Origin of the sequence: Pseudoalteromonas sp. P1-30 (assembly GCF_001400005.1) — a bacterium.
Taxonomy (GTDB): domain Bacteria; phylum Pseudomonadota; class Gammaproteobacteria; order Enterobacterales; family Alteromonadaceae; genus Pseudoalteromonas; species Pseudoalteromonas atlantica.
Genome location: NZ_LKBC01000001.1, coordinates 180688 through 238358 on the forward strand (window position 1 = coordinate 180688; position 57671 = coordinate 238358).

The following is a 57671-nucleotide window of genomic DNA, read 5'->3' on the forward strand; positions in this document are numbered from 1 at the left end:
GCTTGAAATGGCAGCTTATTTACGTTTAAACGGCATAATTAGCAAGCCCCACAGCGAGGCGTTTTGCTGCGGGTTAGGGTATTCTTTTAAGCCTATATCTATGTCGTTATCGGCTTTTTGCGCTTCATTTTTGTAACTACCAAACAGTTTATCCCACCAAATAACGCTAAATCCATAGTTTGAATTGGTTTCGCTCACGCGCTGGCTATGATGAATACGGTGCAGTATTTGGGTCATTAATATGAGTCGAAGTGGTTTTTCTATTGCATTGGGTAAACGTATATTGGCGTGGTTAAACAGCGCTAATCCATTAAGTGCTATTTCAAATATTAATACTGCAATAGCAGGTACGCCCAAAGCGGTAACGGCAATCAATTTTATAAGTATGCTGAGTACAATTTCGATAGGGTGAAAACGCAAACCTGTGCTGGTATCTACATGGGTATCGGCGTGGTGCACACGGTGCAAACGCCACAAAATAGGCACTTGATGAAAAAGCCGGTGCTGCCAATAAATAACTATATCAAGCAGTAATATGCTTAAAATAATAGCAACACTACTTGGTGTGGCTATTTGATTAAATAAACCGATACCGTGCTCTTGTGTATAAAGCGCTACGGCGGTTAAGCCTATTGGCACACTTAAGCGAGCAATTACAGAGGCAGCAAACACCAGTCCAAAATTGGCCAACCACCGGGTGGTACTTTTTATCGGCGATTTACGGGCAGGCATACGCGACTCTAGCAGCATCATAATAACCAAAATGCTAAAAAAGAACCCTAATCGCCACCAAATTTCATTACTCATTGGTTTGTTTAACCTCATCAGCTTCTTGGCGTTTAAGCGTGTTATAACCACCATGTATACGTGTAAAAATAGTAATAGCGCACGCAGTGGCAAAAATACTCGCCATTAGGGCAAAGTGCTGCGGCCAAATACAAAAGGCAATAAACAGCGCGATGGTTTCTGTGCCTTCGGTTAAACCATTTAAATAGTAAAAGCTTTTGTATTTAAACTGGGGTTTTTCGAGCTTAAATTTTTCGGCGGCTATGGCAAAGGCTAAAAAGCTTGAGCCAGTGCCTATAAAGGTGGCCAGTAATATGCTACCTGCAATGGCGTTTTGCTCGGGGTTTGCCAAAATAAAGCCAAGCGGAATTGCCGCATAAAATAAAAAGTCGAGAGTAATATCTAAAAAGCCGCCAGCGCTTGAACTTAAATTTGCATGACGTGCCAATGCGCCATCTAGCCCATCTAAAATACGATTTAAAGCAATAGCCGTTAACGCTGCGTACCACATTTCATACGCAATTAATGGCACAGCTAATAGGCCTATTAAAAAGCCTGCCACAGTAAGTTGGTCGGGCGTTATACCGCGCTTGTGCATTAACGCTACAACGGGGGTTAACAGTGGCTTTATTACTGGGGTGATGTATTTGTCTAACATGCTTGGTGCCTTGTACTTTTTGTGCGTTTATTTGGCTAAATTTAAGGTGATCAGCTTACCATTTGCGGCCTCTGCATCGCTATGATCGTGGGTTACCATAATAGCGGGCAATTTATGCTCGCGTATTTGGCTAAATACTAGCTCGCGCGTATCTACTCTTAATTGGGTATCGAGCTTGCTAAAGGGCTCATCAAGTAAAATGGCTTTTGGCTCGCTCAATAGCATACGCAATAAAGCAACGCGGGCTTGTTGCCCACCAGAGAGGTTGTCGGGGTGGCGATTAGCCATGCCTTTTAATCCAATTTGTTCAAGGGCGTGCTCTATTTTTTCAAGGCGCTGTTTTTTATTGCCTTTAGGCATAGCAAAGGCAATGTTACCGCTTACCGATAAATGCGAAAATAATAACGCATCTTGATAAAGCACGCCTATGTGGCGTAAATGTGCGGGCAAGTTATTAATATTTTCGCCGTTAAGCCACACTTCGCCGTTTGCGCTAAAACCACCGGGTAATGTGCCGGTAAGCCAATTTAATAAACTTGATTTACCACTGCCTGATGGCCCCATAACAGTGAGTATTTCGCCGCCTTTTACCTGCTCGTTTAAGCTAAGTAATTGCTGGTTTTGACGATAAAGCTCACAATTTTTAATCTCTAAAGATGACTGCATTAAAAACCTTTTAATTTATGGGTTAGCGATGGGCGCTTTTAAAAAAGTACTTAGGTAACACCCACGCTAGTATAAAGCCAATGAGTGGCAATGCCATTTGCATAATGGCATACACCGCACTGGTCCGCCTACTTGCGCCATTAGCAAGGGTAACCGCTTCGGTTGTTATGGTTGCTATGCGCCCGCCACCGGCTAAAAGCGTGGGGAGGTATTGGCCAAAGCTAATGGCTAAACCAAGTGCCGCCGCAATTAAAATAGGAGCAAATAACTGGGGTAGTTTTACTTGTAAAAACACTTTGCAGGGCGTTGCGCCAAGGCTTGCTGCTACATGAGCAAAGCGAGGGTCTAAGCGCCTGTAACTGCTCGAAAGTGATAAAAACACATACGGTAGTACAAACAATAAATGGGTAAATGCCACATTAAAAAACGCGGCCTGGTTATTTACTAGTTGTTGCAGCCACACTAGGCCAAATAAAAACGCAATACTTGGTACAAGCAGCGGTAAATAAATAATTAAGCTGGTAAAGCGCGACATGGGTTTGGCACTTAATTGCTCTGACTCTAAGCACAAAAGGGTAATAATAATGGCAAATAACGTTGTTACTAACCCTATCGCAAGGGTATTAAAAAGCGGGCTTTGCATTTGCATTAGCACACTTTTAAAGTGAAGTAGCGTGAGCTGCTCGGGCAGTGCCGCCGGAAAACGCCAAAACCCCGCAACCGACCACATAATTAAGCCAATTAACGAGAGCAAAATAAAGCCAATCACAAATACTGTTAATACGGTTGTTATTTTTTGCCAATACACACCGCCATATTCTCGCTCACCATTGGTGAGTAAATCACTAAATAATGCTTTTATCGCTTTTTCGCCGCCAAGCCAAAGAGCTAGTAAACCGCCAGTAAGGACAAGCTGTAATAGTGCCCCTGCAGAGGCTTTAATACGCAGGTTTAAATCTACATCGTTAAACCAGTGCATGATAGCTACAGCCAATGTGGGAGGTGTATTTGGCCCAAGAATAAGTGGCATTTCTACACTTGCACTGGCATAAGCCAATACGGCTAAAATGGGTAGGCGCAGCAATGGGTAAAGGCTTGGTAATACTACTTTAAAAAAAGCCGTCATAGGGCAGTAGCCTAAATTAAGCGCTACTTTATGTTGTTGGCGCAGTTTTTTGCCAAGCTCAGGTTGGGCAAGCACACCTAGCGCCATTAACAGTAAAAAAGGCAGCTCTTTAAGGGTTAAGCCTAAAATTATACTAATTCCAAACGCGTCATGCGGAAACATGCCGTTAGGCGCAAGTTCCCACCCACTAAACCAAGGCGATACTAAGCGCGAGATCATTCCCGAAGGCGCAATTAAAAAACCAACAGCTATAGCCGCTGCCGCGTGGGGAATTACCAGTATGGGACTCAATAAACGCTGAATACGGTTAAGCCACGGGCTATTAAAAAATGCCGCTAAAATCATTAATGTAATGGTAAAGGCTAGTAAGGTACTTATTAATCCGCTGCCAACACTAAGCATAACCATGTGTGTTAGGCCGGGTGTTTGCATGAGCATAGTAAAGCCATGTAGGCCAAGTGTTGTATGCTCAAGTACCGGCGCATAGCCAAAAGCGGGCAATAGCACGCTAATTAGGCCGCCTATTACAGGTAAAATAAGCAATGCCAGTAAAAATCGTGGGCTTAATGTAACTAATTTACTAAACATATCGGCGCTTTTATGTGGTTTAAGCGTTGGGCTTGCTGCTAACTTATTTGAAACAACACTCATTGGCTTACTCCAAAACGCGCTTGCCAGCCTTGCATAATAGCGTTTACCCAGCTTGGGTGTGGCTCACTTAGCGTGCGTTTAATACTATTTAAAGGCAGGGCACTTGGATGCGGTTGCGTTGTTTTAAATAAAGCTTGTTGCTGTGGTGTTAGCGTTGATTGAATAAGTACACTTTTATCGCCCCATATAGGTGCTTTTTGTTTTTGAGCTTGCGCTTCTGGGCTTAATAAAAAATTAGCCACTAACTGCGCACTTTGCTGGTGGCTTGCATTATAAGGTATGGCTACAAAGTGGGTGTTACTTAAACTGCCATCTTGCATGGCATAACTGCGAATGCTTTTTGGTAAATCATAGCGTTTAACGGCGGCGGGTACTTCGGGTGCTGAAAACGTAAACGCTATGCTTAGCTCTGTGTCGCCTACTAAACGGCGCATTTGTGCGCCACTTTGCATAAAGTGTTTACCGCCGCGCCAAAGTGTTGGGTGCAGTTTATTTAAAAAGTCCCATAATGGGTTTAATACTTGGGCTGTGTTTTGTGCAGTAGCTGGCTGATTTAACTGTGCTTTAAGTGTTTCATCACTTTGTTGATGTAGCATAACAAGCGCGTATTTTAAAAAGCTCATGCCTAAAAAGTCAGGCGGCTTTGGGTAGCTAAAGCGCCCTGGATTTTGTGCGCTCCAGCTAAGTAATTGGTTTAGGGTTGTTGGTAGTGTGTTATTTGCAGTGCCGTCGATTGCTAAACTGTCGTAGTAAAAGGTGAGCGATGCTTGGCCCCAAGGTGCTTCCATCCCGTTGGTGGGTATTCCAAAATCAAAATTAACAGCGGGGTTATTGCTAGGGTCGGTGTAGCTAAAATTAGGCAGCTTATTAGCCCATTGTTTAAGTAATAATGAGTGCTCGCTCATGGTGGCAAAGTTAGCACCGTTTATCCAAATTAAATCTACGCTGCCTTTATCGTTATTGTTTGCTGATTTTTCGGCAAGTACCCGGCTAACGGCTTCGCTGGTATCACTGAGTTTTACATGGACTAAGTTAATGTTGTATTTAGCTTTTACTTGCTGCGCAGCCCATTGAATATATGCATTTATTTGCGCATCGCCGCCCCACGCATAAAAATATACGCTTTGGTTTTTACCTAAGCTTTCTATTTGTTGCCAACGGCTTTGTAGTTGTGTACTTGCTAGGCTTTTAAAGCTAATAACAAGGCAAATGCAAAACGCGACACAGCAAAAGCTGTATCGCGATAATGTTTGCCAACATTTATTGGCGAGCATTTAAATCCCAGTTGTAGTCTAAAAACTTAACTTTCATGTTGTTATTTTTAAGCGCTTTTTGCTGAGCGGGTACCAGTTTTAGTGCTTTAGGGTATTGCAAAAAAAACTGCTGCAGCGTATTTGTACCTTTAAAGCCTTGTTCAAAGTCATCACCGTACCACTTAAATATTGAAGACACACTTAGCGTGTTACCTTGCGCTATATTGCGGGTTGTATCTGATAAAAAACGCACCGTTTGCGCTTGCAATTGGCTTTCTAAATCAGTGGCTGTGTAGGCTTCTTCACGTAGGGCTGGGCAGCCAATACTTGCGCAATTTACAGCAAAGTGAATACGTGGGTCGTTGTATTTACCACTGCCACGTATTAAACCATGTTCTATATCATCAAGGCTGCGCGTTTTACCAAGTAATGGCACAAACTCTTTGCTCCATGGTGAGCTAAAAAAGCTGCCTAAATCTTTAATTGATTTAAGGTTTGGGTATTTTGTTAATATAAGCTCAACAGTAAAGGCGTTATATGCGTTGATTAAAAACGCCAGCTGCTTTGGTTTTTCCCATGTATCAAACTCATTTTGCGTAACAGCCGATAGCGATTCTAAATAGGTTTTAAGCTCGCTGTGCTTAGCTTTAATTGCTGCGTAATCAACCTCTGTGCTGTGGCCATGATTAATAGCTACAACATGGTTGTTTAATAATGCGTTCCAGCCCTCGTGCATGTTTTGAGCTTGGGCCGAAAATGACGTTGCAAACGATGTTGCAAGTAAAGCAGACCCTAACAATAGCGCTTTTAAAGGTGTTTTAAACATATTAGCCTCTGCGCCATGTGTGGTATTTTTCAAGCATGTTAAGTACTTTTTCAGGTGCGTGAGCGCGTTTCCACTCACCCGCTGCGTACTTGTTACCTTCAGCCCAAGTAGGGTAGCTGTGAATAGTGCCCAGTATTTTGTTAAGGCCTAACCCGTGTTTCATTGCCAGTACAAACTCAGCAATTAAATCGCCAGCGTGCTCAGACACCACAGTAACACCGAGTATTTTGTCTTTGCCTTTTGGTGTAATTACTTTAATAAAGCCTTTGGTGGCGCTATCGGTAATGGCGCGGTCTAGCTCTTCAAATTCAAAGCGAGTGATTTCGTAGTCTATGCCTTTATCAATAGCGTCTTGCTCGTTTAAACCAACACGTGCTACTTCTGGGTCAATAAACGTAGTCCACGGAATAACACGGTAATCTACTTTAAACTTTTTAAGATTACCAAATAAGCCATTTACTGCTGCGTACCAGCCCTGATGAGCGGCTACGTGCGTAAACTGATACGGACCTACAATATCGCCAGCGGCAAAAATGTTAGGGTAAAGCGTTTCTAGGTATTCGTTAGTGACTACAGTACGGTTAGTTTCTATGCCAAGCTCCTCAAGGCCGTAACCTTTAAGGCGAGCGCTTCGGCCCACAGCACATAGTAGTTCATCGTATTCAATATCGATTTCGGTATCGTTATGTTTTACCACAATGAATTTTTTACCGTCGCGCTCTTCACAGCGCAGTGCCTGATGCGATGTTAAAATGTTTACGCCGCTCTCAATAAGCGCTTCGTGAGCAAAGGTAGACACTTCTAGGTCTTCTTTGATCATAATACGCTCAGCCATTTCAATTTGCGTAACATTTGAGCCTAAGCGTGCAAAGCTTTGTGCAAGTTCACTACCAATTGGACCACCGCCAAGTACAACAAGCTTTTTAGGGGCTTCTTCAAGCTCAGCAAATTTAGTCCATAATGTATCGCTTGTTACATAGCCAGTTTCTTCAATACCAGGAAGTGGAGGTACAAATGGGCGTGCGCCAGTGGCAATAACAATAGTACGGGCGGTTAACGTTTGCGTGCCACCGTCGTTAAGCTTAATTTCTACAGTCCACGGGTCTAATAATTTACCGTAGCCTTTAACTACATCTACGCCTAGGTTTGTGTAGCGCTCAACGCTATCGTGCGGTGCGATGTCGGCAATTACTTTATGTACTCGTGCCATTACTTTTTTAAACGAAAACTGCGGTGCCATGTTTTCAAGGCCGTAATGTTCACCGTGGCGAATTTGCTCAGCAATTTTAGCGCTTTTAATAACAGCTTTACTTGGCACACACCCGTAGTTTAAACAGTCGCCACCCATTTCGCCGGCTTCAATTAGGGTTACTTTGGCTTTAACCGCTGCTGCAATGTAGCTTGTTACTAAGCCGCCAGCACCTGCGCCAATAACAATCATGTTACGGTCAAACTTTTTAGGTTTAGTGTAGTTTTTGTATACGCGACGTTTTTTAAAGACGTTTAAGATTCCTTTAGCAATAAAAGGGAACACACCCAATAAAGCGAACGATAAAATAAGATCGAGCGATAAAATGCCTGATAAGCTCTCAATTTGAGCAAGTTGCGTACCTGCGTTTACAAATACAAATGTACCCGCCAGCATGCCTATTTGGCTTACCCAGTAAAAGGTCCATGCTTTAATGGCGGTAACACCCATCAATAAGTTAATTAAAAAGAACGGAAATACTGGCACTAGCCTAAGTGTAAATAAGTAAAAGCCACCTTCTTTTTCAACGCCCGCGTCAATAGCGTCTAAGCGCTCAGGAAAACGTTGTTTAATTGTATCGCGCAATAAGTAACGCGATACTAAAAAGGCAAGCGTAGCACCTACCGTAGAGGCAAACGAGGCAACCAATAAGCCTTCAACTAAGCCAAATAACGCACCTGCGGCCAGTGTTAATATTGCTGCACCCGGTAAAGAGAGAGCCGTTACCACTACGTATAATAAAAAGAAGCCACCAAAAACCAATAATGGCGATTGCTCTTTATATTGGCTAAATTGATCCATCGAGCCTTTTAAGCCTTCAAGCGTAAGTAACTGGTGTAAATTAAAGTGAAAGAACAAGCCTATAGCCGCTGCTGCAATCAATACCAAAAATAGTTTTTTAATCATGTTCTCTCAACCGCTCTTAAAAATTATGGGTTAGTGTTAATTTTGCGTTTATTGGCAGTTCTGGAAATGCCAATGTTGCGCCAAAGTAACCCCCTTCAAATACTGGGCGCCAGTTTTTTTGATTAGTGACATTGTTTACATCTAATCGCAACTTAGTCCTAGGCGTAAAAGCGTAGCTAGTATTAACGTTTAGCGTGTATTGATCACGAATTTTAACTGTTGCTAAAAAGTCTAATGGGTAACTCTTTGTATATAGACCTGAAAAACCCATTTGCCATTTCGAATTAATTGAATAATTTCCGTTAAAACTGAACGACTGCTCAGGAATGCCCTGAACTTGGCGGTTTGAAGGTGCAAACGCGGTAAAACTTGGTGCGCCAACGCCGGTTCCTGCAATAATATCTGGGCGTGAATTGTCAAACACATCGATTACTTGAGCAGAATCTTGACTGCTTGCAGAATTGTCGTAACGAGCGTCTATGTAGCTGTAACCCGCACTTAGCCAATAAGGGTAGGCATCGTAAAATACTTGGCTTTCAAAACCTGTAGTACGAATACCTGTATTGCTGCCGTCGCGATTACGTAAACTACGGCGCTGGCTAAATACCGCGCCATCAGCGTACCAGTCGCTATCGGTTGGAGCGTACTTTAAGCCAAACTCGACTAAGGTGTTTTCGGTAGCAAAATTTTGTGCGCTAATCGTGTTATCGCCACCAAGCGATGTGCCGCCAGCCATACTGTTTGATGTTGCTTCGTTATAACTTGCTGCACCATAGGTGGTGTAATCACTATTTAATTTGTAATTAAAGCTAACTTGGCCAGAATGCAGTATTTCGTTAATGCTGTCGCTTGCGGCAACTTGACCTTGTGGTGCAATAGGGTCGTTTGCTTCTACATCGTAAAAATCAATGCGGTAACCCACACTGGTATGAAGCTTATCACCCCAATCTGAGTCTTGCTGAATAGCAAGCCCTGTTTGCCATGAACGTGAGTCGGTGGTGTCTGATAAGTTAAAGTCGCCGCTGCCATCGTTATCTAAATCGTATTGACCACCAGGCGATACAAATACACCTGGGCTTAGCTCTACTAAACGTGCTTTTTGTGCATCGGTTAAGGGAATGCGGCGGTTTGAAAGTGGGCCAGTTAAATCAATTGGTAAATCGGCCTCGGTAGTAAATTGGCTGTAGCCAAGTACTTTGTTATAGCGTACGTCAAAAGCAAAAATTGTTTGCTGGTCACTATTCCAACGGTAGATAAGCTCAGTGCGGTTTTGCGCTGTATCGGCGCCGTCTATAATTTCTACAAAGCTGTTTTGGGCTATTTCTTCACGCTGTAAATGCTGAAAATACGTAATGTTTTTAAGCGAGGCATTAGCACTTAGCTCGCGCTTATAAATGCTGTGAATTAAATAAGTGGTTGCTTCGTTTTGGTTATCAGGGTCGGTAAGTACGGTGCTGCGATCTATTTTTACTTGCCCAGTAGGCGATACAATAGAACCCGCTGCAGGTACGGTGCTGCCATTGGCTTGCACGCCTTGGCCGGTAATATAAAGGCCATCATCAATTAAGGCTTGGGTAGGGCGGTTAATACCTGCGTTATCGGTAAATTCAACGTGGTATAGCTCAAAGTTAATATCCCAACTGCTTTTATCATCGGGCAATATGCGTAGTGCTGCAAATAAACTGTCGCTTTTAGTACCTGAGTAATCGTAGTAACTGCCTTCATCGAGGTGCTCGTAACTTACTCTTAGGCCCACTTTATCTTTTATAATGGGGGCAGTGTAATCTACTTGCGCACTGTATTGATCCCATCGCCCCGCTGAGAGCTTAACTTTACCTTTACTTTCATCTGTAGAGGCAGTCTTTGAGTGTAAATTTACAAAACCACCGTTACGTTGGCTTGAGCCAAATAAAACCGGCGGTGCGCCTTTTACTACGTCTATTTGTTCTATAGAGTTGAACGATAACGGCACGCCAAAGCCATTATTACCTGCTTGGCGGCGTGTACCATCTTGAAAAAGCTCACCCAGTTGGCCACGAATAGTAGGTAAGCTGGGTGCACCAAAGCCACTTGCAGAGTATGTGTTTGGGCTTACGGCTAGTACGTCTTGTAGGGTAGTAATATTTAGTTGCTCTATTAACTCGCTTGAAATAGGCGTTACTGAGCGTGCTATGTCTTGCAGTGCAAGGTTGTCGCCGAAGGGGCCGTTAATAGTGGCATCTTTTACAGAAAGCCCTTGAGATTTAATCGTTTGGCCTGCTACTTCAATACGTTCAATTGAGTCGGTATTAGCTGCAGATTGTGCCGCATGAGCATAAAAATTAGGTGTGAGTGAAGCGGCTATAAAAAGTGCCAAATATGAATGTTTCAAAAGGGTTCTCATTTTGGTTAGTGTGAATGTGGCAATAAAGACCTGCAGCTTTGTGAATAACTTTCAGTAAATATTAATTCTTTTTGTTTTTTAGAATGAAACGTTAAAAGTTTAGCACATTGCTCAAAAGCGTTATTCAGTTTTAGGCACTATGTTTTTGTTTTACAAATACTGTAGTTAGTTATTGCCATGATAAGGTCGTAATTTATAAATAGCGGTTTTATACGCAAATAAACCAAAAGCAGGGCACCAAATTTATTAAAAAATTATACATTAAGATGAAATAAAATATGTGTTGAGCGGTCTTGCTAGTTTCAACATTAAATTAATTAGTTTTAAGGAAATTTTATGACTGGTACAACAGGTACTGACTTTCAAAATCGTTTGCAGTGGTCGCTTTTTTCGCTACGCCTAGGCGTGTTTATTGTAATGATTATGTGGACGTTTGATAAGTTTGTTAACCCTGGGCATAGCGCACGAATTTTTGAGCATTTTTATGGTATTGGCGGCTCTACAGATGTGGTTGCTTATGTACTGGGGGCGTTACAGCTTATTTTAGTGTTGGCTTTCATAGCGGGTATTAAAAAGCGCCTTACTTATGGCGTTATATTTGTAATGCACGGCCTTTCTACGCTTTCATCTTATAATCAGTATATTGATGGCTTTAATAACTTATTGTTTTTTACAGCGTGGCCAATGTGGGCAGCGTGTTTTGCACTGTATGTGTTACGCGAGCAAGACGTTAAATTTACCATTAAGTAGCGCTGCAAAAAAATGGTTATAAGCCATACGGCTTATAACCAATAAGTACACAAGGGAGTGTATGGAAGTCGGTTTAATTAATAACTAATGCATGGCATCGTTATACTGTTTAGCTAGGCTTTCTTTTTGTCCTTCGGTTAGGGCTTTACCCGCTAATTGAAATACTTCATGTTCTTCTTCACTTAAATGATGATGCACTAAATGGTGCAATTTTTTAGCTGCAACTAACCAAGCAGATGAGCTCATTTCGGTGTCTTCAAGTTGTTCTATTAATTCGTCAAACATGAGTGGGTTATAAAAATAACGCTCTTCAAATTTTGCATGATCTTCTAATTCGGTTTTTAGCTCGTCCATTAGCTTGTGGCGCTTCTGCGTATCGCCGTGCGTTTGAATAAGGGCATCTACTAACTCGCGTTGTTTATCGTGGTCGTGACGTAGCGCTTCAAAAATATTCATAACTCTTTCCTTGCTGTAATTGCTTTATAAACTTTTAAAAGCAAGCGCAGTGCCAAATCTTAATGTGTTGATATAATTGATTTTAATGTACTTTTGGCTGGTTTGGATGGAGTTGCTCTGTAACTTTTACACATAAACAGCTGCAATTTTTTCAGATTAAAAGAGGTGATTGCTTTTGACGCTACATAAGCTTACATATTTTTACTGGTTGGGTATTTTATTGAGGTGGTAAAGTAGCGCATTATTTGGATACAAGCTGTACATACTTGCCTTACCTATATTTTTATAAAACTTTAGATATTAGGATAGTTTAAGGATGAACTTAAAAAGCCCCACTACAGCATTATTACTGTGCGCGTTATTAAGTGCATGTAGTACAGCCGAGCATTCTGAACGACGTGTATGCATACAAGAGGCAGAAATGACTGAGCTAAATGGCGCTAAAACAAGCTCAGAGGTTTTCAATGAATGTGTAAGCACTCAAATAAAAAAGGATGCTAAAGGCGACACTTTTTTTGATGAAGTTGGTGTGTTTTTTATTGATCTACTTGTTTTAATAGCCGCCTAAGTAAGCAAACTTACAGCTATAATTTAAAGTACAAGGGTGCGTAAAATAGGATTGAATATGAAAGCGTTTTTAATTGTATTTTCATTGTGTATTTTTTTAACTGGCTGTGCGGCAAAGCCTTATGCGGGCTCTGCACAATGTATGGAGCAAGCTGATATAGCTTATGAAACCAATATACATAAAAATGAGCCGCTAAATAATGAATGCAAAGCTACAAAAGTAAATACGCCTAATAAAGAGTTTGAGAATCATAGTATTGTTGATAGAAGTCTTTTACAGCTAATTGTTAGTTTTTTAAACGGTATATTTAGATAATTAAAATACAATTAAATAAGGTATGTATGCAGGAAGAACTAAAAGCAAAAATTATAGCTTTGTGCGATAAAAAAATAGCAGCCAAAGGCGAAAACGTAGGCCTTTCTTTTTACGCTTTTTTTGCAAATAAAAACGACAATCCAGAGCTGCTTATGCAAGCCGCTACGTGGTGGATACACACCCACAAGTTAGATCACTTTGAAAAAGCGATAAAAATAAAAAAAATGATTATTGAAGGTGACTAATAACGTATATTTACGCGATTGCTATTTGGTTTCTGCCATTTTCTTTTGCTTTATAGAGTTGTTGATCTGCACGTTTAATTAGCTCGCTAAGTGAGTTGCTTTTAGCATCACTTATTGCCACGCCAGCACTAAAGGTAACGTGTGTTTTACTTGGCAATGCCTCAATATGACTGCAGTACTGCGCTAACTTATTTTCAAGATTTTCAAAAAAGTTGTTTATTTTATCCCGGTTTTGCGTTTTTAAAACAAATAGCCACTCTTCGCCGCCATAGCGCCCAAACTTATCGTTAGTACTTAGTGTGTCTTTTGCTGCTTGAGCAAATTTTATAAGTACTAAATCTCCTATATCGTGGCCAAATTTGTCGTTAATAGCTTTAAAGTAATCTAAATCGACAATAGCTATTGCTAGGCTCTGCTGGGATAAACACTCATTTGCTTTTTGCAAAATGCCACGCCGATTTAAGCTGTTAGTTAGGTAGTCGGTTAATGCTATAGCATGGTATTTTTTACGTTGGCGCATTTGGCGGTAAAATAAAAATAGCGACACGATGACTAAAATAAAGGCAATTGAGGCACTTAAGCGCCAAATTATTTTTTGCTGGTGTTCTTCTGTTGCCTGCAGTTTGTTTATGTCTTTTTCGTATTCTAGCTGTAAAATTTTGTCTTCTTTTTCTTTTACTTCAAATTTAACCTGCAAGGTTTTTATATTGGTTTCGCTGGTGGCTTCGTAGTGTTTTATTGTATAAGCAAGCTCATCTTCAATTGCTTTAAATGCATCTTCGGTAAAGTTAAGCTGGCGCTTTAATTTATAGCGTTTGCTTAAAAAATCAGCCTTATAAATGCTGCGGCTAAATTTATCTAGATTTAAAAATACTTCGTCGTTTACTTGGTTGGCTTTATTTAATAAATTTTGCTTTGTGTAGATGTCTGATAATAAAATCATTGATGCTAAATGCATGTCGTTAATGCCGGCAGAGCTTGCAAGTGCAATATTTTTGTTTGCAAGCATTAAAGCTGTATCGTAATTACCCTGCAGGTATTGAATATTTGCAATAGAATATTGAGCGAAGGCTAAACCTTTTTTCATATTAACTTTGCTAAAATAAGCCAGCGCTTTATTTAAGTATACAAGCGCGTTTTTAGGCTGACCGACCTCAAGTAATACGTTTCCTAAACTCCAATAAGCTTTAGCAGTAAATAGGCCGTCGCTTGTTTGCTCGTAGGCATCTACCGCTTTTTGGGCATAATAAATGGCTTTTTCTTTATCATCTTTGTAGAGGTAGTTGTAAGCGTCGGCAATTTTTCTAAAAAAGTAGCCCTGCGAGGCTATGTCTTCTTCTTTTATAGCAAGCTCTAAACCTGTTAACGCCGCACTTAGCGTTTTTTTAAGTTCGTCGGTTTCGGTGTAGTAATAGGCTATAGCCCGAAAAACAATGATTTTTTCGTTAGGAGAAAGCTGTTTTACCTGCGTTTGCAGTTGATTAGCAAGCGATTGCGCATTACTTAACTCTTTGTTAATTGCGAAAAGCTTAAGCTGAGCCTCTAAAAATAGTAGGTGGCTGTTTTTATATGTTACAAGCTCAGTACTCTTTAAATACATTAGCAAATGGGTACTTAGCGCGGTGTATTGTTCTTGTCGAAAAAGTAGCTCTGAATATAAGGCAGCCGCTTCAAGGTGCAACTGTTTATGCTTTGTCTGTTTAGTGACATTATAAGCGTGGGTTAGTTGTTTTTGGTGTAAAAGGTAATCTAGCTTGTTGGCTTTAATATCACTAAGCAGGCTTTGGATTGATTTTATATCAGATGAAGTTAGTGAAGAGCTACTGGCAAATGTAGCACTACTTGTTAGTAAAAATAACAGGAGCACAAAAAAGCGAAACCACACCATATTGATTTTTATTATTATATTGTTCGTCATTTATTTTTTACTGAATCAACACCTAAAACGATATAACTAACTATAGCATTGCTTGTAAATAACAAGTTAATACTTTATTGGGAATACACCACCACATCCCTTTGAAAACCCCATTTTCTAGTAAATAAGTATGAAAAGCATTATTAAAATAATGATGACACCTATCTAAAACTTAATTATGACACCCATCAAAACAAAATAATAATGACACCCATTATAATAGTTGTATAAAACACAAGCTCGGACTACGCTTTAGCTTAAATAATAAACAGGGTTGTGTTATGGCTATTGCTCGTAAGCGCCAAATAAGTTTGGCAGATACAAAATATTATCACTGTATTTCACGCTGTGTTCGCCGGGCATATTTGTGTGGTGAAGACCCTTTTACAGGGCAAAATTACGCGCATAGAAGAGGGTGGGTAGAGGATAAGCTTATCAGCCTTGCAAAGGTATTTTGTATAGATGTTTGTGCATACGCAGTTATGAGTAATCATACACATATAGTGTTGTATGTAGATGATAAAAAAGCTAATAGGTTAAGCGACAAAGCAATAGCAATTCGTTGGCATAAGCTTTTTAAAGGCACCGCTATCACGCATAAATTTATACGTGGTGAGAAGTTATCGGCTACCGAACATTGGTTTTTAAACGAGAGCCTAAAGCTGTATCGAGAACGCTTAAGTAGTATTAGCTGGTTTATGCGAGCATTGAACGAAAATATTGCAAGGCGAGCTAACAAAGAAGATGGCTGCACAGGGCGATTTTGGGAAGGGCGATTTAAATCTCAAGCGTTACTAGATGAAGCTGCTTTGTTGGCGTGCATGGCATATGTAGATTTAAATCCAATACGCGCCAAAGCGGCTGCCAAGCCAGAGGATTCGCACTTTACGAGCGCAAAACAACGCATAAAATCAATTGCACTTAAAAGCAACCAGGCGTTAAAAGTTAAGCAGCCAAAACAGTTATTACGCTTTGCAGGAAAGCCTAAAAAATACATGCCAAAAGGTTTACCATTCGAATTAAAAACGTATTTAGAGTTAGTTGAATTAACAGGCCGATGTATTCGCGCTGATAAAATAGGCTTTATTGCGCATTCAACACCTGAATTATTGATACGTTTGAATATAGCGGCAGAGAACTGGTTAAAACTTACAACCGAATTTGGCAATGTTTTTCATGGAGCCGTGGGGCGTGTAAGTTCATTAGGTAGTTATTGTAAACATCAAGCTATTAAGCGAAGGCCTAGCTATTCAAATAGTAAAAAATTATTAGCCTAATAAAACCGTTAAATAAATAGTATGTCACTTAGCTTTGCTGAGCTTCTACGGTGCATGAAGTTTCTAATGGCCATAAGATTATGATAAAAAGCTTTAGTATATAAACTCAAACATCTCCATTACCACTCAACATCTCAAATCAACATATAAATCCAACCAAATATTTCTTACTACATTGTTAATTTATAAATAATTAGAGTGGGTGTCTTATTTATGGATCTATTATGACTAAGAAAGGTTAAAGGAATGCCATATCTATAAATATCCTCATATATTTTGGACTCTAGGGCTTTCCTAGCCTGTTAATTAATAATGGGTGTCAAAGTTATTATTTTGTATAAATCTGTATTGGTTGACATGTAGAATGAATGCTCTACTATGTTGGGTAGAGCATTCATTCTACATGGGTTAAACACTTTGCTAAAACAAGATATAGCTGCTGCGCTTGAGGTGGCCTTTAGTCAACATGGTTTTGCTGAGCCTAGTGTGGCTAAGCTGCAAAAACTCAGTGGCGTTAGTTTGCGCACCCTTTATAAATATTACCCGTCAAAGCAGGCAATGATCATTGCTGCGCTTGAGTACCGCCATAATCGCTATATTAATTTTTTACTTAAAGATGCACCTGCTCCGGGAGTTGAGGCGGTTTTGCACATGTTTGATCAACTAAAAGCGTGGATGGTGCAATTTGCGCCTAATGGCTGTTTATCTATTAATGCGTTGTCGGCGTTTCCTGAAGATGAAGCTATTAGCCTTGCGGTGCAAACACATAAAAATGACGTAAAAAAACTGCTAGGTGAGCAAGGTTTAAATTCATCGTTGGCTAGTAGCTTGTTTTTGCTGCACGAGGGAGTGTCGAGTGCATGGCCAGTTATGGGCGATGAGGCGGTTACATCAGCAAAAAACAGTATTCTTAAATTAATATAATGGAGCAACCAATGGCAAATTTACCTAGCACAATGCACGCTGTACAGCTTACCGAGCATGGCGATTTTGATGTATTAAAGTATGCAACTAACTTACCGTTGCCAGCGCTTGCACAAACAGATGTACTTATAAAAGTTATGGCTGCAGGTGTTAATAACACAGATCTTAATACCCGCGCGGCGTGGTACGCTAAAAAACAAAGCTGTAAAGACGATGCAAGTTGGTCTGGTGATGCGTTTGTTTTTCCTCGTATTCAAGGGGCAGATGTGTGCGGCGTAATTGTGGCTGTTGGTAAAAACGTAGATCAAAGCCGTATTGGTGAGCGCGTTATTGTTGAGCCATGTTTAATTAAAGCTAATGGCGAAACGCTTAAATCGCCATGGTATTTTGGCTCTGAGTGTGATGGTGGCTTTTCACAGTTTACCCGCGTTGACTCTATTCACGCTTATAAAATTAATAGTAACTATAGTGATGAAGAGCTGGCCTCTTTTCCGTGCTCATATTCTACGGCCGAAAACATGCTGTTTCGCTCAAACCCACAGCAAGGGCAAACTGTTTTAATTACAGGCGCTTCTGGTGGTGTTGGCTCAGCGGCAGTGCAATTAGCTAAAGCACGTGGCGCTTTTGTTATTGCCATTACGAGTAAAAGTAAGGCGCAGCAGCTTGAAGAGTTAGGTGCCGATAAAGTTATATTTCGTGAAGATGATTTAATTCAAGTCTTAGGTAAAAACAGTGTGGATGTAGTCATTGACCTTGTTGCCGGCGAGCAATGGCCTGCACTGCTGGAGGTATTAAAACCAAAGGGGCGTTATGCGGTGTCGGGCGCTATTGGCGGGGCATTAGTCGAGCTTGATATACGTACTTTGTACTTAAAAGATTTAACTTTTTTTGGCTGTACAGTTATAGAGCCTGAGGTATTTAAAAGCTTAGTTAACTTTATTGAACAAGAAAAAATAAAGCCTATTGTGGCGCAAACATTCCCATTGAGCGAAATTGTTACAGCGCAAAAAGTGTTTGCACAAAAACAACACGTAGGAAAAATTGTACTCACTATCCCCCATAGCGAATAGCGCGTTAAACAACAAAGCCCGTTACAAAGTAAGCGGGCTTTTAAATGGTAACAAGCTTATAAGCTTTTTTTAGGCGGTAAAGCCACGTTTGCAAATATTAGCCCTGCTACAAGCGACATAAATATTAAAAACGTTTGCTGGCCTATATGCTCGGCATAAACAAAGTCTTGGCCTTCAATAAGCGAGTTTAAGCCAATATACGTTTTACTGCCGGGTACCAGAACAATTAAGCCTTGCATGGCAACAATGGAAGCTGGCGCATTTGCAACGCGGTTAAATAAGTTACTAAACACTCCAACCGAAAGCGCACCAACAAACGTGCCTAACGTGTAGTCAAGGTACATAGCCGAACCAATACTTGTGCCATAGGCTATAAAACCGGATGCGATTGACCATCCAGCATGTTTAAGTTTGGTTCTAAATATCACTATTAAGCTGCTACAAAGTAAAAATATAGCCAGCCACGCAGTCCAGCGCGGTAGTGGCTCGGGCTGTACAAAATCGGTTTGGCCAAATATGGCAAAGCCAATGCCTATGCCAATAAAGGCGCCAAAGTACAGTTTAAATAACAGCATAAACGAGTCCATAACCCGCGCCGTACCCGACACCAAATGCCTAGCTGCAAGCTCTGCTAAACCAAGCGCTAGCGCTAAACCGGGTATAAATACAATAATGGCTGAAAGCACCACTAACCGTATATTTATATCGGGCGAAATATACACACTTATTGCACAAGCCAGCACTGCCGATACTATAGCAACCAGGGGCTCTAGCATGTGAGCAACCCGTTTTGAGCGCCCCGACCACAGTACAAACACATACACCACTAAAGTAAGTAACGCAGACCAAATAACGTCTGTCCAGCTGGTACCCATTAGCATGGCAAATGCACCCCCCGATGTTGCAAAAGCAATACCGGTAACAAATTTATTGTACGGGTTTGGCATGTCGTAAATGGCATCAAGCTGAGCATCAACCTCTTGTAAGGTGAGCTTGTCGTCGAGCATTTGATTAACTAAGTCGTCGGTGTCGGCAAGTGAGCCTAAGTCGTGATCGCCTGGGTCTACGCGTGCCACGTGGGTGTATTCGTCTTCGTGGCCATCAGTCCAAATTACAAACGTTACCGAAGTTGGCGACATAACAAAAGACGATTTAAGTCCTAAGTAAGTGGCCACTTCCATTAAGTGTGCTTCTAGGCGGTACGCAGGGGTGCCGTACTTATGAAGCATTTTACCTAATTTAACGATAAATTTGCGTTTTTCAGTAAAGGTTGCAGTTTTCAAATCTTGTATGGACCAGTGTGTAAATAAATTAGCTAAAAGTATAGGCTAAAACGCCCATTTGTAATGGGCGCGATTTTAAACACAAATCTGTAGGAGTCTAGTCATTTTTAATCTAATTTTTTATTTTTTTCAGCAATCCATTGCGCCATATATTGCGTACTGCGCATAGTATGGTGTTTTAACATTTGTCCGGTGAAGTTTTTTTCCCTATGCGCTTTTAAATCGTTGCTTATAGAGTCAATTTTATTAATTAACGCCGCGCTTAATTTTACTTTGTCGTACAAGGTATTAAGTAGCGTATTGCCAGCTTGTTGCGCGTGTTCAAAATCGGCTTGATTGGTGTAAAGCTCAACGGCTGCATTTGCAAAATCGTCGGTATTATTAGCCACTTTACCAGGCCATGGTAGTTCGTTGTGCATGCCCTCACTGCCTATATTGGTAGTTACGCTGGGGGTTTGCATTATCATTGCTTCTAGCAGCTTGCCTTTTATACCTGCGCCAAAACGAAGTGGGGCTAAACATACGCGTGCGCTTTGCATTACCTCATAGGCGTTATCAGCCCAGCCTTTTATTAAAAAACCGGTTTTAGGGTTATTAAGTGCTGTTGCTTTTGGTGGCGGGTAAGAGCCATAAATATGCAGTTCTGCTTTTGGTAATTGCTTGCGAATAAGTGGCCATATTTTTTGTAAGTACAGCACGGCATCCCAGTTGGGGGCGTGTCTAAAGTTACCTATGGTCATAAAGTGCTCTCGTTGTTCAAACGATTTAGTTTGAGCAGGTAAAGCAGTTAAATCGACCATAAAAGGGAGATGATGTAATAAACTGGCTTCTACGTTAAATACACTACTAAGTAATTGCATTTCAAAGCTTGAAATAATTAAGCTTAGGTCGCAGCGCAATATTGCGGCTATTTCGCGTTTTGCTATGTCTGAATGTAAATCGCTGGTGGTAAATTCTCGCTCGCCTTTGTGCGCTTCGTGGCGCGCATTACGTAGGCATTGTAAATCTTCGGTATCGAGTATTTTTATGGCATTGGGGCAATGTTTATCTACACGCCAGCCAAATTGCTCTTCCATCATAAAGCGGTCAAACATCACTATGTCTGGGTTGTACGCTTTAACGTACTCATCAAAACTTTCGCAGTTTAAGGCAATGCTTTGACTGGTTATACCAAAGTGATCTAGGTTTACCATGTGCTCGGTGCGCTGTGCTGGGGTGGCAAATTCTACTTGCCAATTTTGCGCTTTAAACGCGTTTAATAACGACATCATGTGCGTACCCGCAGCAGACGAATTTGGCTCTGGCCATACGTAACCAATTACCAGCACTTTTTTCATTACGATGTTTCTCTAATTTGTAGGTTTACATTTACCAGTGTTTTTACTGGTGCAGTGTTTGTTTGAAGTTGTTCTTGCAGCACTAAAATACTGCGCTTAGCAAGCTCTTGCGTATTTATATTGGCGCAAGTAAAGCGAGGTTGCATTTCGGTAATATCAGGAATATGTAAGCAACTTACTATATTGCTTTTTAAATGCGGGGCGGCGGCTAAAACGCCATGCGCAATTATATTATTAGCGCATACAACCGCGTCAATACTCGGATTATTAAGTAATGTATTACTAAATACTTGCTTAGCATGTAATGGGGTGCTTTTTGTGCACGTAATAGCTGGCTCAGGGGTTATATTGTGTTTTTTACACGCGCTATTAAAGCCACTTAATAAACCTTGTGCAGATAAGCTTTCATCACCCATAAACAGTATGTTTTTAGGCGAATCATTTATTAGCTGCAATGTTACTACATGGCTTGCTTTAGTGTAGTCGGGTAAAACACACGGGGCTGAGCTGTAAGGTACTTCGTGCATTAGGCTAATAACATTGTAGGCAGTAGCAAGGTTGTCGAGCCACTGCGCACAGGTACTAGCCACAGGGCAAATTATAAATGCAGCCACTTTGTATTCTTTTAAATTATTTATTAGCTGCGTTTGGCGCTCTACGCTGTTGTTACTACTAACAATAATGGCCTGAAAAAAAGCCTCGCTTAATGCCTGCTCAATATTTTTAGCAAGCAATGCCATAAGCGGGTTTGTTAAATCGTCAATTACTACAACTACTAAATTAGAGCGCCCAGAGCGCATAGCCGCTGCATCGCGATTATACACATAACCTAGCTCATCTATGGCTTGTAACACTTTTTGTTTGCTTTTATCGGCTACTTTATTGCTGTGCGTAAGCACCAGCGATACGGTCGATTTAGACACCCCCGCACGGTGAGCAACATCAAAAATAGTGACCGATTTAGCTTTGTTAGGCATGGTATTTTAAGCGCGCAGTAGTGAGTAAATAGCTGCGTAGTGTAGCGTATATAATGCGTTTAAGTCATCTTTTAGCCCTGCAATTTAAAGCTTAATGCTTTATGAACAGAGCGAAACATGTTTATATACCTTTTATAATCTTAAAAATAACAAAAGGATAAATACATGAACGCATTTAGGCTGTTAGTTGCCTTTATTTGTTGTGTTGTAATAATGCCAAACAGCTATGCTGAACAAGGTTATCAAACACCTTCGCCTGAGCTAGCCGCTGTGGTAGATGCTAAATTAGCACCCACTAGTTTTTTATCGAGCGATGGCCAATGGCTTGCTTTATTTGAGCGTAAGCGCGTAGAGACGCTTGACGAGCTTGCTAAAGATGAGCTTAAACTTGCGGGTATAAAGCTAAACCCTGCTAACTTTTCACGCTCGCGTGTTAGCGCTAAATACAGCGCGCTTGAGCTTAAGCATGTGCAAAGCGGCACCGTTATTAATATTAATAATTTACCAAACGGTATTATTCGCTCGCCTAAATGGTCATCTAACAGTAAATATTTAGCATTTGTTGTAGAGCAACAAAACCAAGCAAATTTATGGCTTTACAGTGTAGAGACAAAGCAAGCAAAAATGCTCTCAAATGCAGCGCTTAACTCAGTTATTACCGCTACGCCTTACCAATGGCTGCCCGATAGCAGCGCTCTGGTTGCAAATTTAGCGGTTAATATAGGTAAACCCGCGTTAAAAAACAGCAGTCAAAATGTAGTGCCGGTAATACAACAAAGTACAGGCGAAAAAGCCCCAGCGCGTACCTATCAAAACTTATTAACCAGCCCGTTTGACGAAGCACAGTTTAAATTTTACGGCCAAGGGCAATTAGCTTACGTAACGCTTGATGGCAATACACAAGCCATTGGCAGCCCTGCATTATTTAAATCGTTTTCGGTATCGCCAGATTCAACCAATATATTAGTTGCTGCGATAAACGAGCCGTTTTCGTATCAAGTACCGTACAGCCGTTTTGCCAGCACTTGGCAAATATGGGGAATGCGTGGTTACGCATTAGCTGAGCTTGTAAAACAACCGCTTGCCGATAACATTCCACAAGGCTATGACAGTGTTCGTACCGGCCGCCGCGATTTTGAATGGCGTGCGGATCAAGGTGCAGAAGTTATTTGGGCCGAGGCACAAGATGGCGGCGACATGAAAACCGATGTTAAGCACCATGATTATATTTACAGCCTACGCGCGCCGTTTAAACGCGAGCCAAAACTGTTTGCTAAAGTAGAGCGCCGCTATGCAGGTATAGTTTGGGGTAATCAAAATATTGCCATGCTTAGCGACTGGCGCTTTAGCGACCGCCAAGTGCGTACGTATGTTATTCAGCCACGCAATGCAGATAAAAACCGTGTGCTTTTTTCTGAGCGAAGCTATAACGATGCGTATAAAAACCCAGGTAGCTTTATATACGAGCGTAACGATTTAGGCGCCAGCGTTATTAAAATTGTTGGCGGGCGTTATATGTATCTGCGCGGTAACGGCGCGTCTGAGCAAGGTAATATTCCGTTTTTAGACCAGTACGATGTAAAAACGAATAGCAGCAAGCGTTTATGGCAATCACAAGCGCCATACTACGAGCGTGTTCGTGCATTGCTTGACGACGAAGGCGAGCGCTTTATAACTGTGCGAGAGTCTAAAACAGAGCAACCTAACTTTTTTATTCGTGATTTAGATAACGATACTCTTACACAGCTTACTAATTTTGCTCATCCGTACCCAGCATTTAAAGGGGTTACAAAAGAGCAGTTACGTTACAAACGTGATGACGGGGTTGAGCTTTCTGGCACGCTTTATTTACCACCAGGTTACGACGTAACCCAAGGCCCGTTACCCGTACTTATGTGGGCGTACCCACTTGAATATAAAGATAAAGCCGTAGCATCACAAGTGCGCGAATCGCCATACGAATTTACTTACATTGGCTATTGGGGCCCTATGCCTTACCTTGCTAAAGGTATTGCCGTATTTGACGACCCTAAAATGCCTATTGTAGGTATTGATGGCAGCGAGCCAAACGATAACTTTAGAAAGCAGCTAGTTTCAAGTGCGCAAGCTGCAGTTGATGTGCTGGTTAAAAAAGGCATTGCCGATAAAAACAACATTGCTATAGCAGGACACTCGTACGGTGCATTTATGGTGGCAAACCTATTAGCGCATAGCGATTTATTTAAAACCGGTATTGCTCGCAGTGGTGCTTACAACCGTACCTTAACGCCGTTTGGTTTTCAGGGTGAAGAGCGTGATTTTTGGCAAGCACAAAGTGTGTACGCTAACATGTCGCCGTTTTTCCATGCTGAAAAAATTGACGAGCCAATGCTAATGATCCACGGCAAAGAAGACCCTAACTCTGGAACTTTCCCAATGCAAAGTGAGCGCATGTACGCAGCGCTTAAAGGCTTAGGTAAAGACGCTCGCTTAGTTATGCTCCCTTATGAGGCACATGGTTACCGCGCTCGTAAAAGCTTATTGCATGTACTGTGGGAGCAAGAGCAGTGGCTAGATAAGTATTTATTAAGTGATTCTGTTGAAGAGCCGGTAAATGTTACTACTGAGCAAGTAGCAGAGCCAATACCGATTGCTGAACAATAGTAGATAATAGGTAACCAATAGCGCGGCTACTTTAGCCGCGTTTTTTGCTTTTAATATAGAGAGAAAAAATGATTGATGTTGCAGCGCTTGCCGTTTTTATTCCTACCTTCTTTTTTGTATCTATCACACCGGGTATGTGTATGACCCTTGCTATGACATTAGGTATGAGCATAGGTGTAAGGCGCACATTATGGATGATGATAGGTGAGCTGTTAGGGGTCGCAAGTGTTGCTATTGCTGCGGTATTAGGTGTTGCAAGCGTAATGCTAAATTACCCTAATGCGTTCGATATTTTAAAATGGGTAGGCGGTGCATACTTAATTTATATAGGTATAAATATGTGGCGCGCAAAAGGTAAAATGTCGATTGATACACAAAAACCGCATGATGTAAGTCGCCAGTCGCTATTTACGCAAGGCTTTGTAACTGCCATTGCTAATCCAAAGGGCTGGGCATTTATGATCTCTTTACTACCGCCATTTATTAGCGTTGAACACGCACTCGCCCCGCAACTGTTAGTGCTTGTTTTAGTTATTATGATAAGCGAATTTATTTGCATGTTAGCGTACGCCACAGGCGGTAAAAGCCTACGTTTATTTTTAAGCCGTGGCGATAATATTAAATGGATGAACCGAATTGCAGGCAGCCTTATGGTGCTAGTAGGCATATGGCTGGCATTAGGAGGCTAGATTACTATTTATACTAAGTCTAAGCCTGTTGATGCTATTAAGTAAAAAAATTTAAAGTTTTTATAAAATGAGATAAAAGTATGAATGTTGGCTGAACGCCTTGCCAGCGTTACATTTGTAATAAAATGAAAGGTAAGTAAATAAAAAGTTCTTAATTTGTAGAGTTGCATTTTTTCATAAATTCGGTAATTCTAATTAAATGTTCAAGGAAGAATGAACCAAGTCAATAGCTTAGCTTTGTGCTTTCTTGTGTTTTTATAAGTATAGGGAAATAACCTAATGAAAAAAGCTATCTTATCTGCCATTATCTTCGCCCCCCTTTTCGCCGGTTGTGTATCGACAACAGATACAAGTACATCTGCTAATTTAGACAGAAATGCAGCCGTCGCAGAATTAACAACTCGTATGGACACTCTAGGCTATTTTCACCCTGTTGAAGTGCAACCAGGGATAGATGAGTTTTTAAATATGTCCGCCATTATTTTAGAGCGTCAACGCAAGGTTATGGCCGAGTATCGTACTCAAACTGATAACTATCGAGATGTGCAAGCATTTTTATATGCTCATCAGAATTCTACACCTGAACAATTACAAGCTGCCATTGTTGAATTTGACGCAGGGGCTAAAAATAAAGACGAAGAAATTGGTCATAAAATTGCGGCTTATAATTTAGCAAATGAAGGTATTTACCAACAAAACGTTGAGCTTGCGACAGACTTAACAATTGAAATAGCTAAGTCTGCTTATATTTTGAGCCAGCACAGTACTGCAATAGCTAAAGTTACAGCTTTGCGAATGGGAGGTGATGTAGTTAGCTCTTGGTTATCAAGTGACGAAGAAAACGCCGAAAAAGAAGAAGATCCAAAAGATATAGGCACTGCACTTGTTAAAGCAAAAGATCAGCTTGCATTAGCACTTGAAGCAAACGAAATTATTGAACTTGAACAAGCAACTATCACAGCTATAAATGAGCTTCAGCTTGAGCAAGAAGCGAAAGGCTGATGAAAACAAGCATTTTTGCTTTTTTAGTAGCCTGTGTTTTTAATTGTTCTGCTCAAAGTTGGCCTGACTGGGTAACCAAATCACATAAGAGTGATGAATACATAACTGCAGTCGGTATTGGTGAAAGTCGCTTAGCCGCAAAGCAAGCGGCTCTAGCCGACATTACTACTCAATTAAGCGTTGATGTAAATACACAGCAATTACAAACGCTAAAAAAGCAAAATAATCGAGTAAATAACTATTTTGAACAAACAACGAGCCTAACAAGTTTACCGATTACATTAACGGGGCTTGAAGAGCTTAATTCGATTAACCAAAATAATTTATTTGCTTTAAAAGTGGGCATAAAAAAAACGACTTTAATCGCTAATCTTAAATCTGATTTAGAGGGACTAGAGCGTATGGACATCCCCAAAAAAAATGCAGAACAGCGATTTATATGGGCTCTCCAAAAAAGTGGAGAGCTTAATCTTGCCTCAAAAAAATTAGCTTTGTTAGAACTCCTATCTGGCTCTAAGCCATTTATAAAACAAACTTTAAATAAGTTATTAAATGAACAATCAATAGGGTTAGGCGCTGTCGCTTGCGATGTGATAGGCGCTAATAACATTAGCCAAATAAAGTCTGCTCTAAATGATGCATTACCGCATAGTGGTTCAACTCGCTTATGGGTGCGGCCACAATTACGATGGCAGTATGCTCAAAGCGATAATGCCTACCTCGCTAAAGCAAATCTAACCATTGTACTTACTCGAAGCGTGAGCCCATTTAAAGTGCTGTTACAGCACGATATATCCGCACAAGAAAGTGCCAGCACTCAAGAAATCGCAAAACAAAACGCGATTAATAACTTAGTAAAACAAATTAAAGCGCCTGCAAGTCAGTGGCTGTTTGATAATTAGGAATAGCAATGAAATTAGTCAAAAATTTAACTCTTTCTGCACTAACTATTGCCTTATTGGCTGGTTGTAACACAACCCCAAAACAGGGAAGCACGACTCAATCTGGTACAGTAAGCAACAACGCTTCGAATACAGTAATCGCTAAAAGCGCTTATGTATTTAAAGATGCCGATATTGCAATGCCGGCCTATTTTGATACTCAAGGTTTAGAGCGTTGTACCTTCGATATCAATAGTGAAACCGATAGTTGCCCACTCAAAAAGCCTATTGTACGTATGTATTTTGACTTAGCAGGTGTAAGCGGAAGTGGTATTGGTGTTGATGCAATGCGTGAATTTGATAATCAAAATTTATTACTTATGCTCGAAAATCAATTTGCTGGTATTAATCGCTTTAGAATCGTTACGCGTGATGATGATGCTATTTCAAAAGAACAACAGTTAATTTTACAACAACAAGGTGTAGCAATAGCAGCTAAACGCGCTGAAGTTAAAGCATTAATTCCCGATTTTGTCGTGAAAATTGATTCACTGAGAACGCTAAAAACTGAAGGGGCGATCACAGATTGGGCCGACTACACATTAGAGCTGACAACCGGCGTTATAAACCCACAAACACGTGAAAAGCTATCGCACCCAAATTTAGGAAAGATTCGTGTTAAATCGGAAGATGTACGTGATCGCTCAGAGTTAAAATTTACAACAGTAAGCGGACGCTATGCAGCGGGTTTCCACTTTGATCAAAGTGCTCATGTAAATGCAGTACTTAGTGACATGGGATCGCGTGGTATTGATATTTTACTTACTCGTATGTTGAGTGAAATGCCAGCAACAGCACAAGTGTTAGGTATTAAAGGTAATAAAATTAGCTTAGACAGAGGCCAAAATGCAGGTGTGCTGCCTAACGAAACAATGATCATTTTTAGCTATGAGGCTGGATTTGTTGAGCCACTTGGAGTTGCAAATGTAAACCCTTCGCGTAGTAGCGCAAATGGTGAAATTATTCGTTGGAAAGCTTCCGATGCAGCCGATGATGTTAAAAATAAAGCTGAAAACGGTATTTATCGCCCATCTAATGGTGCAAAAATATTTGCTGTATCGGTCGGTACTCCAGCTGACTTTTTGGAGAACCGAACATGATCAAAAAGCTTGGCTTGTTAGCATTATGTTCTTTAAGTGCACAAGCCCAGGTTGATGTCTTGGCTGATGGCACACTGCAAACACAGGCGTGTGCTTATGGTCGAGGTAGCACGGCTATTTCTGGTGCAAAAGCTCAGGCAAGTGCCGAGCTAATCAGTTTTATTAAAGGTAATAAAAGCCTAACAACACAAGGTGCACAGCAACATTTAACAACCAGTTTAGATGATGATGCAGCCAGCTTATATGAGCAGCAACGCACTACGATGATGGAAGGGTTGAGTGCAGGCGCTGTTCCTTTAAATTACTCAGCACCTACACTAAGCGGTAACGACACGTGCATGACCGTAAGCCTTAACCCGCAAGAGATAGGTGAGCCGCAACAGCAAAACTGGCAGCAAACCACGCAAAATATTAGTGTTACAGTAATAGGTCAAGGCTGGGAAAAAGAAGGTAAAACAGCACTAACTATAGCTGAGCAAGATGCTTTACAACGTGCTGTATCACAAGTTGTAGGTGTGTGGCTTACTCAGCAACATACCCAATCTTCAAGCACGAGTATGAGTATTGTTGAGGGTAACGAGTCAACAAATATGCAAGAGCTCATAGGGCAACAGCTTTCGAGCCATAGCGAAGGGCTTGTTAAAGAGTGGCAAACACTGCAAACCAAAGAGCTCAAAAATGGGGGGGTAGAAGTTACTATTATGGCTGTGGTAGAAAAAGCACCTCTCATTCAAAAAGCATCTAAATTAATGAGCATGATAGGCTCGCCTAGAGTGCAAATTATTGCACCGGAGCCATTAAAAACAGAGCTTAAAGTTTGGCTAAACGAGCAGGGCATTGAAGTTGGTAACGCGGCTAGTTTAGCTATTTATGCAAAGTCCACAGTGATTAGCCGAGGGAACAACAGGCAGCTTTATTTAACTGCTGACGTTAGAGATTTAGCTGGAAATATTTATGGTCAATGGAAAAACGACCCTTCATTTATGTCATTGCCTAAAGGCCCATACGTTGAAAAAGACTTAATGGCTGTACATTTGGCGAGTGAGTCACAATCAAAAGCACTTCATAACACGCTTAATAATGCCTTTACTCAAGTTGTTGCAAGAGGGGGCTTAGTTCGTGAAGTCATGTTGCCAAGTAATAAGTTAACCCAACCAGAAAAACTGCATGATGTATTAAGTACATTAGGTGGCGTAAGCGACGTATCTATACACAAACAACAAAAATATACTGTAGCCAGCCTTAGATTTAAAGGTAATACCGGTGAGCTTGCTAATGCGCTCGATCAAGCATTAATGACAATAACAGCAAAAAACCTTTCAAAAATTACAGTCGAAGACGATTTTACACTCAGGTACAAATAAGGATAGATGATGAAATTTAAAATATTAACATTAGCAATGGTTTTAGCTATGCCTACGATCGCAGCTGAAGAGTTTAGTCTAACAGACATGATACCTGCTCGCCCTGGCGCAAAAGTAGCGGGTGCTGAACAAGCACAGGTTTCTGGCGATGTAGTGGTTGCAAAAGATACAAATGTTGCAGTTGCTGTTGCTCATCAGGCACTAATTGATGATAACGAAGATGGCATAAAAATGATTCAGGTTGGCAGTGGTACCGGTATTTTATCAATTGGTAGCAATTACTATAAAACTTACGAAAATATAAACGCTACACTGCTCTCTAAACGAAGTGCATATGTGCAAGCCGGTCTAATTGCAAAGAAGCAAATGGTTCAAAATATGACAGGGCTGCAACAGCAATGTGAGACAGCTGCATCGATAACAATGGATCGGATTGATACAGGTGTCGAAGGAGCGAGTAATTCTAAGGCATCATTAACTGAAAACTGTAAAGAGTCACTTTCAGGCATGCTTGCTGGGTATGTAACATTCGATGTTTTTGATGACCCAGAAGAGAAAATGGTAAGAGTTAGTTTAATTTCCACACCAAAAACTCGATTACAAACTAAAAGTAATAGAGGGATTATAGCTGTAACTACTAACCCAAATGAAATATTTCAACAAGTTATAGAAGATGTCAAAAGTGGTGTCTTACCTCCGGTTGGTTCAAAGGTATTAACTAATGCAGCTACTGGTGAAGTCATTGTAATCGGGTATGGTTCGGCAATTATTCGACAAGATAAAAATAAAAGTATGGGGCGTCAATTAAGACAAATGGCTAAATCACAGTCGCAAACTCGTGCACGTTCAGCTCTTATAGCAACTATGCAGGGTGAATCTGTTACCTGGCAGGGTAAAATGGATGAGAAGCAGTTTGAGGGTTCTGAAAACTTTAAATATGATGATCCATATTTACAAGATCCTACACAAGTAAAGATATTAGATGAGCAAAGGGAAACATTTGTAAATCAAGTAAAGCAATCCAATGAATATAAAACAATAGCTCAGGGTCAGTTACCAGCGGGTGTTAATGTAAAAAACTTTACTAGTGATGACAAATATTGGCAATACAGTGTCGCAGTTTATGCTCCTAGTTTAGAAGCTACAGCGCGACAAGCAGCTAAAGAGATGGAAGGTAATAATGGCCAAACTGTTAATGGTGTAAGCCAGTCTAGTCACAAAATCAAAGTGTACGGTGGGTTAAACGAAAAAGCGGCTAATCCTCAGGGTGCATCAGGTAAAGTAGCGAGCGAAAAGGAACTTTAATGCTAACACCTATTTTAGCGCTTACGTTGGTGGCTTCGGCCACCTTTGACTCAGAGCAAACAATTGAACAGCAAACTGCTTTTTTTAAAAGTCAGGCTAATGGTCAATACGCCCGAGTAATGGCGTTAAAATCGAGTGCAAAAAATGCGCTTGAGCAGGCATGTCGAAATGCATTGACCCTGCCACAGCGCAGTATTATAAAAAATACTTTAGCTAAAAAACTTAATATTACTTTGCCAGAGTCGGTAAGCTTTATTGACGCTGAAATTACGGATTATAAGCAAGAAAAACAGCAAGATTGGTTAACTTGTACTGGCGTTGTAACACCTGCTGCGCACGATATTAACGAAGCTGGGCTTGCTGTTAGAGCAGCATGGCAAGTAGGTAGCCAAAAAGATAAAACAAACTTACGCCCTTTATTACAAGTTGCATTGAATCACCCTACAACGATGTCTGATGCGGTGGCATTAGTTGCAAATCAATCACCAGAAGAGCAACGCTTAAGCTATCTCGATAAATATTTAAAAGCAAGTGAGTTAAAGCTCGATGAAGCTAAAGCGTCAGTTGCACAAACCTGGTTTGTTTATGGACGTTATAAACAAGTTATTTCGCTAACCCGACAATGCAATAGCATAGACTGTAAGCGTTTAAACTTAGCCGCTCAAACTGCTTTTGATAATCTGCCTGCTGATGATCTAAGTAGCTACTTTTAATTTTATAGGGATATAAAAAATGCATTTAAAAGCTAAAATGCTTCTAAAAATAGGCGTATTCGCTTATTTAACAATGAGTTTTACCAGCATAGCTCAAACGAATGATGAGGCTGAATTTGAGGCTTTTCTAAAAAAGCGTCAGAGTGAGTTTAATCAGTTTGAGCAACAACAAAAACAAGAATTTGAAGCATTTGTAACTGCTTGGCGTGATGCGCAAAATGCATATTTAAAACAAGTAACTACGAAGTGGCAAGACCCAAATCTGCCAAGCTCAAAAGTATGGGTCAAATACAGTGATGACTTAAATAAACGCACCAGTGTAAACTTTGAAAGTGGTGAAGTGGTGGTTGAGTTATTAAATAGCAAAAACAATGAGCAAGCTGTTGAATATGCAAAGGAGCAAGTAAATGAGCTTTCTCAAGTCACGGTAGATAAAACACTTGCAAAGGATCCGGTATATATTGCAGCTAATAATACCATTAATAATAAAAGCTTCATTTCTATGGGTAAGTCTTTAAATAGTAAAATTGAGCGGAATAAGCCATCAACAACGATTCAACCTAAAAAAATAGCTAAGCAAACAGTACTTTCTACAGAGATTGTAGAAGAGGTACTCTCTGCAAAGGCACCTGTAATAACGAAGCAAAAAGACAGAGTAACAATTAGCTATAAGCTGCCTGCTAATACGCTCTCTAATCAAGCAAAACGATACTTACCTGAAGTTCAGCAACAAGCAAAGCGCTACAATATAGAGCCTGCATTGTTATTAGCCATCATTCATACTGAATCAAGTTTTAACCCACTAGCTCGCTCCCCAATTCCTGCTTTTGGATTGATGCAAATTGTCCCGACATCAGCGGGTAAAGACGTGAGTAACTTTTTGCAAGGAAAACCGCTATTACTTAGTCCAGAATACTTATTTCAGGCAGATAATAACGTAGAAGCAGGTAGTACTTATATGCATATTTTAAGCAATCGTTACTTTAAAAATGTGCGTAATACGCAATCAAGAATTTACATGAGTATAGCCGCTTATAATACTGGTCCTGGCAACGTAGCCAAAACGTTAAGTGGCTCTAAATCACTTAATCAGGCAAGTATTGCAGCTAATGCAATGTCATCAGAGAATGTTTATACCTTAATGGTTAACCACTTACCTGCGCAAGAAACCCGAAATTATTTACAAAAAGTGGTTAAACGCACCGCTTATTATCAAAAGCAATTGAAAGGAATTTAAAATGAAAAAATTATTACCAGTTATAGCCGCTTTAGCTTTAGGTGCGTGTTCAAGCACTGAACAAACACAGTCTGAGCCGTTAGCAAAAAATGATTCAGTGCCAAGCTGGGTATTATTACCTGTGTCTGATAAAGGATTAGCTTCATCATCATGCGTACCTTGGTCAGGCAGTATGTCAACCGACAGAGCACAAGCTATTGCGGCTGCACGCGCCGATTTATCCCAGCAGATACAAGTTAAAGCAAGTGTTATGGATAAACTATACCAACGTAAAGCACAAAGTAATGATGAGCTAAATGTTGGCGGTACTTTTGAGCAAGTAAGCAAACAGGTTGCACAGCAAAGCCTTGTGGGTGCTGTGCCACAAGAAGTGGCATTTGCGAAATTAGACGGTGTAAAGCAGCTTTGTACATTCGTTGTAATGAGCAATACACAAGAAACATTTAATAACCTAGTAGCTCAATCTGGTAAGCGTTTAGATCCTAGTTCGCGTGAAGCACTTTACGAAGAGTTCAAAGCCCAAAAAGCGATGAAAGAACTTGAAAAAGAGCTAGAAAATTTAAATAAATAATTTATAAAATATAAATCAGAATAATAAATTTTTATAGGGCTAATATTTACCATTAGTCCTAATTCAATCGTAGTAAAACAAGGAGACATAATGTCATCAATCACGGAATTAAAAGACAGCATCAATACTAAAACTTTGAATTTAGTACTTCTAACATTTGTTACCGCCGGTATTTATGCAATTGTATGGATGTTTATAAATACACCAAAGCTAGAGAAATTAACCTCTAAAAAGATAGCTGACAATACATTTCTAATATGGCTAGCTGTGTGTGTAGGGCTAGGTGGTGCTTTTGCTGGCTCAGGTGAGGAGTCTTTAGATATTATTGCTGGTTTACTTACTATTGCCTCTTGGGTTTTATATATTATTTGGTCGTTTCGTGCAAAAAGTGCTTTACAAGAATACGCACTAACAGAGCATAAAGTGGATCTTAGGATGAATGGTATTTATACTTTTTTCTTAACCATTTATTACATCAATTATTGTATTAATGATTTACCAGAAGCTCAGAGAAAACAACAAATATTATCAGGGCAAGAACCTAAAACTGATAATTTATAAACATTATCTTCGTAATTTAGCAGTTGGTTTTAGTAAAATATAACCAACTCTTTGCTAGCCAATGAATTATAAATCCTCGTAAATTATATCTTTAAAACTAATCAATGTATTCACTGTATCGCATAAAGTACTTTTTTAGCATTAGCTAGCAGGAACCCTATCATTCTTATTTAGCTCCATAAAAATTACTTTTTTGCTATTTTGTAGCCCCTCATTTTAAGATAAAACTATTGTTCAGGAATTAAATAACAGTTGATTTTGTCATCTATTTTAAGAGAGATACCTGTTTAATGAATACGCCTGCTTTAGTAAATTCTGCGCTCGTAGAGCCTAAAAAAACACCGATCATTTATAAAATAATGGTGATGGTAAGTATTATTGTTTTTGTAGGCGGCAGCTTAACAGGCATTATGACTTACACAAATGTAGGTATAACTGAGCATTTTTATATAGATTGGTTTACTTCGTTTTTAAGTGCGGTGTTGGTTATGGCCCCTGTGGGGTTAGCGATGACAGCCCTTATGAATGCCTTGGTGGCTAAGTTATTACCAAAAGCAAGTGAGCTAAAACGTAATTTAGTGATTAGTGTTTTTATGGCGCTTACCATGGAGTCGCTAATGGCGTTTGTAACCGCTACTAACAATATAGGTTTTGCCAATATGCGCTTATTTTATACCGCGTGGGTAGAGGGGTTATTAGCCGCGCTACCCATTGGTTTAACATTAATGCTGGTTATATCGGTTACCGTAAAACCTAAATTAGAGCGATTTTTAAAAAGCTAAATTGCGCTTTTTAAAAATGTTGCCGTGCGGCTATGCTCAGATTGAGCCACATCTTCTGGTTTACCTTGAGCAACAATTAAGCCGCCTTCGTCCCCCGCTCCTGGGCCAATATCAATAACCCAATCGCTGTTACTGGCTACTTGCATATCGTGCTCAACCATAATAACGGTGTTGCCCGCATCAACTAAGCCATTTAACTGCGTCATCAACATGGCTACATCTTTTGGGTGTAGGCCGGTGGTTGGTTCATCTAAAATATACAGCGTATCGCCGCGCTGCGCACGTTGCAGCTCTGTGGCAAGTTTAATGCGCTGGGCCTCTCCGCCCGAAAGCTCAGTAGCAGGTTGCCCTAAACGTAAATAGCCAAGGCCTACTTGTAAGAGCGCATTTAGCGCACGTAAAATAGCGGGTTCATCGGCAAAAAATGTATGCGCTGACTCCACCGTTAAATTAAGCACATCGGCAATGGTTTTATCTTTATAGGTAATGTCGAGTGTTTTTTGGTTATAGCGCTTGGCGTTACACACAGGGCACGGCGAATACACGCTTGGTAAAAATAACAGCTCAATGCTTACAAAGCCTACGCCTTCGCAGTTGTCGCAGCGGCCTTTTTTCACATTAAACGAAAAACGACCTGCATCGTATTTTCGTGCTTTTGCCTCTTTGGTATTGGCAAATAATTTACGTACGTGATCGAACAAACCAGTGTAAGTAGCAAGGTTTGAGCGAGGCGTGCGGCCAATGGCTTTTTGATCAACCGTTATTAGGCGCTTTATATGCTCAAGGCCCTCGGTAATTTTGCCATGGGTTGGTGTTTGGAGTTCTTGATCAAGCAAGTCGGCTTCATCGGTAGGCATTGGCGGCGGCGTTTTTTGACCTAAAGCATCTTGAATAAGCTCGACTAAGGCTTGGCTTACTAAGCTTGACTTACCTGAACCAGAAACACCCGTAACACTTGTAATAACCCCAAGCGGAAATTCGGCACTGATGTTGTGTAAATTGTTACGCTCAATACCACTTAGCTTAAGCCAGGCTGATGGCGTACGTTGTGTTTGATGATTTGGCTTTGCGGTATTGTTATGCTTAAAAAGATACTGACTTGTATGTGAGTTGCTCACTTGCTCTAAGCCTTCAACTGGGCCGCTGTAAACAATATTACCGCCATGCGAACCCGCATTTGGCCCTACATCAACCACCCAATCGGCGTGGCGAATTACACTTGTATCGTGCTCCACCACAAATACTGAGTTACCAGCCGCTATTAGCTCATCTAGGGCGCTTAAAAGTGCTTGCGTATCGGCTAGATGTAAACCTGCCGAAGGTTCATCTAGCACATACACAACACCAAATAATTTTGAGCGAATTTGTGTTGCAAGCCGCAAGCGTTGTAATTCCCCAGCTGATAACGATGGCGTAGTACGCTCAAGCGATAAATACCCTAAACCAAGCTTAGTGAGTGCTTCTACGCGTTTGATAATGTCGCTTGTGATGCGCTTTGCCACAATGGTTTTTTCGGGGTTGGCTGCGTTACTTTTAGCGGGGTTATTGGCAGCAATGCTGAGTTTTTCTGCCAGCTCGCCAAGTGTTAACTGCGAAATTTCGCCTATATCAAGGCCTGCTACTTTAACCGATAACGACTCTTTTTTAAGTTTTTTTCCTTCGCACTGTGGGCATTGTGATATTTGCATATACTGCGATACGCGCTTTTTAGTGCGCGGACTTTGAGTGCTCGCAAATGATTGTAAAACAAAGCGTTTAGCACTTATAAATGTACCCATGTAGCTGGGGCTTTCTTCATTTGTAATAGCCGCTTGGGTTTGCTCAAGCGTGTACTCGGGAAACACGGGTACTGTGGGTGTGTCGTCGGTGAATAGAATCCAATCACGGGCTTTTTTGGGCAGGGTATTCCACGGTTTATTAATATCGTAACCTAACGAGGTAAGAATACGGCTTAGGTTTTTACCTTGCCATGCTGGTGGCCATGCTGCAATGGCGCGCTCTTTAATTGATTTAGTCGGGTCGGGCACTAACAGCTTTTCGGTTACGTTAAATACGCGGCCAATACCGTGGCACTCTGGGCAGGCGCCTTGTGGCGTGTTAGGCGAAAACGCATCTGCATACAGTATACCTTGCCCTTTGGGGTATTCGCCCGCGCGTGAGTAAAGCATTCGCAGCGCGTTAGAAATAGTGGTTACGCTACCGACCGATGAACGTACCGAGGGTGCGCCACGCTGTTGTTGTAATGCTACCGCGGGTGGCAGCCCTTCAATCGAATCTACATCAGGCTCATCTACTTGGTCTATTAATCTGCGCGCATAAGGCGATACCGAATCAAGATAACGATGCTGTGATTCGGCAAATAATGTTCCAAAGGCGAGCGATGATTTACCCGAGCCCGATATACCAGTAAAAACAACAAGTGAATTACGGGGCAAGTTTACATCCACATTTTTTAAGTTATGAACACGCGCACCTCGTACTTGAATGCTGTGCTCTGGGTTTAATAAAGCCGATTGCGCATTACTAACCTCATGTGAATTTTTAGGTGTGGTTGCCATGTAATTTACTCCTGTTTAATAACCATGTGTTTATTAACGTGCCGCAAAGTATTAATACTAATGGGGAGTCACTGAATGAGCGCTTAGTTAGTTTACTGAGCGTTTAATAGAGTGTTTACATAATAGGTAAAAACTGCGAGTATAAATTTCAATCAATCAAGCAAAGTCGAAATTTAAAAGGACGTTTAATTGTGGCAAAAATTGTAGTTAGCTTTTTATTTTTATTAGTACTTTGCGCCAATGTGTGTGCAGCGCAAAATAATGTACTAAACGTTGACCGAGCCATACCAAATAGCATGCACTTGTCGTTTCCAAACGATAATAATATAACGCCTAAAAAGTCTGACTTTTCTATTGCAAACTATGTACTTATGAGCAACGAAATAGGAGAGCGTTGGGCGGTTATTACCCTTACTAATTTAGCCTCTGGTAAGCGAGAGCTTAATCAAGAACACGTATTAGCGCTGTTTGCAGATGGCAGCAGGCTAACACCAAGTGAATTTAAATTAGGCTTTAAAGGCAATCAAACACAGTCGGTAACGGTATCGTTTACTGAGCATACGTTTCCTATTTTAAGTGTGTATACCAGTAATGATCAGTAACATGTTTTTAGATAAGTTAAATATGTAGCAATTGCTTTAGTTTATCGGCACCGGCTCTGCTGGTGCTTAGCTCAGATTTAATATTATCATTTACAATCACCATTAGCTTGCCGTTAAACCAACGCTGTATTTCTTTAATGTGGTCAACGTTAACCAAATAACTTCGATGAATTCGTACAAAATTATGTTCTGCTAAAGCAAGTTCAAGCTGATCGAGCGTACCGCTTAAATGATGAAATGTATCGCCATTCCACGCCAAACTATTGCCTTGCTCCGATTTAATAAATTTAATGTCACTTGGGGAGAGTAAAAATATCCGCTCACCGTTTTTACTAATGAGCTTATTTATGGTGTTTTTGGTTAATGTAAAGGTTTGCTCGTTGGGTTCATGATTGACTAGCGTATGGGCACGTTGTTGCTCTAGTTGCTGCTGCGCTTTAGCGAGAGCTTTTTTTAGCCTAGCAATAGGAAAAGGTTTGAGTAAGTAGTCAGTTGAGGCCTGCTCAAAAGCTTCAATTGCAAATTGGTCATAAGCGGTTGTATAAATAATAATGGGCTGGTAGTTAAGTAAATCAATAAGCTCTAAGCCATTGATTTCAGGCATTTGGATATCAAGTAATACCACATCAGGAGTCAGCTCATTTATTAAGGTAATGGCCTCTTTGCCATTTGTGGCCATACCCACTACTTCAACATGCTCCATTAAACTCAATTGATGGCTTAATTTTTCGCGAGCGGGAAGCTCGTCATCGGCAAATAATACGCGCATTTTAGTTACTGTATTTGGCTGGTTTTTGTGGCTCATAGTGTTAGCTCCAACGTAACCACTGCACCATTATTATTGCTCAGTAGTACCTTACTTTTACCAAGTTGTTTAACGCGTTTTAGTATGTTTTTCATTCCTACACCACTGCCATGGCCGTGTTTTATTACCTCGCTCGAAAAACCTTTACCGTTATCGCTAATTTGTATTTTAACGCCGTTAGGTAGTTCACTAAGCGTTATATTAAGTATTAACGACGTTTGTTTGGCGTTGTGTTTAATGGCGTTTTCAATAATTGGTTGAATAAGTAGCGGGGGTAGCGATATGTTTTTAAGCGTATTGGGAATGTGGTAATTAACTTTGAGTTTATCGCCAAAGCGGGCTTTTTCAATATTTAGGTACTTTTCTATTATTGTAAGCTCTTGCTGTAAAGGTATTTGTTGTTGCTCTGCGGTGTCGAGGGAATACCTTAAAATATCAGCCAGTTCATGCAGTACTTCATCGGCTAAATCAGGGTTTGTATGAATATAAGCCGAAATTGTATTTAAGCTATTAAACATAAAATGTGGGTTTAGTTGGTAGCGCAATGTAGCAAGTTGCGCTTGTTTAAGCGCGTGTTTTTCGGCTGTTGCGCGTTTTTTGTTTTCAATAAAAATACTGGTAAAGTAAATACACGAGCCCCAAAGTAAGCCGTTAAAAACAACAAACACCCCCATCGATTTGTGCCCATCAAAAAGCTGTGTGAGTACTATATCGGTAAGTACATTTCCGAGTGCCATAAATACAACTGCAATTAACCATTCAAACGCTATTTTGTTAATGTGTTTATTGCGCAGGTAAAAAATAACCGCTGCCGCACTCCAAACAGGAACCCAGTAAAAAGTAACAAACCACACGGTAGCAGCGAGTGCACTACCCGCAGTAAAGGGCGCAGAGTTAGCAATTATGAGCCCAAGGGCATAAGCAATATCTACAACAAGTAAAATAAAAAAGCTGTATTTATAAAAAGGATGTTTGAGCATAATAGGTGCTTCTTTTTGTAATTGATTAAACCATAACAAAAAACAGTCAAAACCCAAAGAGTTTGTGTTTTGACCGCTACTCTTTTAAAAGTAAGTTAGCTCTTTGATTTGTAGTGTATTTTTTAATGGCTCATTGCTTGCGCCTGGCATTTTACGCCACATTAAGTTTACTCCAGTTAATTGAGTGGCCGACCACATAACGGGGCTACCAAAGCCAAATTGTTTAAATGTAGTGAAAGGAATATCAAGCGTTGTCCATTCATCGCGTGGTTTTAAAAGTACACTAAAATGATCCCAATCTTTTACATCACTATGATAAACAGACAAGGCAAAAGGCGTGCTTGAACCTTTATATGTTAGTCGAATACCTTTAAATGATGAGGCATCAGCCGGCGATGTAAATTTTATTTCAGCGCCTGCCCACGCGCCAAAGCTGGTTGGCTGTGTAATGGTTGTATCAATAGTTAAACTGTTTTTATGCGTGGTAAGTGTTGCCACAGACTGACCACCCATTACAGAGTCGCTCAAGGCTTGCCATGGTGTATCACCGGTAAAATCATCAATAATATTCTGCGCTTGGCTGCTTTTAACTTCTTCATTACAAGCGGGGCCTTGTGGTGTTATAGCCTTGTTTTGCGCAATTAAGGCTGGGCGGTCTACTTGTATACCTGATTTGTAAACCTCTGATATGGTGTGAATGTGGTTTATATCATCAAGTGGGTTTTGCTTAAGCAGTACAAAGCTTGCCTCAAAGCCATTAGCCAGCTTGCCAATGCTCTTGGCTTTATTAATCGCTTTTGCGCCGTTAACAGTGGCTGCATTAATTATTTCACCATTTGTTAGGCCCGCTTTTTTAAGTGCATCTAACTCGTTATGTAACCCAGTACCGTGTAGCGTGTAAGGGTTTCCGGCATCAGAGCCTGTACCAATAGTAATATTAGCTTTATGTAGCTTTTGTATATTTGCATAAGCGGTTTTTCGCTCCTCCCACGCGTGCTCTTTCCATTTTGAAGGTGCAGGCACGTTGTCAAACAAACACCCTTGTAGCTTTTCGGGAATGGTTTTTAGTAACTCGCTTTGTGAGCTAATAGTATGGTTATGCTTTTCATCGCTATGGTTATGATATACCGCAAGGGTAGGAATGTAGGTTACTTTATGCTGTTTCATTAGCGTAATAAATTCATCGTCAATCGCTTCGCTATTAATACCGTGGGCCAGAGCCGTTGCACCGGCTTTAATAGCGCGTTTAGCATCATTTAGTGTAGAAACATGCACAAAATACGGTAAATTAGCCGCTGCAGATCGTTTACCTAGCTCGCTTAATTGGCTATCAGTTAACGATTTACCAACACCGCCAAAGGTTTCAATAACCGCTTTAGTTACATGTGGCTTAGTGCTTATATGTTTTTGCCATAGTGCTGCTATGTCTTCATCTTTTGCAATTTCGTATGCGTGGCCGCCAAACTGAGTGCCGTGCCCGCCAGGGTTAGTAAACAATGTACCTGCATAAAAAAGGTTAGGGGTTAGTTGGGCTTCTTTTAATTGAGCGGCTTCGTTTAGGGTTTGCTCAAACGAAAACAAATCAACAATGTTTGTTACGCCTAAATACAAATTAGAATTAAAGTGCGATTTAACGGGCAAATACTGAAACTCAGTAAAGTTACTACCCGATGAACCCAAATGTACATGTAAATCAATTAAACCAGGTATTGCATATTGGTTGTTGGCGTTAATTGTTTTATCTGCGTTTTGTCGTGGGTCAGTCGCTTTAGTAATACTTACTATTTTACCATCGTCAATATAAAGCGAACTCGGCACAGAAAAGCTTTGCGAACTACTTTGGTATAAACGAATGTTGTCGACCCGCAGGTCAATGGCATACGCACTAAAGTGGCTTGCTAAACTCAGTGCTATAACTGTTTTTGTAATAATGTTCATGACTATATTCCTTATCAAAATAGGTATTTGGCGTTTTGTTGATAAGAAATTTAGCGAGTTTTTTAACCTGCTTCATTAATGTTTATCTGAATCGACATTATTTGCAGTTGAATCGACACAAAAGTAAATAAGTGTTGTGGTGGGGAATTCAGGCTAAGTAAACTAACCATTTTGAATTGGAGATAGGTTGCATCGAATGCTATGCCTGTCTTGAGGCTGGGCTTTAAAATTTGATCTTTATAGAATAGTTTTAAAAAGCAGTTATGAGAGAGGATTGGACCACCTTTTCAACTCATAACAGGACAGAACCCAATTTCTTAAATGGTTATATCTCACTTCCTAAAGTGGCTTTACCAAAAGTGCTCCAAAAATTTTATTCAGTAGTTCTATTTATTCTAGATTGAGATTTTTTCCATTTGTTACTTAGCTTTTCAGCATCATCTATGTCGCTTTTGTCATTAAACAACGTATCAGTTGAGTTAGCTAAGTTATTGCTGGGGTTCGAATAACTTCTTTTTGCAGAAAGGATTAATTGATTAAACATTTTGTTAACTTCACTAGCTGAGAGTCTTTTCTTTTTGTGAGATTCTTTAAGAAAAAGCTTAGCGAACAATCTATAGAAAGGGTCTTTGAAACTATAATTCTCTGACTGTTCATTATACATTAGAACACTGCCATGATCAGCGCACGAAAGCTTTGATAATGGCTCTTCTAAAGTTGTTTGGGTTATTTCTACAGCATCAAAATTTTCATTGATGTATTCAACTAGATCTTGTAATTCAACTCCATCAATATCGTTCTCAGCCAAACATGATAAAATTTCATTTGAACGTGGTATCTTCATTGCTTTTTGAAATGCGGACTTTAATGTATCTGAAACTTGTTGGATGTACTCAGATGCCGCAAAATTAAAGTCTTCGAAATCTAATTCAACGCCAGAATCATATTCATCTGTACTGTCTATGTCTACTGACTTACACATTAAAAGGCAAAGCTGATGGCATATGGATGCAACGCCATGACTGTGATCTACAACATCATTGATTACATGCTCTTTAGCCGAAATATTTAGCAGATTAGTACCGTTTTCTACAATCTTACAAATTTCTTCATCATTCATTAGAGGTACATAGATTTCGGAAACCCGATTTTGCATTTCGGAGTCTAGCTCAACAACCTCTCTTGCAGTATTCTTTGCGCCTAGTGCTACAATTTTTAACTTAGAATACTCATCTGATAAATCCATAAATACTTTCATCAATTGAGCAAGCTTAGATTTTACATCGACTTCTAATTTATGAAAATCTTCTATTACCCAAATGGACTCTTTCTCACCTATAGTTTTCGACAACGTCAACTCTATTGAACTGAATGGTGAAATAAAACTTCTTTCCGTCGTATTTTCGCTTGTGGTACTCGAGTTAAAGCTGGCAATGGTAGCTAAACTCAATTTACCACCACCAACTTGCTTTTCTTTATCAATTTTTTTGGGTGGAAGTTCTTTGTCAAGTTTTATATAAACATTTGAAAGAAGATCATCAAAAGTCATATTTGCAGTGCAATTAGTTTTTACAAATTTTAGGTTAAGCTCTTTTAACTTGTTTAAAAGTAAAGTCGTTTTACCTGAACCTGAATGCCCATATATTACAACCTGCATCCCCGGTGTTTTTAAAGCTCTTTGCAGCCTTTTATCTAGAGGTTTCCGTTTGATGAAATTTTTTCTTGCAGGCCGAGTTGGTGTGAATACTTCATTAATATTGTATATAGCCAAAATTTGTATTCCATTAGTTAAAGATGACAGCAGATGCTTAATATATTACCGTTAAGAAATTGATATTAAGATAAAAAAGTTACTTCCTAAATCGAGCAGCTAGTTAGTTCCTATAAAATAACCAGAGTAATAAGTTCTGTCCATAACTATTTCTAATTTACCTGGCCTATAATTAATGGTATTTCCTAAGAAGTAAGATCAATTTTCTAACTCGTTTCTGAGCAAAAATGAGTTAGCCCTAATTTACGCTCATGGCAAAAAGCCGCATTTTCAGGCATTCAACTACAGATAATAAAACCATTTAACAAGCATTTATACCTTGTTTTAAAAGGCACTCCACTGCTGAACTGGCATGTGCTTTAAACGCCTTTCAATCACCGATTGCTTTATTGTTGAGAGATTAGAGTACTTATACTTTAATGGTCGTAGATACCGTGGCGGTGTTAAGTGAAAGTCTATACGTTGAGCGGGGCGCTAAAGTGCTGCATGAGTTTATAAAAGCGGCTATTTAAAAAAGATAAATCCCCCATACAGGGGGCATTAATCACATTAGTATATGACCTTAATATAATTACTAGCGATGTTATTCTGAATTGGAAATTATTGGCCATTCATCAACTAATATGCCATTACCACAATCGTTGTCTGCATGTAATAAACGAGGTTTTAGATTAATTAATTGTGGGAACGAAATGGTGTAATTAACTTTATAACCGCAAGAGCCAAAAGCAGAGTATAAGCGCAGAGACTTTAATTCATTCCCTATTTCACTAACTTCAATACTGCCGGTAATTAAATTAGTTTGCTTTAGCTCCCACTTATTATCAATAAAAGTAGGTTCTGACCAAGTTATGGGGTAAGCCATATTTGTTGACGTCTTGACATAATAGGTTAAATAGCTATCTTGATATGCTCCCGTCTGGCAGGCTAATGCAAGCAGTTCCCCTCCCGAACTTAGCTTAAAAACTGAGACAAATCGATTGTTATGATGTTCGTCTTTGATATAGCAGTCGTCGTTTTTATTTAGTGAGTTAAGAAGCTTTTTTTGAGTTAATAGTTCAAAATTTAGAGGTAACTTTAGACCAGTTGGTATCTGAGTTTTTGAGGGGTTATTATTCTTAATATCTGCAGTGGTCGTCGCAGCACTACCATGGGTGCAGAACAAAAATATTAGAATGATGAACATATTCATGTTTTTCAAAAAATACTTACTCAACATCTATACCTTGCTTTAAAAGGTACTCCACTGCTGCATTAGTATGGGGCTTAAACGCTTTCCAACGGCCGATTGCTTTATTGTTAAGTGGTTGGCGTACTTGTACTTTACTAGCCGTAGATACCGGCGCGGTGTTTAAGTGAAAGTCTATACACTGTGCTTGCCACTCTAAATTACAAAAGCTAACTAGCTCTTTTATTTGCTGCTCGGGCTGGGCGACTAGTTCTTCGTATTTTACTAATTTTATATTGCTGTGCAGGGCGCTAAAGTGCTGCATGAGTTTATAAAAGCGGCTGTAGAATTTGGCAGTGTCGAGTAAATCGAGCGAGTACGCGTAGTAGGGGTTATTTATAGTAAATAGCTGGCGGTAGTTACCAATGCAGGTGTCCATTGGGTCGCGTAGCATACAAATAATTTTAGCGTTTGGTAGGGCTTTAGTTATTAAGTCGATATAAAAAAAGTTAAACGGGAGTTTATCTATAAAGTGCTTATGGCTGCCGGTGGTTACGCGAGTGGCGTTTAAATACGTTGTCCCAAGCTGATTAAAATCAAGCTCATACGCTTTAGTGAGTGTTTGAGTATCGAGTACATGCGGTGTTTGAGTTTGGCTTAATTTTTTAACGCTTAGGCCAAAGTCTTGTAATTCACCGGCTGATTGTACGTCGCTGTGGCTCGATAAAATACGCTCAACCAATGTGGTGCCAGAGCGGGGCATACCTAATACAAAAATAGGCTCTTGCGTTGGGCTGCCATGTGTTAGCGCGTGTTTATGCTGCTCACTTAAATGTTTAATGTGTTCAAATAACTCGGCTGAGCTTTTATGATCAAACGGCTGTATAGCGCGTTTAGTGGCTTTTCCTTGCTCTAGGCTGTTAAACGCATCATCAAACTTGTCTATGTCTTGGTACTCTTTTGCAAGTGCGTGGCCAATGTGTAATTTTGCATCGGGGTGTGTTACTTGTTCAAACACGTTTTTTAAGCGCGCTATATGATTATTTTGTTGTGTGGCTTTGGTTAAGTCGCTTAATGCGAAATGGCTTGCATGGTGAAGTGGGTTTAGCGCAATGGCGCTTTCAAAGGCATTTTTGGCTTGTTCAAATTGGCCTAAAAATTTAGCGCTTACCCCTAAATTATAATAAAACTGTGGTTGCGGTTTATTTGCATGGTTAGCCAGTTCAATAGCGCAGTTAAAGTAGTTTAGTGCCTCTTTATGTAGGCCTGCTTGTGTAAGTGCAACACCTAGGGTGTCGGCATCAAGACTCTTTTTTATTTGCTCAACGGGTATTGCTAAGGCGGTGTTTTTGGCTTTGGTAAGCTCACCTGTTAATGCGTAACACTTTGCAAGCTGCGCGGTGTATTCAATGCTTTTACCAAGGCTAAGGGCTTTTTCGATTAGCTTTATGGCTTTGTGAATTTGCCCTACGCGTAAATTAACCATGGCCAGTAAAAAGTAGCCATCGGCAAAGTCGCTTTTTTGAGTCACTAATTCAACGAGGGCTTTATGGGCACCTTGTATATTACCTTGGTTTAAATACTCAATGGCGCTTTGATGAAGGTGCTTTAAGTTTGGCTGCATGATGTTTGTTTTATTTATGTGTTAATAAAGAAAAAGGCTCAAATAAATTTGAGCCTTATAACATTGTTTAAAAGTGACTATAAATTATATTTCAAATTTGTAGTTAAATTTAACGCCTACCGTAAGAGGGCGATTAATATAGTGGCCGTAGTTACGTTGTATGTCGGCGCCATTTGCTGATGTTATATCTGCATCTGAGCGACGTACTGATGTAAATGCATATTTGTTGAATAGGTTATCAACATAAAGAGTTGTTGACCACTCATCGGCTGTTAACTTAGCAGAAATATTACTTAAGCTATAACCTGGCAGGGTTTCACCGTTGTCGTGCAGGCCTACTCTTGTGATTACATCGCTTTGTGCGGTTAAACCGTAGTTAATATCAAGGGTTTTATCGCTAAATACATCTGTTTGATAGTTTACACCCATAGAGAACTGGTGCTCTGGCGAGCCCGGTAAACGGTCGCCGTCTTCTGCGCCATCGGTGCCATCGGCATTAAATAAAAATGGGGCGTCTGAGGTTAGCTCTGCTTTAGTGTATGCGTATGTTCCGTACACGGTAAATGAGTCAGATAAAATAGCACGGGTAGATAGCTCAATACCTTTTGCGTTGGCAGAGCCTGCGTTAGATAAGTACGGTAATTGGCCTACATCTGTTGCGCCTGCAATTTGCGCATCTTCCCAATCTACATTAAATAAAGCGGCGTTAAAGTGTAATTGGCTTCTAAACCAGGTGCTTTTAAGGCCTAGCTCGTAGTTTGTTGTGGTATCGGCATCGTAAAGCATTTCTTCTGGGCTACCACAACCTGCTTGGTTAGCTGGTAATGGATCAGGACACGGTGCTAAACCATTTGAGCCACCAATTCTAAAGCCTTCACTTACCGTTGCATAACCCATTACTGATGGAGTGAACTGGTATTTAGCGTTAAATTTAAATAGGCTGCCGTTGTCGTCTGCTTCATTTTTTTCAAAATTTAATGAAATCGCATCAGGTGCTGCGCCATCAAATAGGGTATTAAATAGCGGGAAGTCGACAGCAGATTCTGATTCAACATCGTACTGGTACAAACGCATACCAATGGTTACATCTAGTTTTTCTGTTACTTGGTAACCTACTTCACCAAACAAAGCCGACTCTGTAATTTCTGTACGGTCTACAGAAAAGTACTCAAGTTGATCTGGACGAGATTGCGATGCGCCAAAGTTTTCTACGGCAAAATCACCAAAGCCTGGGGTAAATTCTTTACTTGAGGCGTCTGTTTCTATTTTGTTGTAAAACGCGCCTACAATCCAATTTAGGTCGCTGTCGCTTTGCGATACTAAACGAAGCTCTTGCGTGAAGGTATCTTCTTCGTCAATTTCACGTGTGTATGATGAAAACGCAGGGAACTCTTCATAACCGTAATCTAGGCGGATAAGTAAATCGGTTTGGTCACGTTGGCCGTCGGCATCAAAGCTTGAAATACCGGTTGCCGATACAAGCTCTGCAAAACCTAGGTCGGCTTTTAGCTCTAGGCTTAGTAGTTGATCTTCTTTTTCGCGCGGCTCTTCATAACGATAAGCCGACTCGTATTTACCTACAATATCGCTTAAACCGTTATCATCGTTTAGGCTGTTGTAATGAACAATTGAACGGCCTTCGCTGTCTTGATTTTGGTAAAAGTAATTAAGTGTCCCTTCAAATGTTTCGCTTGGTTTCCAACGTACAGAAATACGCCCTGTTGTAGTTGTTTCGCCGTTAGCATCTTCAACATTTTTAATATTGTTGTTTACTTCGTCGGCGTTACTCCAATCAGGGTCCGGTAGCGATACACCTGGCTCACGCACTGTGTAAGCATAATCAATAAAGCCTGGGTCTTCGTATACGTTCAAGCTTGCACGTACTGCAAGTTCATCTTCAATAAGTGGCAGGTTTACTATAAAGCCGCCTTCGCCGCCTAACGAGTCACTTTCTTGGGTTTGAAACATATCACCAAATATTTCTACCGTTGTAAAATCAAGCTCTGGCTCTTTAAGCATGTAACGAATTGCGCCGCCTAAAGTACCAGCACCATATAATGTGCCTTGTGGCCCAATAAGTACTTCTACACGCTCTATGTCAACTAAACGCATATCAACTGACACTGGAATTTCGTTAACGTATGTGGCTACGGTGCCGCCATCTGATGATGGACCCGACGAGTTAGTGTTTAAACCACGAACTATAATCGGTGAGCCTGAGCGACCACCTTGATCGGTAATTGTTAAACCAGGTACCCAACGCGCTACATCGGCTAATTCGCCAATGTTTTGATCTTTCATTACATCGGCATCAAGTGCGGTAATGTTTAGCGGTGCATTTTGTACAGATCCGCTGCGTCTTGTTGCTGTAACTTCGATTACTTCGAGTGATTTGTTTTTAGCGGTGGTTTCTTGTTGTGCCACAGCCGAGTTAGAAAATAAAAATGCGCTAGATACAGCGCTCGAAATAGCCAAGGTTAGCAAGCTTGGTTTAAACATAAAAAGTGATCCCCAGATTCAAAATTTAACACCAGTTAATATAAGTTAACCAGTTTATCAGGGAGTTAAAGTGGTGGGAATATTAAAATTGAATTTTAATTCACTTTTTTGGAATAAATATAGCTAGTTACACAACAAAAAATTATATAAATATGTATAACATCCAAGTAATTGGCTAATTAAGGTACAAGGAAGCATATTTTACTCGTTGAGCAAATGTAAATAGCCATTCATATTGGTTAATTACCTAAATGTATTAATACGGTTAAAAAACCTATAAGGCCCTGTTGAATATTTTGCTCAACGGTATTTATTCACGTTTTAGCACTATAAAAGTGAAGTTTGATCCCCATTAACCCTTCATACCGTAAGCTATAGCATTTCGTACTAAAGTACGCGTATTTAAGGAATATTTATGAGCCAATTATTCTCACCTTTAAAGCTCGGTGAACTCACTTTAGACAACCGCATTATTATTGCGCCTATGTGCCAGTACTCAGCAAATCAGGGGTCTGCCAGTGATTGGCACACTATTCATTTAGGGCAATTGAGCTTAAGTGGTGCAGGACTATTAATTTTAGAGGCCACCGCGGTAAGCCCTGAGGGGCGGATTAGTTACGCCGATTTAGGGCTTTGGAATAACGAAACCCAGCAAGCACTGGGCAAAAGCTTAAAAGCGCTTAGGCAATACAGTCCTATGCCTATTGGCGTTCAGCTTGCGCATGCAGGGCGAAAAGCATCTACTGAAAAACCGTGGGATGGCGGTGGTGCAATTGCACCTAGCGAAGACAACGGCTGGCAAACACTTGCGCCTTCTGCCATTGCCTACGATGACAGCGCCTACCAGCCAAAGGCTATGACAAAATCGGATATAACCCAGCTAATAAACGATTTTGTCAGTGCAGCAAAGCGCGCTGATGAGCTAGGGCTTGATTTAATTGAGCTACATGGTGCGCATGGTTATTTGTTACATCAGTTTTTATCGCCACTTTCAAACAAGCGTGATGATGAATACGGGGGCAGTTTGCAAAACCGTATGCGCCTTGTGCTTGAGGTGTTTAAAGCATTAAGAGCTGAATTTGCAAGCCATAAACCGGTAGGCATTCGTATCTCTGCTACTGATTGGGTAGAAGGTGGCTGGGATTTAGCACAATCTATTGAGCTTGCTAAAGCATTAGACAAGCTTGGCTGCGATTTTATTCACGTAAGTACAGCAGGGCTAAGCCCAGAGCAACAAATACCGGTTAAACCTAACTTTCAGGTACCATTTGCAACCGCTATTAAAGAGGTAGTAAGTATGCCGGTAATAGCCGTAGGTTTAATCACGGAGCCACAACAAGCTGAAGATATTATTAGCGAGCAGCAAGCCGATGGCGTAGCACTAGCGCGAGGTATTTTGTATAACCCGCATTGGCCTTGGCATGCTGCAGCGCAGCTTGGTGCAACCGTTAATGCGCCTAAGCAGTACTTGCGATCTAGCCCACATGGGCAGCCTTCACCTATTAAGTAACTTACATTTTTACATTTACCATGGCTACCCACTGCATTTATATGCAGTGGGTTTTATTATTTATAAATTAGAGTTATTTATGAACCAATCACGTGCACAGCCAGTGCAAATAAGTAATACCTTAGTGAGCATTATTGCTCTGTGCTGTGGCCTTATTGTGGCAAATATTTATTATGCCCAACCTATTATTGAGCTATTAGCGCCCGATGTTGGTTTAAGTGCGCACAGCGCCAGCTTTATTGTGTCGCTTACACAAATTGGCTATGCAATGGGGCTGTTTTTTTTAGTGCCATTGGCTGATTTAGTCGAAAACAAACGCTTAATGCTCATTACCTTAGCCATAACATTTTTAAGTTTAATAGGCGCAGGCTTGGCGCAAAGCCCAAGTGTAATGTTGCTATTATGCTTATTGGTGGGGGCGAGCTCTGTATCGGTGCAAGTATTAATACCGCTTGCTGCGCATTTATCGTCAGATGAAAAACGTGGGCAAGTACTGGGTAATATAATGGCGGGGTTGTTATTGGGTATTTTATTAGCCAGGCCAGTTTCAAGCTTAATAGCCGATCACTTTGGTTGGCGAGCCGTATTTTATTTTGCCGCAGGCTGTATGGCATTTATAGCCAGTGTTATATATTTTGCTATACCGAGCAGGCAACCGGCACACAATACAACGTACTTTAAGTTATTAAAATCGCTTAAGCAGCTAATAATACAGCAGCCAGTGCTGCGTCAGCGGGCATTGTATCAGGCGCTTATGTTTGCCTCTTTTAGCTTATTTTGGACCAGCGTACCGGTTGTATTAGCCAGAGAATATGGCTTATCGCAATCACAAATCGCCTTATTTGCTTTAGTAGGCGCAGCTGGTGCTATTGCAGCCCCTATTGTTGGGCGTTTAGCCGACAAAGGTTACACGCATCAGTTATCGTTACTTGCAAAAGTGATTGCTGCTGCGTGCTTTTTACCCAGTATATTTGAGCTTCCGCACGGCGTTATTATTTTAGCGCTTACGGGCATATTTATTGATTTTGCTGTGCAGGCAAATATGGTGCTGGGTCAGCGGGTGGTATATTCACTAGAGCCGCAAAGCCGAGCCCGCTTAAACGCCATATACATGACCAGTATTTTTGTAGGCGGAGCGCTTGGCTCGTTAATGGCAAGCCCTCTATACGAGGCTGGTGGCTGGGAAAGCGTGGCGTTAGTGGCAGCGGGTATGCCAGTTATATCACTAGTCGGATATTTAATGACAAGTAAAAAGTAGCGCGATACAAGTTACATAAAATTTTGTTATTTAAAAGGCCAGCGCAGTTATGTGCTGGCCTTTTTATAGAGGCGATTATTGTTTTTTAACACTCGAAAATGAGCTACCCACCGAAGCTATAATCACCAATAAAATAGCCAACCATTGCCACAAGGTTAATAACTCGCCAAGTATAATAAACCCAGCAAGAGCGGCAAATGCAGGCTCTAGACTTAGCATAATGCTAAATCCTTGAGCGGGCATATTACGCAGTGCAACCATTTCAAGTGTATAGGGCAGTGCACTTGATAAAATAGCAATGCCAATGCCCAGCGGTATAACACTCCATGTAAACGCACTGCTTTGTAATATGCCGCCATAAGGTACAAGTACAATGGCTGCTACGGTCATGCCGAGTGCGACCGTTGCGCCGCCTGAGCTTTGTGTGCCGGTTTTTTTGCCAAATAAAATATAGGCTGCCCAGCAAGCACCGGCACCTAGAGCGAGTATTACGCCAATTGGGTCTAGGCTTTCTTGGCTGCTCATATCGGGCAGTAACAGTAAAATACCCGCAATTGCACACGCCACCCAAAATAAGTCGCGCTTAGCGCGTGAGCTAAATAACGCCACCGCTAATGGGCCGGTAAATTCAAGCGCCACACCAATTCCTAAAGGGATACGTTCAATGGCGTAATAAAATAAAATGTTCATTCCGCCTAGGCTTAAACCGTATACCACAATTGATAACCGATTCCCCTTAGCTGGTAGGTGTTTCCACGGTTTAAATATTAAACACAAAATAAGTGCAGAAAAGCCAAGCCTAAGTGCAGTAGTGCCTTCGGGGCCAACAACCGGAAATAACTGCTTAGCAAATGAGGCACCAGATTGAATTGTGATCATTGCTAAAATAACGCACACAAACGCGAGCAAAAAGTCTTTAGTGGATGATTGCATTATTTTCCTTGGTAACAATCGTCTAGTTTTGCGCAGTGTATCTGTTTTTTATTGGCTAAGTAATAGCTTGTAAGGCATACAAATTAAATTTGGGAGGGAGTGACTAATATGTGCGATGAATTAGCGTAGCTGATTATGCATAACTAAAGGCAAACGCTGAGTGCCTTAAAATAAAAAAGCCAGCGAATAGATCGCTGGCTCATAAACGTTTAGGTCGTTTTAGTGTGTTTTGCTAGCACTTTTAACTAGGCCATCTAAAGAATAAAGGCCACGTTTTTCATCATTTTTACGTTTGATTTCTTCAAGCGCACGCGCTTCTACCGCGTCAAATAATGCATTAATTAAACGGTTAAAGTGTTTATGCATTGCGGTACGTGCGGCGCTTGCATCGTGTGTTTGCAGCGCATTATAAATAGCGGTGTGCTCATCCATTACGCAATCGTTATTGTTTTTACATACACTGCCATAATCAGCCACAATTTGTGAATTGTTTAAACGTAAATCCCATAAATTTGCCACTGCATACTCAAGGGCTTTGTTACGTGTAGCACGCGCTATAATTTCGTGAAACTCGCGGTCTGCTTGTTCTACATATAAGCCTTTTTCCATGGCTATTAGCGTTTGCTTTAATTGAGCTAGTTCTTCATCGGTGATTGATTGTGCGGCAAGTGCAGCTATTTCACCTTCAATGAGTGCGCGAGCTTGTGTTAGCTCAAAAGCGCTGATCTCTTTTGTTTTTACAGATGTTTCTTGTTGTTCTATTACATAAACGCCTGAGCCGGTTTTAACCTCTACGCGGCCTCGTACTTCTAATGCAATAATAGCTTCACGAATTGTTGGGCGGCTTACGTCAAACATGTCGGCAAGTTCTCGCTCTGGTGGTAAACGACTCCCAGCAGAAAACTCTCCTTGGTTTATCAAAGCTTCAACTTTATCAACAATGCGCCAAAATAAGCGACGGTTTCCCATATTCTACCTTTATTACCTTAAGGAATAGCGGCTAATAGGCTCAAATAGCCTAAACCTACTGTTATTAGCAGAGGTTACCCCAAAATTCACTATTATGTCAAAATTCTAAAGTGATGTAACGGTCATATAATATTATAAATGAGTGTTAACCTATTTATGTTACCAATTTAGTATAAATTTTAATAATTGGCTAGCTTGATTGGTCATGTTTTTGTGTGCTAAGTTAACTTTGCTCATTTATATAAGCGTGCTTAGAGCAAGCTAACTTTAATGGATTGAAATGTGTGCAATCTAGGCGCGGGTTAATGGTGGTGCGAGGTGAGTAACCTAGTGCGCCTAATAACTGGCGCACTAGGTTGAATGGTGAATAGATTTATGCAAATTAAACCATTAAAAATCTACACGCTTTAATAAAGAGCCTGTGTAATTTAGCTGTACCTAATAAAAAATAAGTAAGCACATAATTACAACTAGGCTCTTGCCTTGATTGCCCACGGATGGGGGTCAACTTTAGTCCGCTGCTGCGTTTTTATCATTAGGGTAAACTACCCCAAGCTGTTTTCTTGCGGTATCAAGTACGTTCATTACGTCGCGGGCAAGCTGATGTGTATTAACATCCGACTCTCGCTTTTGCGCGTTTATGGTTTGCATAAAGTGCGCAACTTCGTATTTCATAAAGTGCTCATCAAATTTATCAGAAATAACCTCAACCTCCCCGTTATTGGCAACAAACTCTATGTGTTTTAACTGCGACACGGCATGTATTCGTAAGCGTCCGCGCTCACCTTGTATTTCGGTGATGTTATCGCCTTGAGAAATTTTAGAGTAGCTAATAACGGCTTGTTTATCATCGTAATTTAATAATACGTCGCCTGCGCCATCTACGCCTGTATCTAATAGTACCCCACTGGCACTCACGCGCTGTGGAGCGCCCCAAAGTGCTATAAGTAGGTAAAGCGGATACACACCTAAATCGAGCAAAGCGCCATTGGCAAATTCGGGTAAAAAGGTATTTGGGCGTTCGCCGTTTTTGTATTTATCGTAACGTGATGAGTACTGACTGTATTGGCCAATAAACTTACGGGGTTTACCAATTTTACTCAGCGCATTTTTAAGTCGCGCAAAGTTTGGCAAATGCGTGGTCATCATTGCTTCCATGTAAAGGCGTTTATTGGCATTAGCTGCAGTTAAAATAGCGTTTAGCTCTTGGCTATTAGCGGCTGAAGGCTTTTCGCCTAGTACATGTTTGCCTGCTTCAAGGCACATTACTGCATATTGCTTGTGTAGGCTATTTGGCGCTGCAATATACACCGCATCAACATCGGGGTCTTGGCATACCTGCTCAATTGAGGTGAAAATTTTTACATCGGTATTGGGGTGATTAGATAAAAAGGCTTCGCCGCTTGATTGCTTGCGTGAGCACACACCGTATAAATTAAATGCAGGTAACGTATTTGCTGCGCTTAGTAGGGTATCACTAATAAAATTTGTACCGACAATGACAAAGTTCATGCCTGCTCCTTAGCTTAAATAATAAGAGCCGTTACTTTAACATTTTTTTTGCCCTGTATGCGCGTGGAGAATACCCAAACCAGCGTTTAACACTTGCGCATAAGGTAGCTTGTTCGTGATAGCCTAAAAGCATTGAAATAGTGCTGATAGAGTATTGTTTCTGAAGCAAGTAATGCGCTGCCAGCGCCCGACGTGTGGTGTCTTTAAGTTTTACAAAGCTGGTGTTATGTTTAGCTAATTCACGGTGCAAGGTACGCGGGTGCATATTAAGTGCCTCGGCAATAGTTTGGTTTGAACACTGATAAATAGGCAGCATTGGCCTTATGAGTGCGCTTACTTGGGCAGGTAATGAGTGACTGTGTTCGTTGCGTTTAGCTAAAAAATTAAAGGCCGCGTCGGTTTTATTAAGCTCATTGTGGTTAAGCTTTATCGATAAGTCGGCTTTGTTTATTACAATGCCCGCACTGTTGCGGTGCTCTATTACTTTACAGCCAAAATAGGTTTTGTATGCATGTGTATTAGTTGCCAGCTTTTGCGGTAAAAACACAGTGCGAGGCTTGCACTGATTATTACTTAATTTTTTAATTATGCTCATGGCTAAGCCAAGCGTTAGCTCTATGGCTTGGTTTATTTGTGGCAGGGGCTTTAAGTTAAATTCAAACGATAAAAATAAGCTCTCGTCATTATCTAATGAGTGCGTTGTTAAGCACAATGCTGGGCTGTGTAAGTGTAAATATTTAACCACCCAGCTAAGCGCTTCTTCTAAATTAGTCCCACTTTTAGCGGCTATGGCTATGTGGCCTAAAATATCAAAGTTTTGTTTATTTGCTAATTTAAGCCCAAAGCTTGGGCAGTTAAGGGTGTGGCTGCAGTACTCTAATAAATTTGCATAGCTCAAGTAGGGTAAATATTGGTTTTCAAGGTTATTAAAGTCGACAGTGACCTTACAGGTTTTCATTACGCTTGCTGGGTCTGCACCAAGTTCTTTAATTAACGAGTCTATTGAATATAAAGAGGTGGCACGTATTGGGCTGCTCATACACTGGCGCTGTAAATTAAAGAGGGTGTCTAAAAATATCAAGTTTTTAGGATTTAATCTATGCACTATAGAGCGAATAGCATGCTGCAATAAAACTGCTTATTTACAACTGCATGGATGCACAAAGCAAAAGCAGCTACCAATAAGAACTAAATAGTGATGATGCAAAGGCACCTATGAGTAACCACACGTTTGATTATATTATTATTGGCGCAGGCAGTGCAGGTTGTGTGCTGGCAGCGCGTTTATCAGAAGATCAGCATATAAGTGTGTGCTTAATAGAGTCTGGCGGTAGCGATAAGAGCGCTTTAATACAAATGCCTGCGGGTATTGCGGCCAGTGTGCCATACGGCATAAATAGTTGGCATTACAACACGGTACCGCAAAAGGCGCTTAATAACCGATGTGGCTTTGTGCCGCGGGGCAAAGTGCTAGGTGGGTCAAGCTCTACTAATGCCATGGTGTATATACGCGGTAATAAATACGATTACGATAACTGGGCACAAAATGGCAACCTTGGGTGGGACTACAACAGTTTATTACCCTATTTTATAAAAGCCGAAAACAATAAAACGTTTAATAACGCGTTACATGGCACAAAAGGGCCATTGCATGTGCAAGAGCTGACTAAGCCAAGTGCGGTAAACTCTTGCTTTTTAAAAGCGTGTGTTGAGCAAGGAATACAGTTAAATGACGATATCAATGGCGCTGAGCAACATGGAGCACGGCTTTCGCAGGTTACGCAACATAATGGTGAGCGCTGTAGTGCTGCAAAAGCGTATTTAACACCGCACTTAGATAGGCCTAACCTTAGTGTGTTTACCCACAGCCATGTTAATAAGATTATAATAAAAAATAAGGTTGCCCACGGCGTAGAGCTTGAGCGCGGCGGTAAAATTACCACATTAATGGCCAAAAAGGAGGTGCTTTTAAGCGCCGGAGCAATTAACTCTCCGCAAGTGTTAATGCTTTCAGGAATTGGCCCTAAAGCGCATTTAGCAGCGCATAACATACCACTGGAACATGCTCTGGAAGGAGTAGGGGGTAATTTACAAGATCACTTAACCGTGGTGCCTTTGTGTAAAGCAAATACAGCAAAAGGCACCTTTGGGGTAAGTGTAAAAGGCGCTGCAAGTATTATTAAAGGGTGTGCGCAGTGGTTTAGTAAACGCAGCGGGGTGTTAACCAGTAATTTTGCTGAGTCACATGCGTTTATTAATGTGTTGGATAATTCGCCTGCGCCAGATATTCAACTTGAGTTTGTAATTGGGTTGGTGGACGATCATAGTCGCAAAGTTCACTTTGGCCATGGCTATAGTATTCACAGTAGTATTATGCGCCCCAAAAGCCGAGGGACAATAAGGCTTGCCAATAGCAATCCACGCAGTGCGCCACTTATCGACCCTAATTATTTAAGCCACCCTGATGATTTATTGCTTATGCTTGCAGGGCTTAAAAAAGCGCTGCGTATTATGCAAAGCCCCGCCTTTGATAAAATTCGTGGTAACTTTGTTTACCCGCTTGATGTAAATAACGATTCCCAACTTATTGAATTTATTCGCCAAACTGCCGATACCGAATATCACCCTGTGGGCACCTGTAAAATGGGCACCGACAATATGGCGGTGGTTAATAGCAAACTACAAGTACACGGGATACGCAGCTTAAGGGTTATTGACGCCTCAATTATGCCAACCATAGTAACAGGTAACACAAACGCACCTGTTATTGCTATTGCTGAAAAGGCCGCTGATTTAATTAAATTGAGCTATAAAACAGGGTTATAAAGTGTGGTGTAAAAGTCAGTAAGCCACGCCTGCCAGTCATCTTCTAGTTTAAGCATTTGTTGGTGCTTTTTAGCGTTAAGGTGTTTGTTTTCATCTTCGGTAGCAATAAAAGGGCCTACCCGACAAAGCGAGCAATGATTTTCACCTAAATACGCAGGCTTTGTAAGGTGCGTGCTTAGTTCGTCA

Annotated in this window: 49 protein-coding genes (1 of these 49 running past the window's edge); 23 read left to right on the plus strand and 26 right to left on the minus strand. The window is 40.7% G+C overall.

Annotation, left to right across the window (positions count from 1 at the left end):
* Positions 1–15: 15 nt before the first annotated feature.
* Genes AN395_RS00805 through AN395_RS00840 form a run of 8 tightly spaced genes read right to left on the minus strand, consistent with a single transcriptional unit; the run spans position 16 to position 10492 of the window.
* Positions 16–807: a sterol desaturase family protein gene (locus tag AN395_RS00805; RefSeq protein WP_054981732.1), complete on the minus strand. Its 792-nt coding sequence runs from the start codon at positions 805–807 to the stop codon at positions 16–18.
* Complete coding sequence (locus AN395_RS00810; RefSeq protein ID WP_054981733.1) at positions 800–1444, minus strand: CDP-alcohol phosphatidyltransferase family protein; 645 nt, start codon at positions 1442–1444, stop codon at positions 800–802. Before AN395_RS00810 ends, AN395_RS00805 begins: the two co-directional genes overlap by 8 nt.
* A 27-nt stretch (positions 1445–1471) precedes the next feature.
* Positions 1472–2110, minus strand: a complete 639-nt coding sequence (locus tag AN395_RS00815; RefSeq protein ID WP_054981734.1) for an ATP-binding cassette domain-containing protein — start codon at positions 2108–2110, stop codon at positions 1472–1474.
* 22 nt (positions 2111–2132) lie between these two features.
* On the minus strand, positions 2133–3887 hold the full coding sequence (locus AN395_RS00820) for an ABC transporter permease (RefSeq protein ID WP_054981735.1): 1755 nt from the start codon (positions 3885–3887) through the stop codon (positions 2133–2135).
* Entirely contained in the window at positions 3884–5161 is a 1278-nt protein-coding gene (locus AN395_RS00825) for an ABC transporter substrate-binding protein (RefSeq protein ID WP_054981736.1), read from the minus strand. The genes AN395_RS00820 and AN395_RS00825 overlap by 4 nt, the downstream gene beginning before the upstream one ends.
* A complete protein-coding gene (locus AN395_RS00830) occupies positions 5148–5966 on the minus strand; it encodes a DUF547 domain-containing protein (protein WP_054981737.1) in 819 nt (272 codons plus the stop codon). Before AN395_RS00830 ends, AN395_RS00825 begins: the two co-directional genes overlap by 14 nt.
* 1 nt (position 5967) lies before the next feature.
* Positions 5968–8121, minus strand: a complete 2154-nt coding sequence (locus AN395_RS00835) for an FAD-dependent oxidoreductase (protein WP_054981738.1) — start codon at positions 8119–8121, stop codon at positions 5968–5970.
* Positions 8122–8137: 16 nt separating this feature from the next.
* Positions 8138–10492, minus strand: coding sequence for a TonB-dependent siderophore receptor (locus tag AN395_RS00840; RefSeq protein WP_054982099.1), 2355 nt, complete (start codon positions 10490–10492; stop codon positions 8138–8140).
* Positions 10493–10840: 348 nt separating this feature from the next.
* Between AN395_RS00840 and AN395_RS00845 the strand changes: the two genes are divergently transcribed.
* A complete protein-coding gene (locus AN395_RS00845; protein ID WP_054981739.1) occupies positions 10841–11254 on the plus strand; it encodes a hypothetical protein in 414 nt (137 codons plus the stop codon).
* 84 nt (positions 11255–11338) lie between these two features.
* Here AN395_RS00845 and AN395_RS00850 read toward each other — a convergent pair whose 3' ends face one another.
* Positions 11339–11710, minus strand: a complete 372-nt coding sequence (locus tag AN395_RS00850) for a hemerythrin domain-containing protein (RefSeq protein WP_054981740.1) — start codon at positions 11708–11710, stop codon at positions 11339–11341.
* A gap of 316 nt (positions 11711–12026) precedes the next feature.
* On the opposite strand from AN395_RS00850, the gene AN395_RS00855 reads away from it, so the two are divergent.
* Genes AN395_RS00855 through AN395_RS00865 form a run of 3 tightly spaced genes read left to right on the plus strand, consistent with a single transcriptional unit; the run spans position 12027 to position 12838 of the window.
* The gene (locus tag AN395_RS00855; protein WP_054981741.1) at positions 12027–12278 is read left to right on the plus strand and encodes a hypothetical protein; all 252 of its coding nucleotides are present in this window, start codon (positions 12027–12029) and stop codon (positions 12276–12278) included.
* Positions 12279–12335: 57 nt separating this feature from the next.
* Positions 12336–12593, plus strand: a complete 258-nt coding sequence (locus tag AN395_RS00860) for a hypothetical protein (protein ID WP_004589591.1) — start codon at positions 12336–12338, stop codon at positions 12591–12593.
* 26 nt (positions 12594–12619) lie between these two features.
* Complete coding sequence (locus tag AN395_RS00865; protein WP_054981742.1) at positions 12620–12838, plus strand: DUF6500 family protein; 219 nt, start codon at positions 12620–12622, stop codon at positions 12836–12838.
* A gap of 10 nt (positions 12839–12848) precedes the next feature.
* On the opposite strand, the gene AN395_RS00870 is transcribed toward AN395_RS00865, so the two are convergent.
* Positions 12849–14756 carry a tetratricopeptide repeat-containing diguanylate cyclase gene (locus AN395_RS00870; RefSeq protein WP_054981743.1) on the minus strand — a complete coding sequence of 636 codons (1908 nt, stop codon included), beginning with the start codon at positions 14754–14756 and terminating at the stop codon, positions 12849–12851.
* Positions 14757–15037: 281 nt separating this feature from the next.
* On the opposite strand from AN395_RS00870, the gene AN395_RS00875 reads away from it, so the two are divergent.
* From AN395_RS00875 to AN395_RS00885, 3 genes are all read left to right on the plus strand, one after another.
* Positions 15038–16033, plus strand: a complete 996-nt coding sequence (locus AN395_RS00875) for a transposase (RefSeq protein ID WP_054981744.1) — start codon at positions 15038–15040, stop codon at positions 16031–16033.
* Between the two features lie 417 nt (positions 16034–16450).
* Positions 16451–16957, plus strand: a complete 507-nt coding sequence (locus tag AN395_RS00880; protein ID WP_039972541.1) for a TetR/AcrR family transcriptional regulator — start codon at positions 16451–16453, stop codon at positions 16955–16957.
* Positions 16958–16968: 11 nt separating this feature from the next.
* Complete coding sequence (locus tag AN395_RS00885; protein ID WP_054982100.1) at positions 16969–18027, plus strand: alcohol dehydrogenase family protein; 1059 nt, start codon at positions 16969–16971, stop codon at positions 18025–18027.
* A gap of 56 nt (positions 18028–18083) precedes the next feature.
* Here AN395_RS00885 and AN395_RS00890 read toward each other — a convergent pair whose 3' ends face one another.
* From AN395_RS00890 to AN395_RS00900, 3 genes are all read right to left on the minus strand, one after another.
* Positions 18084–19310 carry a threonine/serine exporter ThrE family protein gene (locus AN395_RS00890; protein WP_029773039.1) on the minus strand — a complete coding sequence of 409 codons (1227 nt, stop codon included), beginning with the start codon at positions 19308–19310 and terminating at the stop codon, positions 18084–18086.
* A gap of 107 nt (positions 19311–19417) precedes the next feature.
* A complete protein-coding gene (locus AN395_RS00895; protein ID WP_054981745.1) occupies positions 19418–20647 on the minus strand; it encodes a glycosyltransferase in 1230 nt (409 codons plus the stop codon).
* On the minus strand, positions 20647–21624 hold the full coding sequence (locus AN395_RS00900; protein ID WP_054981746.1) for a LacI family DNA-binding transcriptional regulator: 978 nt from the start codon (positions 21622–21624) through the stop codon (positions 20647–20649). Before AN395_RS00900 ends, AN395_RS00895 begins: the two co-directional genes overlap by 1 nt.
* Positions 21625–21789: 165 nt before the next feature.
* Here AN395_RS00900 and AN395_RS00905 point away from each other — a divergent pair, with 165 nt between their 5' ends.
* From AN395_RS00905 to AN395_RS00960, 12 genes are all read left to right on the plus strand, one after another.
* Complete coding sequence (locus tag AN395_RS00905) at positions 21790–24267, plus strand: prolyl oligopeptidase family serine peptidase (RefSeq protein ID WP_054981747.1); 2478 nt, start codon at positions 21790–21792, stop codon at positions 24265–24267.
* A 68-nt stretch (positions 24268–24335) separates the two neighbouring features.
* A complete protein-coding gene (locus AN395_RS00910; RefSeq protein WP_054981748.1) occupies positions 24336–24956 on the plus strand; it encodes a LysE family translocator in 621 nt (206 codons plus the stop codon).
* Positions 24957–25235: 279 nt separating this feature from the next.
* Positions 25236–25958 carry a hypothetical protein gene (locus AN395_RS00915; protein WP_029773720.1) on the plus strand — a complete coding sequence of 241 codons (723 nt, stop codon included), beginning with the start codon at positions 25236–25238 and terminating at the stop codon, positions 25956–25958.
* The gene (locus AN395_RS00920; RefSeq protein WP_029773719.1) at positions 25958–26860 is read left to right on the plus strand and encodes an LPP20 family lipoprotein; all 903 of its coding nucleotides are present in this window, start codon (positions 25958–25960) and stop codon (positions 26858–26860) included. Before AN395_RS00915 ends, AN395_RS00920 begins: the two co-directional genes overlap by 1 nt.
* Positions 26861–26868: 8 nt before the next feature.
* Positions 26869–27999: a hypothetical protein gene (locus AN395_RS00925; protein ID WP_054981749.1), complete on the plus strand. Its 1131-nt coding sequence runs from the start codon at positions 26869–26871 to the stop codon at positions 27997–27999.
* Positions 27996–29363: a hypothetical protein gene (locus AN395_RS00930; protein ID WP_054981750.1), complete on the plus strand. Its 1368-nt coding sequence runs from the start codon at positions 27996–27998 to the stop codon at positions 29361–29363. The genes AN395_RS00925 and AN395_RS00930 overlap by 4 nt, the downstream gene beginning before the upstream one ends.
* A gap of 6 nt (positions 29364–29369) precedes the next feature.
* Positions 29370–30668 carry a hypothetical protein gene (locus tag AN395_RS00935; protein ID WP_235576529.1) on the plus strand — a complete coding sequence of 433 codons (1299 nt, stop codon included), beginning with the start codon at positions 29370–29372 and terminating at the stop codon, positions 30666–30668.
* Positions 30668–31381, plus strand: coding sequence for a hypothetical protein (locus AN395_RS00940; RefSeq protein WP_054981752.1), 714 nt, complete (start codon positions 30668–30670; stop codon positions 31379–31381). The genes AN395_RS00935 and AN395_RS00940 overlap by 1 nt, the downstream gene beginning before the upstream one ends.
* Positions 31382–31400: 19 nt before the next feature.
* A complete protein-coding gene (locus AN395_RS00945; RefSeq protein WP_054981753.1) occupies positions 31401–32618 on the plus strand; it encodes a murein transglycosylase domain-containing protein in 1218 nt (405 codons plus the stop codon).
* Position 32619: 1 nt separating this feature from the next.
* Complete coding sequence (locus AN395_RS00950; RefSeq protein WP_054981754.1) at positions 32620–33189, plus strand: hypothetical protein; 570 nt, start codon at positions 32620–32622, stop codon at positions 33187–33189.
* Positions 33190–33279: 90 nt separating this feature from the next.
* A complete protein-coding gene (locus AN395_RS00955) occupies positions 33280–33750 on the plus strand; it encodes a DUF4234 domain-containing protein (RefSeq protein ID WP_054981755.1) in 471 nt (156 codons plus the stop codon).
* A 290-nt stretch (positions 33751–34040) separates the two neighbouring features.
* Entirely contained in the window at positions 34041–34532 is a 492-nt protein-coding gene (locus tag AN395_RS00960) for a DUF2798 domain-containing protein (RefSeq protein ID WP_054981756.1), read from the plus strand.
* On the opposite strand, the gene uvrA is transcribed toward AN395_RS00960, so the two are convergent.
* Positions 34529–37090, minus strand: a complete 2562-nt coding sequence (gene uvrA / locus AN395_RS00965; RefSeq protein WP_054981757.1) for an excinuclease ABC subunit UvrA — start codon at positions 37088–37090, stop codon at positions 34529–34531. The genes AN395_RS00960 and uvrA overlap by 4 nt on opposite strands.
* A 191-nt stretch (positions 37091–37281) precedes the next feature.
* Between uvrA and AN395_RS00970 the strand changes: the two genes are divergently transcribed.
* On the plus strand, positions 37282–37692 hold the full coding sequence (locus AN395_RS00970) for a hypothetical protein (protein ID WP_054981758.1): 411 nt from the start codon (positions 37282–37284) through the stop codon (positions 37690–37692).
* 16 nt (positions 37693–37708) lie between these two features.
* Here AN395_RS00970 and AN395_RS00975 read toward each other — a convergent pair whose 3' ends face one another.
* The 7 genes from AN395_RS00975 to AN395_RS01005 all read right to left on the minus strand — a co-directional run bounded on the left by AN395_RS00975 (position 37709) and on the right by AN395_RS01005 (position 48477).
* Entirely contained in the window at positions 37709–38497 is a 789-nt protein-coding gene (locus AN395_RS00975) for a LytTR family DNA-binding domain-containing protein (RefSeq protein WP_054981759.1), read from the minus strand.
* Positions 38494–39534 carry a histidine kinase gene (locus AN395_RS00980; RefSeq protein WP_054981760.1) on the minus strand — a complete coding sequence of 347 codons (1041 nt, stop codon included), beginning with the start codon at positions 39532–39534 and terminating at the stop codon, positions 38494–38496. Before AN395_RS00980 ends, AN395_RS00975 begins: the two co-directional genes overlap by 4 nt.
* A gap of 27 nt (positions 39535–39561) precedes the next feature.
* The gene (locus AN395_RS00985; protein WP_054981761.1) at positions 39562–41415 is read right to left on the minus strand and encodes a CIA30 family protein; all 1854 of its coding nucleotides are present in this window, start codon (positions 41413–41415) and stop codon (positions 39562–39564) included.
* Positions 41416–41788: 373 nt separating this feature from the next.
* Positions 41789–43186 (minus strand): ATP-binding protein, encoded by a 1398-nt coding sequence (locus tag AN395_RS00990; RefSeq protein WP_054981762.1) that lies wholly within the window; start codon positions 43184–43186, stop codon positions 41789–41791.
* Between the two features lie 583 nt (positions 43187–43769).
* On the minus strand, positions 43770–44405 hold the full coding sequence (locus AN395_RS00995) for a hypothetical protein (protein WP_054981763.1): 636 nt from the start codon (positions 44403–44405) through the stop codon (positions 43770–43772).
* Entirely contained in the window at positions 44395–45978 is a 1584-nt protein-coding gene (locus AN395_RS01000) for a sulfotransferase (protein WP_054981764.1), read from the minus strand. Before AN395_RS01000 ends, AN395_RS00995 begins: the two co-directional genes overlap by 11 nt.
* Before the next feature lie 84 nt (positions 45979–46062).
* Positions 46063–48477, minus strand: a complete 2415-nt coding sequence (locus AN395_RS01005; RefSeq protein WP_054981765.1) for a TonB-dependent receptor — start codon at positions 48475–48477, stop codon at positions 46063–46065.
* 415 nt (positions 48478–48892) lie between these two features.
* Here AN395_RS01005 and AN395_RS01010 point away from each other — a divergent pair, with 415 nt between their 5' ends.
* Together AN395_RS01010 and AN395_RS01015 are read left to right on the plus strand one after the other, a co-directional pair.
* Positions 48893–49987, plus strand: coding sequence for an NADH:flavin oxidoreductase/NADH oxidase (locus tag AN395_RS01010; RefSeq protein ID WP_054981766.1), 1095 nt, complete (start codon positions 48893–48895; stop codon positions 49985–49987).
* Positions 49988–50066: 79 nt separating this feature from the next.
* Positions 50067–51245, plus strand: a complete 1179-nt coding sequence (locus AN395_RS01015) for an MFS transporter (protein WP_054982102.1) — start codon at positions 50067–50069, stop codon at positions 51243–51245.
* A gap of 75 nt (positions 51246–51320) precedes the next feature.
* On the opposite strand, the gene AN395_RS01020 is transcribed toward AN395_RS01015, so the two are convergent.
* From AN395_RS01020 to AN395_RS01035, 4 genes are all read right to left on the minus strand, one after another.
* Positions 51321–52178: a DMT family transporter gene (locus AN395_RS01020; RefSeq protein ID WP_054981767.1), complete on the minus strand. Its 858-nt coding sequence runs from the start codon at positions 52176–52178 to the stop codon at positions 51321–51323.
* Positions 52179–52397: 219 nt separating this feature from the next.
* Entirely contained in the window at positions 52398–53147 is a 750-nt protein-coding gene (locus AN395_RS01025) for a FadR/GntR family transcriptional regulator (RefSeq protein WP_004587131.1), read from the minus strand.
* Positions 53148–53657: 510 nt separating this feature from the next.
* Complete coding sequence (locus AN395_RS01030; RefSeq protein ID WP_054981768.1) at positions 53658–54659, minus strand: Gfo/Idh/MocA family protein; 1002 nt, start codon at positions 54657–54659, stop codon at positions 53658–53660.
* A 31-nt stretch (positions 54660–54690) separates the two neighbouring features.
* Positions 54691–55698, minus strand: coding sequence for an AraC family transcriptional regulator (locus AN395_RS01035; protein WP_054982103.1), 1008 nt, complete (start codon positions 55696–55698; stop codon positions 54691–54693).
* Between the two features lie 176 nt (positions 55699–55874).
* On the opposite strand from AN395_RS01035, the gene AN395_RS01040 reads away from it, so the two are divergent.
* Positions 55875–57485, plus strand: a complete 1611-nt coding sequence (locus AN395_RS01040; protein ID WP_054981769.1) for a GMC family oxidoreductase — start codon at positions 55875–55877, stop codon at positions 57483–57485.
* On the opposite strand, the gene AN395_RS01045 is transcribed toward AN395_RS01040, so the two are convergent.
* Positions 57467–57671 carry the 3' end of a class I SAM-dependent methyltransferase gene (locus tag AN395_RS01045; protein ID WP_054981770.1) on the minus strand. The gene runs 632 nt beyond the window's last position, so the window shows 205 of its 837 coding nt (coding positions 633–837); the start codon falls outside the window, past its right edge; it ends in the stop codon at positions 57467–57469. The genes AN395_RS01040 and AN395_RS01045 overlap by 19 nt on opposite strands.

Excerpts from the sequence above, each read along its gene's own strand:
- AN395_RS00875 (WP_054981744.1), top strand. The coding sequence starts at position 15,038 with ATGGCTATTGCTCGTAAGCGCCAAATAAGTTTGGCAGATACAAAATAT.
- AN395_RS00905 (WP_054981747.1), top strand. The coding sequence starts at position 21,790 with ATGAACGCATTTAGGCTGTTAGTTGCCTTTATTTGTTGTGTTGTAATA.
- AN395_RS00950 (WP_054981754.1), top strand. The coding sequence starts at position 32,620 with ATGAAAAAATTATTACCAGTTATAGCCGCTTTAGCTTTAGGTGCGTGT.
- AN395_RS01015 (WP_054982102.1), top strand. The coding sequence starts at position 50,067 with ATGAACCAATCACGTGCACAGCCAGTGCAAATAAGTAATACCTTAGTG.
- AN395_RS00975 (WP_054981759.1), bottom strand. The coding sequence starts at position 38,497 with ATGAGCCACAAAAACCAGCCAAATACAGTAACTAAAATGCGCGTATTA.
- AN395_RS00805 (WP_054981732.1), bottom strand. The coding sequence starts at position 807 with ATGAGTAATGAAATTTGGTGGCGATTAGGGTTCTTTTTTAGCATTTTG.
- AN395_RS00985 (WP_054981761.1), bottom strand. The coding sequence starts at position 41,415 with ATGAACATTATTACAAAAACAGTTATAGCACTGAGTTTAGCAAGCCAC.
- AN395_RS00850 (WP_054981740.1), bottom strand. The coding sequence starts at position 11,710 with ATGAATATTTTTGAAGCGCTACGTCACGACCACGATAAACAACGCGAG.
- AN395_RS01020 (WP_054981767.1), bottom strand. The coding sequence starts at position 52,178 with ATGCAATCATCCACTAAAGACTTTTTGCTCGCGTTTGTGTGCGTTATT.
- AN395_RS00925 (WP_054981749.1), top strand. The coding sequence starts at position 26,869 with ATGAAATTAGTCAAAAATTTAACTCTTTCTGCACTAACTATTGCCTTA.
- AN395_RS01005 (WP_054981765.1), bottom strand. The coding sequence starts at position 48,477 with ATGTTTAAACCAAGCTTGCTAACCTTGGCTATTTCGAGCGCTGTATCT.
- AN395_RS00835 (WP_054981738.1), bottom strand. The coding sequence starts at position 8,121 with ATGATTAAAAAACTATTTTTGGTATTGATTGCAGCAGCGGCTATAGGC.
- uvrA (WP_054981757.1), bottom strand. The coding sequence starts at position 37,090 with ATGGCAACCACACCTAAAAATTCACATGAGGTTAGTAATGCGCAATCG.
- AN395_RS00920 (WP_029773719.1), top strand. The coding sequence starts at position 25,958 with ATGAAAACAAGCATTTTTGCTTTTTTAGTAGCCTGTGTTTTTAATTGT.
- AN395_RS00945 (WP_054981753.1), top strand. The coding sequence starts at position 31,401 with ATGCATTTAAAAGCTAAAATGCTTCTAAAAATAGGCGTATTCGCTTAT.
- AN395_RS01035 (WP_054982103.1), bottom strand. The coding sequence starts at position 55,698 with ATGAGCAGCCCAATACGTGCCACCTCTTTATATTCAATAGACTCGTTA.
- AN395_RS00995 (WP_054981763.1), bottom strand. The coding sequence starts at position 44,405 with ATGTTGAGTAAGTATTTTTTGAAAAACATGAATATGTTCATCATTCTA.
- AN395_RS00810 (WP_054981733.1), bottom strand. The coding sequence starts at position 1,444 with ATGTTAGACAAATACATCACCCCAGTAATAAAGCCACTGTTAACCCCC.
- AN395_RS00870 (WP_054981743.1), bottom strand. The coding sequence starts at position 14,756 with ATGACGAACAATATAATAATAAAAATCAATATGGTGTGGTTTCGCTTT.
- AN395_RS00910 (WP_054981748.1), top strand. The coding sequence starts at position 24,336 with ATGATTGATGTTGCAGCGCTTGCCGTTTTTATTCCTACCTTCTTTTTT.
- AN395_RS00940 (WP_054981752.1), top strand. The coding sequence starts at position 30,668 with ATGCTAACACCTATTTTAGCGCTTACGTTGGTGGCTTCGGCCACCTTT.
- AN395_RS01010 (WP_054981766.1), top strand. The coding sequence starts at position 48,893 with ATGAGCCAATTATTCTCACCTTTAAAGCTCGGTGAACTCACTTTAGAC.
- AN395_RS01030 (WP_054981768.1), bottom strand. The coding sequence starts at position 54,659 with ATGAACTTTGTCATTGTCGGTACAAATTTTATTAGTGATACCCTACTA.
- AN395_RS00845 (WP_054981739.1), top strand. The coding sequence starts at position 10,841 with ATGACTGGTACAACAGGTACTGACTTTCAAAATCGTTTGCAGTGGTCG.
- AN395_RS00960 (WP_054981756.1), top strand. The coding sequence starts at position 34,041 with ATGAATACGCCTGCTTTAGTAAATTCTGCGCTCGTAGAGCCTAAAAAA.
- AN395_RS00935 (WP_235576529.1), top strand. The coding sequence starts at position 29,370 with ATGATGAAATTTAAAATATTAACATTAGCAATGGTTTTAGCTATGCCT.
- AN395_RS01025 (WP_004587131.1), bottom strand. The coding sequence starts at position 53,147 with ATGGGAAACCGTCGCTTATTTTGGCGCATTGTTGATAAAGTTGAAGCT.
- AN395_RS00820 (WP_054981735.1), bottom strand. The coding sequence starts at position 3,887 with ATGAGTGTTGTTTCAAATAAGTTAGCAGCAAGCCCAACGCTTAAACCA.
- AN395_RS00915 (WP_029773720.1), top strand. The coding sequence starts at position 25,236 with ATGAAAAAAGCTATCTTATCTGCCATTATCTTCGCCCCCCTTTTCGCC.
- AN395_RS00860 (WP_004589591.1), top strand. The coding sequence starts at position 12,336 with ATGAAAGCGTTTTTAATTGTATTTTCATTGTGTATTTTTTTAACTGGC.
- AN395_RS00885 (WP_054982100.1), top strand. The coding sequence starts at position 16,969 with ATGGCAAATTTACCTAGCACAATGCACGCTGTACAGCTTACCGAGCAT.
- AN395_RS00955 (WP_054981755.1), top strand. The coding sequence starts at position 33,280 with ATGTCATCAATCACGGAATTAAAAGACAGCATCAATACTAAAACTTTG.
- AN395_RS00930 (WP_054981750.1), top strand. The coding sequence starts at position 27,996 with ATGATCAAAAAGCTTGGCTTGTTAGCATTATGTTCTTTAAGTGCACAA.
- AN395_RS00825 (WP_054981736.1), bottom strand. The coding sequence starts at position 5,161 with ATGCTCGCCAATAAATGTTGGCAAACATTATCGCGATACAGCTTTTGC.
- AN395_RS01000 (WP_054981764.1), bottom strand. The coding sequence starts at position 45,978 with ATGCAGCCAAACTTAAAGCACCTTCATCAAAGCGCCATTGAGTATTTA.
- AN395_RS00855 (WP_054981741.1), top strand. The coding sequence starts at position 12,027 with ATGAACTTAAAAAGCCCCACTACAGCATTATTACTGTGCGCGTTATTA.
- AN395_RS00900 (WP_054981746.1), bottom strand. The coding sequence starts at position 21,624 with ATGCCTAACAAAGCTAAATCGGTCACTATTTTTGATGTTGCTCACCGT.
- AN395_RS00895 (WP_054981745.1), bottom strand. The coding sequence starts at position 20,647 with ATGAAAAAAGTGCTGGTAATTGGTTACGTATGGCCAGAGCCAAATTCG.
- AN395_RS00830 (WP_054981737.1), bottom strand. The coding sequence starts at position 5,966 with ATGTTTAAAACACCTTTAAAAGCGCTATTGTTAGGGTCTGCTTTACTT.
- AN395_RS01040 (WP_054981769.1), top strand. The coding sequence starts at position 55,875 with ATGAGTAACCACACGTTTGATTATATTATTATTGGCGCAGGCAGTGCA.
- AN395_RS00865 (WP_054981742.1), top strand. The coding sequence starts at position 12,620 with ATGCAGGAAGAACTAAAAGCAAAAATTATAGCTTTGTGCGATAAAAAA.
- AN395_RS00815 (WP_054981734.1), bottom strand. The coding sequence starts at position 2,110 with ATGCAGTCATCTTTAGAGATTAAAAATTGTGAGCTTTATCGTCAAAAC.